Raw genomic sequence first — 57671 nt, forward strand, 5'->3', positions numbered from 1 at the left:
AAAGTAATAGCTGCATCATCTGCTTTACCATCAGCATCTGTATCTGTTCCATCAGTTTGTAATAAAGCATCGTTTGTGTCTTCTACACCAGGAGTTCCGTCATCATCTGTATCATAAATATCAGCAAATCCATCCTTGTCTGCATCAGTTGTAGTATCAACCAATCCATCACCGTTTGTATCTACACCACCAGCTTCTACAAGATCAGGAATCCCATCGTTATCTGCATCTAAATCTAAATGATTTGGCAATCCATCTCCGTCAGTATCTGCATTTACACCTTCACCATTAATGAAAGTAATAGCTGCATCATCTGCTTTACCATCAGCATCTGTATCTGTTCCACCAGTTTGTAATAAAGCATCGTTTGTGTCTTCTACACCAGGAGTTCCGTCATCATCTGTATCATAAATATCAGCAAATCCATCCTTGTCTGCATCAGTTGTAGTATCAACCAATCCATCACCATTTGTGTCAATACCACCAGCTTCTACAAGATCAGGAATCCCATCGTTATCTGCGTCTAAATCTAAATGATTTGGCAATCCATCTCCGTCAGTATCTGCATTTACACCTTCACCATTAATGAAAGTAATCGCTGCATCATCTGCTTTACCATCACCATCTGTATCAGTTCCACCAGTTTGTAATAAAGCATCGTTTGTGTCTTCTACACCAGGAGTTCCGTCATCATCTGTATCATAAATATCTGCTAGACCATCCTTGTCAGCATCAGTTGTAATATCAACCAATCCATCACCATTTGTGTCAATACCACCAGCTTCTACAAGATCAGGAATCCCATCGTTATCGGCATCTAAATCTAAATGATTTGGCAATCCATCTCCATCAGTATCAATAGAGTTTCCTTCACCATCTAACATATTACCAGAGGTATCAGTTTCTACCAGTGCATTACCACTAGTACCATCAGGTCCTGGTCCGTCTGTTGCGTTTTCATCATAAATATCAGCTAAACCATCGTTGTCTGCATCAGTAGTTGTGTCTACACGTCCGTCTCCATCTGTGTCTACACCACCTGCTTCTACAAGGTCTGGAATACCATCATTGTCTGCATCTAAGTCTAAATGATCTAAAATACCATCTCCGTCTGTATCTCCACTCGGGTAGGTATCTGGTTTACCATTGTTATCTGCATCTGAGCCTGTTACTATTAATGCGTTGGCAGTATTTGAACCTGCCGTATCTGTACTTACTGCTAAAGCATTTGTTGGGTCTCCATCTACAAGATCATTAAAACCATCTTTATCTACATCTACAAATCCATCTGCTCTACCATCACCATTGTTGTCAATACCACCTGCTTCTACAACATCTGGAATACCATCGTTGTCTGCATCTAAATCTTTACTATCTATCAGTCCATCTCCGTCTGTATCTCCGTTAACATATGAGTTTGGTTTTCCGTCATTATCTGTATCTGTACCGGTAATGATTAATGCATTTGCAGAGTTATCTGAAGTACCATCATTATTTGTATCTCCATCTACTAGATCGTTAAAACCATCTTTGTCATTGTCATTAAAACCATCTGCTTTACCATCTCCATTTACATCTGTACCGCCAGCTTCTACCACATCTGGAATACCATCATTGTCTGCATCTAAATCTTGTGTGTCTGGAATGCCATCACCATCTGAATCTGGGTTTTCAATAGGTGTACCGTTGGTCCAACCTGTAGTTCCTCCGGCAGTATCAGTATCGTCATAAGTGTCTGCTAAACCGTCACCATCTTTATCGTTTGTTAATGTTCCGTCTGTGTTAATATTATCAACTTTACCGTTACCGTCTGTATCTGTACCACCTGCTTCTACAATATCTGGAATTCCGTCGTTGTCTGAGTCTAAATCAAATTGATTAGGAGTACCATCATTATCTGTGTCACAATTAGACGTTAAAATGCTAAAAGGAATAGCTGTGCTAGTTGGTGAGGATATGCTTGAGTAGTGAACACTTAAAGAGTTCCCTCCTGTGTTTTCAAAGAAGAGTACTTCAATGGCATGTGGGCCTGCACTAAGTGTAATAGGGGTTCCTGCTACAAAACCTCCTGCACCATGTAGGCCATCATAAACTGCTGCTTCATTTCCGTTAATCTTTATTTTAGATCCATCATCTGAGTTTAAATAAAAAGTATAGGTGTCCGTTACAGGTATGTTAATAAAACCAGTATATCTAATGCTGTAGGTATCACCGTCACTCGTAATAATACTTTGTAATGCACTTACATTAAAATCTGAAACAGTACCTACTCCTGCAGCTCCTGTTGTAGGTATGTTGTTTACGCTATCACCAGAAGGTGAAGAGTCATAAAATTCGTAATTTAAACTACCGGTGCAGCCTATATTTTCTTCAGTATCTGGTATACCATCATTATCATCATCTAAGTCTACATCGTCTGGTACACCATCATTATCATTATCATAACAAGCGTTTACACTTGCATCTAAGTAATACGCATTTGGCGTAGTATAAGATGCATCTGTTACTTTACCATCACCATCTACGGTTGGTACTCCTGCACCATAGGTTCCGTTGTTATCTGAGTCTGCATCTGCTACAGTACCAAAATATGCTTCATCAGCATCACTACAACCATCACCATCGCTGTCTGTATCTAAATAGTTAGGGATACCATCACCATCTGTGTCTGCAGCTAGGCAGTATTTTAATTCAAATAACTGCATTGTTACAGTAGAAGCAGTATTAGTTGAATTATTTTTACCAGCAACGAAAACAATTTCTGTTACTGGACCCGTTAGAGAAACAATAACACTGTTGTTTGGTGCATTAGAGCCGCCATTAGTACTAATAACAGATTGACCTATAATTGTATAACTATTATTTGGTAATGTGTTGTTAGTAATTGTTAAAGGCACATTTGTTCCATTTAAATTTGCTGTAAAGTCTACTCTGTCATCATTATCTAATCCTCCCCATTTAAACTCTAAGTTGTGAACAGGTTTTGTAAATGTTAATTTATAAACAGCTACATCTATGTTTGCTGCATCTGCTGGATAGTAAGAACCTAAAGGAAATTTAGTGTTATTTGGCTGTACGTTAATGTAGTTTCCGTCTATACCGCTTGTTGGACCTGCACTAGCAACTCCCTCTACCCAAGTTGCGGAGTTTGTTGTTTCAAAACTAAAGGTAGTTTCTACTCCTTCAAATGTGTAAAGGTTAGATGTAGTACCGGAAGAATTCCCTCCATTTGTACCTGTAGTTGTATTTGTAAATGTTGCGCCTAAATCTATATAATCTGTAGATGGACAGTTAAGATTTATTTCTACAGTATCTAAAATACCATCATTATCATCATCTAAGTCTGCTCCGTCTGGTACACCGTCATTATCATTATCATTACAAGTATTTACACTTGCATCTAAGTAATATGCGTTTGGTGTTGTGTAACCTGCTGCAATTACTCTACCGTTATTACTTACTTCTGTAGGGTTTGTTGGTGTTCCTGTACCGTAATATCCGTTATCATCTGCATCTGCATCTGGATTTGTAAGACCTGTATAATATGCTTCATCAGCATCACTACAACCATCGTTGTCTGAGTCTGAATCTAAATGGTTAGGTATACTGTCTCCATCTGTATCTATATTTTCGTATAATATGATTGCATTATTATTCCAATTATCCGTAATACATGGGGCAAAGCCTATTGAATGGTAAGATAGATTGCTAGAGGAATCTCCAAATCTAAAACTTACAGATGAAATAAGAGAGTATACTGCTGTTACTTGAGCTTCTGTACCAGAAGTGCCAATTCCGTCTATTACACTACCATCACTAATATAACCTTGGCTAAAGCCACCTGCGTTAGCAGGTAGGTTATTATATAGTTCTAATTGGTTTGGGGTATCTACAAATAGGTCTCCAGTTGTGCCATCTATATATGTTACAAACTCATTTACATCATTATCTATCGTGGTTAGAACATAGGAGGCAGGTGGAGCTGTATTGTTACTATCAGCAACAACAAAGTCAATTCTAAATTCTGTAAAACTAGTTGAGTTAGCATGTTGAATACGTGGTTGAAAATTAGTATCTATTCCTAGTGCGTCTACACCAATGCCTGGTACATCTAATACATTAATACTTGTATCTGTAGAAGAAACGATGGTAACAATAGCATCTACACCTGTATAAACATCATTATATATAAATTGGTCTCCAACTCCTGGTATAGCTGTATTTGAACCATTGTAGCTAAAAGGACCATTTGCAGAAGCAAATGAAGGAGTAGGTAGCGTGTTGCAGTTTATTGTGTTGCGTTCATCTATGTCTAAAATTCCATCATTATCATCATCTTCGTCACATTGGTCTGAGATACCATCTCCGTCGGTATCTAAATTACCAGATTCGGCAGCATTACATGGGTCTACAGGTGTTGTTACGTCAAAACTGATAGTCAAACTACTAGTGCCTTTTAAATCATATCTACCAATAAAAAGGCCATCATCATATATTTTAAGGTAAGAAGCTTCAGTTCCTGAATTAGCCCAACCAGTTGGAAGTCTACTTTCTAGGACTATAGTATAAGTGCCATCTGCCAGACCTGTATAATCTACACTTGTTGCATAGCTAGAAGCAGCCGTTGGAGTAGCAGAATAACAATTTGGAGTATCACAAATCAGTTCGACTCCATTTGAATTAGTAATACGATTAGCATCAGAAAAAGCGGGCCAATTTACTTCAAGTGTAACTGTAGATTGCGCAACCATATTCTGAAAACAAAATAGAAACAGTAGTGGTAGTATAAGATACGAAACCTTATTAAAATTTAAAGCAGTTGCTTTTTTTGTAGGGGGAACTAAATTGAAACGAGCTATTTCCCCAAGCAGGCTCGATCTTTTTAGATTTTTAATCATGTTAAGTAGTTTTATAAGTTACAAAAATACAATTTTAATATATATTTAACAATATTTATTAAGTATCTGGTAATCAGTAAAGTCAATTTATTGTATAAGAAGTGTTAAATTTTCTGGAATTAAGTAGTACAAGATTAGGTGCCCCTTTGTCGTTTTTTTTTAACTTCTTTTAATATATAATGATTTCTTAACTTTAGGTGAAATCTTTAAAGTTTTCTTATTTTTTTTCAAAACTGATAAAAATCATCTTTTAAACTTGGTTTTATTCAGAAATTTGTGGGTATAATTAAAAGATTAAATTATGAGAAGAGATGAGCCTATATCTACAATAATGGCAACAAATTTAGTTACCTTATGTGTTACTGATGATTTAGTTACTGCAGAAAAGTTATTTATAGAACACAAAATAAAACATATTCCGGTAGTTCGTGATAAAGAAATTATAGGGATGTTAAGTTATTATGATATTCAAACAGTAAGTTCTGCTGTTTTAAATGAAGACCAAACATCTGTAGATAGTTATATAAATAACAATTTTTCTATAGCACAAGTTATGGACAAAAGTATTACTGCAATTCCGCCATATACATCTATAAAGGATGCAGCAGAATTGTTAACAACAAAAGGATTTCATGCTTTACCAGTAGTTGAAGATTCTGAACTAGTAGGTATTGTAACTACTCGAGATTTAGTAAAATATTTGGTAGCAAAATTATAGTGGTTTTTTATATTGGTTAGTTAGTAAGAAAGAGGCTTTTATAAGGCCTCTTTTTTTGTTATAAAACTAATAAGTGTGTGTTGTTTTTAAGGTTTTTTATAAAAAAAAAAGAGGTAATATTGTTAATTATTCATATTTAATCTAAATAAATTTTGAAGATGTTAGTTTGAGTTTTATATTTGCGTTTTTCTTAAAAAGAACTCATTTTGCTCCATAATTTTTACTGATGAAAAAAACAACTTCTTATTCTTTTAGAAAGCTAATAAACGATATTCATTTATGGTTGGGTTTGGCTAGTGGAATTATTTTATTTTTAGTGTGTTTAAGCGGAACAATTTTAACCTTTGAGCATGAGATAAAAGATTTTTTTGCTGATGATTTTATCGTTGAAAAAACAGAAAATAAAGAATTGGTAAGTACTTTGGTAACAAACTTAAAAGTTGCTGAAATGGGGTTTGTATCAGGAGTAACTATTGCAGCAGATGAAGAAGAACCGTATGTTTTTAACGTAAAAAAAGACTTAAAAGAGCGTCGTGGTTCTAAAGTGTTAGTCAATCCTTTTTCTAGTGAAATAAAAACGGTACAAAAAACAAGTGCAGATGTTTTTTTAATGTCGATGTTTAAATTACACAGATGGTTATTATTAGATATAAAAATAGGAAGGCCAATTGTGGGAATTGCTACTATTATCTTTTTAATAATCTCTATTTCTGGTATTTATTTATGGTTTCCTAAAAAGCTAAAATGGCGAAATATAAAACAAGGTTTTAAGATTAAAACTAAAGCAAATTGGAAACGCATCAATCACGATTTACATAATACATTGGGGTTTTACGCATGTATATTTCTTGTAATTATGGGAATTACAGGTTTGTGTTGGTCTTTTGAAGGTTATAAAGACCGTTTAGGAGATTTAATAGGAGCTAAAATTTTTAACCGTTCTAGCCCAAAATTTGATTTGGAAAAGAACCCCGGAAATAAAGTGATTTCAGTGGATGAAGCAATTTTAATAGCTAATAGAACTCTTGCTTATAAAGGAGAGTTATCTGTAACTTTTCCTAGTAAAAAGAGTAACTACTATAGCTTTAGAAAAACCAATAAAGCTAATTTTTCTCCAGTAATATCAGATAGATTGTATGTTGCGTCTTCAGGAGAAGTTTTAGCGGTAGATTATTTTAAAGACAAACCTTTAAATGTACAATTTGCATCCTTAATAAAACCAATTCATACCGGAGATATTTATGGATTGTTTTCTAAAATAATTTATTTTTTAGTGTGTTTAATTGCTACAAGTTTACCCGTTACGGGAACTATTATTTGGATCAATAAATTAAAGAAAACTAAAAAGGTTAAGTAATAACTTGTCTTTTAAAATTGAAAGGAATACTGTTAATATGAATGGAACCTATAAAGTTGTTTCATTATTATCAGTATTTTGTTTTTTTAAATAAGCAGCAATAATACGCTGAATATCTCTATTATCTTTTTTAGGTTCTACAAAAAACTGGTAGTCTTCTGGGTTTTCTAATTGTTCAGCCTGATGGATATCTACATAACCAAAACCTTTGTAAATTCCGTCTAAAATTAAAGCAAAACCTACTTCGTTTTCCGTTCTACCTGTTTCTTTTATGACTAAGTTTTCTGCGCCAATACCTACCGATTTAATTGCTTCCTTTACACGTTTGTTATAATCTTCTACCGATTCTTTGTCACAGCAAACACCTTTACATTCTTTTAGTTGATAATGAAAACAACTGGCAACATTGGTTTGTAAGTGACAATATTTAGGGCACAATTCAAATTCTTTGCAAAGTGTTTCTAAATGATTTCTACATTCTGCAACAGTATAATATTTCATTATAGGGTTTGGAGCCAATTTTAACCGATTATAGGCTAAATGGATGATTCCTTTTTGGTCTTCATAAGAAAATAAACCAATAGCCTCACCAGCTCTTCTTTGTGCTCTGTTAAATTTTGGGTATCGGTGTTTTATTTCTGCAGATTCATGCAACAGTGCTAGTAATTCACTTCCTGTTTTTGTAAAAGAAATGTCGGCAGTTTCCATACACATGGTTTGCTCTTTTTTCTTTTTATCATAAAAATGACTGATCACACGTTGCTTTATATTATTTGCTTTACCAACATAAATAATTTCTTTCTCTATATTTTTAAAGTAATAAACGCCAAAAGTTTCGGGTAAATTATCGACAACTTTTTTGTCTAAAAGCGGAGGTAAGGTTGCTTGTCTAGATTTTGGATTTAAAAAAGAATTGATAGTAAAATTATCGTCTCTTTCTATCAATCTTCTAAACAATTCGGTAGTAGCTTCCGCATCTCCTTTTGCGCGGTGTCTGCCAATTATAGGAATGTTTTCATGAGTACAAATATTCCCTAAACTGTAAGAACTTAAACCAGGCATTATTTTTCTAGTTAACCGAACGGTACAGAGTTTTTTTCGTTTAAAATCGAAGCCTAAATTTTTAAATTCTTCCTGAATAATATTATAATCGAAGTTGACATTATGAGCCACAAAAATAGTATCTTCTGTAATTTCAGCTACCTTTTTTGCAATTTCGAAAAACTTAGGTGCATTTCTAACCATAGCATTTGTAATACCAGTTAGATTGGTAATAAATGCAGGGATATTTTGCTCTGGGTTTACCAAAGAAGTAAACTCGTCTATGACTTTTTTACCGTCAAAAACAAAAATGGATATTTCGGTTATTTTAGAACCTTTGTATCCATTTCCTGTTGTTTCTATGTCAACGACTGTGTATAACAATTATTCGATTGTCTTTTTTAAGTCGGCAATAGTTTGTGTTGGGTTTTCAGAACCAAAAACAAAACTACCAGCTACTAAAACATTTGCTCCAGCTTCTATTAATGCATTTGCGTTATAAGAAGTAACGCCTCCGTCTATTTCTATTTGACATTCAGATTCTGTAAAATCGATTAAGTGTTTTAATTGACTTACTTTTTTATACGTGTTTTCTATAAATGATTGTCCGCCAAAACCAGGATTTACACTCATTATACAAACTACATCTAAATCTTCTATAATGTCTTCTAAAACGGCAATTGGTGTGTGCGGATTTAAAGCAACTCCGGCTTTCATTCCTGCAGCTTTTATAGCTTGTACTGTTCTGTGTAAATGTGTACAAGCTTCGTAATGTACAGTTAAAATGTCTGCGCCTAAATCTGCAAATGTTTGTATGTACTGATCTGGATTTACAATCATTAAATGTACATCTATTGTTTTGGTAGCGTGTTTTGCAATTGCTTTTAAAACTGGCATTCCAAAAGAAATGTTTGGTACAAAAACTCCGTCCATAATATCAATATGAAACCAATCTGCTTCACTATTGTTTACCATTTCTACGTCTCTTTGTAAGTTAGCAAAATCTGCTGCTAAAATTGAAGGTGCAATTAAATTACTCATTGTTTTGTTGTTGTGTTGTGATTTTATTTTGCAAAGGTACTTAATTGATTAGTTGATGAAAGAATAAGAAAGTAATTTTTTAATAGGTGATTTGTAGGTGTTAATCGGAGTAATAAAATATCCGCTAGCGAGAGCGTCTCGCTCGTGCCAAAACCACCGATCATATTATTTTATCTTTTACAACTAATTTAAACGGTACGAGCGAGACGCTCTCACCTGCATTGCAAATACTATGCTTTCTATGTGTCTATGTGGTTAATTTTTTAAGTTCGGTAGAAGTTCCCGAAAATGTAAAATGTCTAATTAAAGTGTTTATCCGCTAGGGCGAGAGTGCTGCTAGTGCACTGCCGCCAATTGTTACCTTTTATAACTGATTTAAGAGGTACGAGCGAGGCGCTCGCACTAGCATTGGGTAATCTTTGGATGCTTGCCATTTCATGCAATTTGAACTTCTACAAAAAAAAAAAGTAGGTTAGTAGTATGAAGTTAGATGTTTATTTATGATAATAGTTTTAAACAAGTTTAGCCCCGATTGAAGTGGCATCCTTTTTTCTGTCAGTTCGAGTGAATTTTGAAGTATGAAAAATTTGTATGGAGAACAGAAGAAAAAAGATATAACGGAAAGCGGGAAATAGCTTCAAAAAAAATATAGCTTTATGTGATTTCTCCTTCTTCGAAAAGACAAGGTTGTGTCTTGCAGTTAGGTGTGTAAAAAAAACTCTCGAAAATAAATTCGAGAGTTTTTTAAGTTTTATAAAGATTAATGTTTACCCAAGGTAAGTCATTAAAATTTTAGATCTAGAAGTGTGTTTTAATCTTCTAATTGCTTTTTCTTTAATTTGACGAACACGCTCACGAGTTAAATCGAAAGTTTCACCAATTTCTTCTAAAGTCATTGGTTGGTGCTCACCTAAACCGAAGTATAATTTTACAACATCTGCCTCACGTGGAGTTAATGTTTCTAAGGCTCTGTTAATTTCTATTCTTAAAGATTCGTGTAATAAAACTCTATCTGGGTTTGGAGACTCACCAGAGTTTAAAACGTCGTATAAGTTAGAATCTTCACCTTCAATTAATGGTGCATCCATAGATACGTGACGTCCAGAATTTTTCATAGATTCTTTAACGTCATTCACCGTCATGTCTAGTTTCTTAGCAATTTCTTCCGGACTTGGAGGTCTTTCATTTTCTTGCTCTAAGAAAGCATACATTTTGTTAATTTTATTGATAGAACCAATTTTATTTAACGGTAAACGTACAATTCTAGATTGCTCTGCTAATGCTTGTAAGATAGATTGACGAATCCACCAAACGGCATACGATATAAATTTAAAACCACGCGTTTCATCGAAACGTTTAGCAGCTTTAATTAAACCTAAGTTTCCTTCGTTAATTAAATCGGGTAAAGTTAATCCTTGATTTTGATATTGTTTTGCAACAGATACCACAAATCTTAAATTGGCTTTCGTTAATTTCTCTAAAGCTCTTTGGTCTCCTGCCTTAATAAGCTGTGCCAATTCTACTTCTTCATCTGCAGTAATTAAGTCTACTTTTCCTATTTCTTGTAAATATTTATCTAACGATGCGGTTTCTCTATTAGTAACCTGCTTGGTAATTTTAAGTTGTCTCATCTAATTCTCTATGACTTTTTAAAGGATTAATGTATTGCTACAATCTATTATACGTTGGTATTTAAGAAAATGTTACAAAAAGTTTCATTATTTTTTTTAAAGTATGTTTTTTACCATTCAACGACATAAAATTACCTGTCAACTTTTTTTTTTATTTAATAGTGACTTCTTTGATTTCTTTGTGTCAAAATAATAACTGAATTGAAAACAATAGACGTTAAAGCTTTAAGCGACGAGGAACTAATCTTTAAAATAGTAGCAACAAACAACACACAATTGTTTGCTGTTTTGTATGATCGATTTTCTAAAGTTGTTTATAACAAATGTTATGGTTTTTCTAAAAATAAGGAAGAAGCAGAAGATTTAACACATGATGTTTTTATCAGGTTATTTGTAAAATTAAAAACCTTTAAAGGTAACTCTAAGTTTTCTACTTGGTTATATTCTTTTACGTATAATTTCTGTGTAAATTATGTACAAAGGAATGATTTTAAGAAGAAAGAAAAAGTTACGGTTGTTACAGATAATATACAAGACGATGATCTTTCGCAAGAAATTGATGATTTAACTTTATTTGAGTTAAAATCAGAAAAATTAGCAAAAGCATTGTCTTTAATTGATCCAACAGAAAAGATGATTCTTTTAATGAAATATCAAGATGATATGTCAATTAAAGAAATTAAAGATTTTTTAAACATTGGTGAAAGCGCTGTTAAGATGAGAATTAAAAGAGCGAAACAAAAAGTTGTAAGAACGTATGAAGAGTTATAGTTATGAGCAATCCTTTTAAGAAAATTATACACCACCATAGTGTGCCTAAGGTTCTCAAAGAAAAAGTACTAAGCGATATTGGGATGATTAAATTTACTTTAGATATTGCTGATTTATTTTTAGTGAAATATCCAAATACAATTGGCGATTTTTTGAGTAATGATAGTAAGGCTAATCGAAAAAATTGAAAATAATGACCAACAAAATACTAGCAATAAAAGCTAATATAGATTTTAGTTTTCTACAAAAACTTTGGGATAACTTTACGGACTTTTTGCCGCAGTTATTAAAAGGAATTATGTTTTTAATAATTGGATGGCTTTTAATAAAGTTATTGCTTTACATTATAAAAAAAGCATTGGGTTTTACCAAATTAGATAGCTTACCAGAAAAACTTCATGTAGATGAAATTTTTGGAGAATCATCTTTAAAAATTCAACCAACTAAAATAATTATTACAGCTATTAAATGGGTTTTAATTTTAGTTTTTATAATTGTAGGAGCAGAGCTTTTAGGCTTAAGAATGGTTTCTGAACAATTAAGTAATTTAATTGGGTATTTACCGAGGTTAATTAGCGCCTTAGTTATTTTTGCAATAGGTATTTATATTGCAAACATACTAAAGAAAACGTTGTTTGCGATGTTTAAGTCTTTAGAATTAACAGGAGGTAATTTAGTAGGTAATATTGCTTTTTATTTATTAGCAATAATAGTTACTGTTACTGCGTTAAACCAAGCGGGAGTTAATACCGATTTAATAACAAGTAACTTATCTATAATTCTCGGAGCAATTTTAGCTTCCTTTACCATTGCTTTTGGATTAGGTTCTAGAGATGTAATAAAAAGATTGTTATTTGGTTATTATACCAGAAAAAACATACAAGAAGGAGATAAAGTAAGTGTTAATGGCATAGAAGGTGTTGTTGGTATGATAGATAATATTTGTGTGGTGTTAATTACTGAAAAAGGAAAAGTAATTATTCCAATAAAAGAAATAGTAGATAATCAAATAGAAATATTTAATTGATTACTTTTAAATAATTGGTAGGATGTTGGGGGACAAACTACCAAATTTGTGAAATATCACAAAAAGAAAGAGACCGTTTTCACGGTCTCTTTTACTTTTATAAAAATCTCACAAGACTTTGCCTTGTAGGTTCTCGAATTGTAATTTCCGTAAAAAGGAAATCTAATATCTTGTTCTAAAAAAGCCCATTTATTTGAGCGTCTATTCTGTCTATTATATAGCCTAAGTCTTCTTGGTTGTCTACAAAATCTAAGTTATCTACATCAATTATTAGTAGTTTTCCTTTTGTATAGGTAGATATCCAAGCTTCATAACGCTCGTTTAACCTACTTAAATAATCGATACTAATAGTGTTTTCATAATCTCTACCACGTTTATGAATTTGTCCTACTAAAGTAGAAATGTCTGCACGTAAATAAATTAATAAATCTGGAGGTGTAACCAAATTTTCCATCAACTCAAACAAAGAACTATAATTATTATAGTCTCTATTAGTCATTAGACCCATTGCATGTAAATTAGGTGCAAAAATATGTGCGTCTTCATAAATAGTTCTATCCTGAATGATATTTTCACCAGATTCTCTTAATTCTAAAATCTGACGAAAACGACTATTTAAAAAATAAACTTGTAAATTAAAAGACCAACGCTCCATTTCTGTATAAAAATCGTCTAAATACGGATTTTCATCAACAGACTCAAAATGAGGTTTCCATTTGTAATGTTTGGCTAATAATTTGGTTAGCGTGGTTTTACCTGCGCCTATATTTCCTGCAATTGCAACGTGCATAAATTAAATTCTAATAAGATTAAACAGAGTCGCAAAAATAGGTAAAATAATAAACAGAAAAGGCGAACAGGTTAATTTATAACTAAAATTTATAGTGCTTATCATTTAAAAAATCATCAAACTTTAAGAAATAAAGCTATTTTAAATTTTTCAATTAAACTTTCAGGTTTCTTTTGAGTCTTAATAAATGTAATTCTATTTATTTTATAGATCATTAAACTCAAACACATGAAATCATTATTTACATTCATTTTTACACTTGTATCAATTATTACTTTTGGGCAACAAGATTTTCAAGGGAAAGCTACCTATATGTCTAAAACTTCGGTAGACTTAGACAATTTTGCTCGTGGTGGAGAACAGCTTTCTGAAGCAAGAAAAAAACAGATTCAAGAAAGAATGAAGTCTCAATTAGAAAAAACATTTATTTTAAACTTTGATAAAAGTTCATCTCTATATAAAGAAGATGAAAAATTAGCAGCACCAACAACAGGTGGAAGTGGAAGAGGACCAAGGTTTGGAGGTTTTTCTAGCGGAGGAACTAAGTATAAAAACACCAAAGATAAAGTGTCATTAGAAGCTACAGAATTTTTTGGAAAAAAGTTTTTAGTTTCTGATGAAATGGAGCAACCTCAATGGGAATTAGGGGCAGAAACCAAGCAGATTGGTAATTATCTTTGTTATAAAGCAACATTACTTAAAGATGCAAATCCTTTAGATTTTTCTAATTTTAGAAGACCAAGAGGAGGAGAGGAAACAGAAAAAAAAGAAGAAGCAAAAGAAGTAAAACAAGTATTGGTAACTGCATGGTATACGCCACAAGTGCCAGTTAGTAATGGTCCTGGAGAATACTGGGGTTTACCTGGTTTGATCTTAGAAATAAATGAAGGAACAACTACTATTTTATGTACAGAGATTGTCTTGAATCCTTCAGAAAAAGAAGCTATTGAAGCACCATCAAAAGGAAAAAAAATAACTAGAGAAAAATACACAGAAACTGTAACTAAAAAGATGGAAGAATTAAGACAAAACTTTCAAAATAGAGGTAGAGGTGGTAATCGTGGGGGCGGACGTTCTTAAAAAAAAAAACTAAAATAATTAGAACTCAATTTTAAGTAATGAAAAAAATAATATTCTTAGCCATTTTTATGGTTACACTTTTTACAAACGCCCAAGTAAAACTAACAGGTGTTGTTAAAGATAGTATTGGTGAGCCTTTAGAGATGGCAAATGTTTTGGCTATAGATAAGGTAACTAATAAAATAGCATCCTACGGTTTTACAGATGAAAAAGGTTTTTATAAATTAAACGTAGAAAAAAATACCACTGTTTTATTAAAGATAAGTTATGTAGGTATGAAGTCTGCAGACTTTACAATAGAAACAAAGTCCGATGCTATTGTTACCAATGTAATGTTGGCTTTTGACAATGCTTTAGATGGAATAAATATTGTTTCTAAAATGCCTGTTACGGTAAAAGGAGATACGATTGTTTACAATGCAGATTCTTTTCAAAATGGTACCGAAAGAAAACTAGAAGATGTACTGAAAAAATTACCTGGTGTAGAAATTAATGATAATGGAGAAATTGAAGTAGAAGGGAAAACGGTAGAAAAAATAATGATTGATGGTAAGGATTTCTTTGATGGAGATACAAAGCTAGCTACCAAAAATATTCCTTCTAATGCCTTAGATAAAATAGAGGTTTTAAGAAATTACGCAGATGTAAGTCAGCTTAGTGGGGTACAAAATAATGAAGATAGAGTTGCTATAAACATTAAACTTAAAGAAGGAAAAAAGAATTTCTGGTTTGGAGATATAACTGCAGGAGCAGGAAATGCACCAGATGAAACGTTGTATTTATTACAACCAAAATTATTTTATTACTCGCCAAAATATACTATTAACGTTATTGGTGATGTTAATAATATGGGAGAAGTTGTTTTAGATAGAGGAGATATTAGAAGTTTTAGTGGTGGTTTTAGGAGCCAAAGTCCATCTAACGGAACAAATTTAAGTTTAGCAAGTGCTGGTATTGGTTTTCTAACTGCAAATGCTAGAAATGCGAATAGAATTGAAACAAAGTTAACGGCTATGAATTTTAGTTATTCTCCAACTACAAAACTAGATTTAAGCGGATTCTTAATATTTTCTAGTAATAGCAACGGACAACAAAATAATGTAGATACAGATTATATAGATGCTGAGACTCCAGATGAATATACTGAGAGCAGAACAGATCAAACAAGTAATACAGGGTTGATTAAATTGAGCGCTGGGTATAAGCAAAATGCAAGAAAGCAATTTAATTATGATTTAATTGGTCGTTTTACAAACGAATTTAGAAAAGATGATGTTGAGTCTAATGTTTTAGGTGATATTACAGAAGATGAAAAAGCAACACCTTATACAATTAACCAGAACTTTAGTTATTTTTACACAGCAAACGAAAAAAATATCTTTGCATTAGAAGCAAAGCATTTACTACAAGATGAAGATCCTTTTTATGTGGCTTCTTTAGATAAAGATAACTTTGTTGATGAAGCAGATAAGTTAGGTTTAAATGAAGAAACAGGTTCAAGTAATTTATTGTATACTTTAGAACAAGACAGACGTGTAAAATCGAATCAATTAGATGTAAAGTTAGATTACTATAATATTTTAAATGATAAGAGTAATTTAAACTTTGTAGTTGGTACCATACAAAGTAAGCAAAATTTTGATTCTAAGTTTTTTCAAATTTTAGATGATGGAAGCGAGTTTACTCCAACAGGAACTATTCCGGAAGATGATGCTAGATCATTTACAAATGATACAGAATATGGTTTTTCTGATATTTATGCAGGTTTAAGATATCGTTTAAAAGCAGGTATTTTTACCTTTACTCCGGGTTTTACAGTACACGCTTATAATGTTAAAAATACACAATACGAAACAGATATTTTTGAAGATCAATTTCAAAAATTCTTTCCAGAATTGTCAATAATAGCACAGTTTAAACAAAGTGAGTCTTTGCAATTTTCTTATAAACAAGAAGTTAATTTTACAGATGTTAATCAACTTGCAAGAGGTATTGTTGCCAATAGCTATAATTCTTTTTATTATGGTAATCATGAGTTAGATAATGCACATTTACATAATGTGAACTTAAATTATTCTAGCTTTAATTTATTTAATTACACAAACGTATTTGCTAGGCTTAATTATAAGAAAACAATAGATCAAATTAACTCAAATACAATTTTTGAACCAGGTTCTGTTGTTTCTAGGAGTACATCATTAAATTCACCTTTCGATAATGAAAGCTTTACGGGTTCTGCAAGAGTTGGTAAAACTTTTAACAAGATTAAAACATCTTTAGGAGCTAATTATGGTTACAGTAAAACATTTCAGTCTTTAAATGATGAGTTTAACACAAATAAACTGTTTTCTCAAAGTTACTCTGCAAGTGTAAGTACCAACTTTAACAAAGCACCAAATGTATCGTTAGGGTATAGATTAAGTTTGTCTGACCAAGATAACAGTTCTAGAGATGCAATTATAAAAGGAGTTACTAATGCACCTTCTATTAGTTTTGACGCTTATGTTTGGAAATCGTTAACGATTCGTTCAGATTTTTCTTATAATGAAGTAAAACAAGATGGAGTGGTTGCGAATACTTTTCAGAGTTTAGATGCTTCTTTTTCCTACAGAAAAGATAAAGATGCAAAATGGGAGTATGAGTTAGTAGGAAGTAATCTTTTAGCTTCTGGTTCTAGAGCTTCTGTAAATACAAGTAATATTGCTTTTACAATAAATGAAACCTTTGTTTTACCAAGATTTATTAGTCTTAGAGTAAAATATCAATTGTAATTTAAGTAGAATTTTAAATAAAAAAGGCTCAATTTATTGAGTCTTTTTTTATGCTATAAATTTAAAATAAGAAACAATATATTTGTAAAAAATAACATTCTATGATTTTTGACGTAGCTATAATAGGTTCGGGGCCAGCAGGTGCTTCTGCTGCTTTTAAATTAGCAGAAAAAGGAATATCAACTGTTATAATAGAAAAAGAAACTTTACCAAGGTATAAAACTTGTGGAGGTGCTTTTGGTTTGGCCGGAAGAAAAATAATGCCTTTTGATATTACCGAGGTTGTAGAAAAAGAATGTTTTCATATTGATGTTTTTTTTGATAAAATTGATAAAAAATTTACCATTCAAAAAGACGAACCCATTATAACAATGGTGATGCGTGCCGATTTCGATAATTTTATTGTTAAAAAAGCGCAAGAGTTAGGCGTTACCTTGTTAGAAGATCATAAACTTACAGATATTACTTTTAAGGATGATATCATTTTACATACCTCTAAAGGAGAGATAAAAACTAAATTTGTAATTGCTGCGGATGGTGCTTTGGGTAAGACTGCAAAATTTGCAGGATGGGAAGAAACACGTTTATTAATACCTGCATTAGAATATGAGGTTGAGGTAAATGATGAAGATTTTAAAAGATTATCAAAAACCGTTCGTTTAGATTTTGATGCCATTCCTATGGGATATGGTTGGTGTTTTCCAAAGAAAAATCACTTATCTATTGGTGTTGGAGCTTTACGAAAAGTAAAAGTAGATTTTAAACAGTGTTACAGAGATTATTTAGAGAATACATTAAAAGTTACGGAAATCATTAGTGAGGAAATGCATGGTTTTCAAGTACCAGTTTCTTTAAGAAAAGATGGTTTTGTAAGAAAGAATGTTTTTTTGGTAGGTGATGCTGCAGGTTTTGCAGATCCGTTATCTGCAGAAGGAATTACAAATGCTATTCTTTCAGGTAATATGGCTGCAGAATCAATTATTGAAAGTAAATTGAATGGCGAATTAGCAGAAAAATTATACAACGAAAAGTTAGAAGAACACCTTTTACCTGCACTAAGATCTGCTTTTAAATTGTCTAAGTTGTTTTATGAAAACGAAACAATGAGAAATCTTTTGATTAAAAAATATGGAGAAAGAATCTGTGAAAAGATGATTCAGATTATGATGGGAGAAAGTACCTACCCAACAGATATTATGAAAACGATAAAAAGAAAACTCAAAAAAGCTATTTTTTCATAACGGTATGAGCGTATTAACAAGTAAAACCTTTTTTCCTGCCTTTATAAAAACATTAGGCATCCTTTTTTTCTACATACTTATTGGTCTTTTTATAGACAGTGTTTATGTAACCGAAAATTATGGAGAGTCTCAATGGATTGCAAACATAGTTATGGTAATTGTTTTTACGGTAACCTGTTTTAAAGTTTCATCAAGAATTAGAGAGCAGCTGTTTTATGCTGTTTTATTAGGCTTTTTTGGAGAATATTTGTTTTCTGTAGCAATGGGTATGTATACTTATAGATTAGAAAATGTACCTCATTACATCCCTATGGGACATGCCTTAGTATATGCAGGGGTTTTGTTTTTTATGAAAACAGCTTTTACTAAAAATAATCATCAAAAATTAGAGAAAATACTAACAGTCATCATTATACTATATGCTACCTTATTTCTTATTTTTAGGAACGATGTTTTTGGTTTTGTAATGACTGCAGGAACGCTTTTGATTTTGATAAAGAAACCCCGAGAAAGGCTTTTTTATCTGACCATGTATTTAGCCGTTGCTTTTTTAGAAATAGTGGGTACAACATACGAATGTTGGTGGTGGCCAACTACGGCTTGGGGAATCTTTGATTTTTTACCAAGTCATAATCCACCAACAGGAATTAGTTTTTTTTACTTTTTACTAGATTTAGGAACTTTATGGTTTTATAAAAAACGACATAAAGCTGCTTGGTTAAGAATGAAGAATATTAGAAAAATTAGATTAAACCTTTCTAAAGCCACAAACTAAAAGTATTTTTATATCGTTAATTTAAATGATCACTAATTTTCTTACTAAATGTCTATAAAAGTAACATCGGTTTCAAAAGTTTATAAAACTCAAAAAGCATTAAATAATGTTTCTTTTTCTGCGGATAAAGGCCAAATAATTGGCTTTCTAGGGCCAAATGGTGCAGGGAAATCTACAATGATGAAAATCTTAACAGGTTTTATAAAACCGAATGAAGGCGAAGTTTTTGTTGATGAAATTGATGTGTTACAAAATCCATTAGATGCACAAAAATCTATTGGGTATTTGCCAGAGCACAATCCTTTGTATACTGATATGTATGTGCGTGAATACTTACAGTTTCAAGCAACTATTTTTAAGGTTGATAAAAGCCAAATAGAAATTTGCATTGAAAAAGTTGGTTTAACTGCAGAAGCACATAAAAAAATACATCAATTATCTAAAGGATATCAGCAAAGAGTTGGTTTGGCGGCAGCAATTTTACACAACCCAAAAGTCTTAATTTTAGATGAGCCAACAACTGGTTTAGATCCGAATCAACTGGTAGAAATTAGAGCATTGATTAAAGAATTAGGAGAAGATAAAACGGTACTTTTTTCTACCCATATTATGCAAGAAGTAGAAGCGGTTTGCGATCGTGTGATCATCATTAAAAAAGGAGAACTTTTAATTGATAAAAAACTAGCAGAGCTCAAAGAGAATAATCAACAAGTAATAGAAGTTACGTTTGATTATAAGATAGAAGAGCAATTCATAAACAGATTACCAAACGTGGTTTCTTATAAAAATAATTACGACAATACTTGGTTTATCACTTTTGAAAGTGAAGAAGATATGCGACCTGTTATTTTTGATTTTGCACAAGAAAACGGTTTAAAGATTCTTAGCTTAAATACCCAAAATAAGAATTTAGAAACGCTTTTTAGAGAGGTTACCGCTTAAGTTTTTAAGCGATAAATTATAAAGTTTGTCACTTCGAAGTTCTAAGAAGTCGCATAACATTGAGAACACAAAACTTTGTGTTTTATGATATTTATCTCTCTAATCGAAATGACAAACTGAACGTAAAACCTTCAAACTTGTTACTTGTTGTGAAAGTTACTTAATTCGAAATATTATTTAGTCAAATACTCATAAGCTTCCAATAAAGTTGGAAAAACTAAAATACTTCCAGCTTCTTTTAACTCTTCTTCAGAATATTGCGTTGTAATTCCAATAGCAACCATTCCTGCTGCTTTAGCCGCTTTTGTTCCTGTTAAACTATCTTCAAAAACCCAAATATCTTTAAAATCAATATCTTTAAAACCTAGCGTTTCTGCCAATAAAATATAGGCTTCTGGTGCAGGTTTGGGTTTTACATAATCTTGTACCCCAAAAACGGTAGTAAAGTTTAGGTTTAAATGATGGATGCTGTTTTTTAAAAACAGTTTTGTGGCGTTACTTGCAATTCCGTAAGGTATTTTTTCTTCGGACAAAAGGCTTGTAAACTCTCTAACTCCAGGTAATAACTTAGGTACTTTAAAGTGTATTTTTATATGTTCGTCCTTTAAAAGGAATAATTCTTTGGTACGTTTTTCCTCACCAATAACAGAGCAGAAATATTCAGCAATAATCATTGGCGATTTCCCTGCGTGCATTTTAGGAAACGGAGTAATATCTTTATCAAATAACTCTTTAAAAGCGGAAGTCCAGGCAGAATAATGGCTTTCAAAACTATCTACAATTACGCCATCAAAATCAAATAAAAATCCTTTAGGTAATATCATTAGTTACTTGTTTTTTCGTTGAATATTTCCGTTAAATACGGATTTAAAAATTTGTTAGTTGGATCTAATTCTCTTCTTAAAAGTTTAAAATCTTCCCATTTTGTATACACTTTAGAAAGTTCTGCATCTTTAGCGGAAAAACGTTTTGCCCAATGTGGTTTTCCTCCGTGTTTTAAAAATATTTTTTCAATACTTTTAAAAGCTTCATAGGTATCTGCAGTTGCTGCATTTCTAGAAACACACCCCATAGTAACAGTGTCTTTTTCGTAAGCATAGCTTAACCAAGATTTGTCTTTGTACACAAAACGAACATCCATAGGAATATGAATAAACGATTTGTTGCTCCATTTATTTATTTCTGTTTTTAATTCTTCAAAAACTGTAGGAAAAACATCTAAACCAATGGTCCATTCTGCTAATTCTAAAGTAGATCCTCTAGATTTTGTAACGGTAGCTTGGTATAGCGAGCCTTTGTGTTCTTTTGTAGAGCTAAAAAAACCTCTATATAAAAGTTTGTTTGCAACGGCTGTAATCCAAGGAAAAACGTGTGAATATTTATACAATATTTTAGATGCTGTTCTTCTATGTTTTAAATATTTAGGACCTAAATCTTCGGTTACTTCTGTATTTGGGTCTATTTTATCACCTGTAATAACATATCCTTTATCAGTATGGGGAAGCCATAAGATTCTTAGAAAATCATGTTTTTTTAAACGTTCATTAATTTTAGGCAACCAAACACTATCATCTTCCGGACCTTCTTTTACGTGTAAAGTGTAAATAGGTTCGCACTTAAAAGTAATTTCAGAAAACACACCAAAAACACCCAAAGAAACTCTTATAACATCAATTAAATCTTCTTTGTCTGTAATAATTTTAATAGAACCATCTGCAAGAACAATACTACATTTGGTCATGTACTCAGAAAGAAGTTTACCACTTGTACCATGAGTTCCTGTTGCTAAAGCGCCACCAATTGTAATGGTATTAATATCTGGCAAGCAAGGAATACACCAACCTTTTGCTTCTACAGCTTCTAGTAAATCTCCTAAAATTACACCAGATTGCACTGTAATTGTAAGTTCAGCATCATTAGAAGAAATAATTTTGTTATAAGTTCTAATATCAATTAAGGTTGCGGCTCCAGAAGCAATATCAGCAGAAGATTGTTTATTACCAAAAACACGAATTTTTTCTGATTTTTTGATAACTTCTTGCAACTCTTCTTCTGAAGTAATTTTATAAAGAGATTCGTAATTGTAGGTTAGATTCTCGTTCCAACTTGTCCAAACTCCGTTTTTGTTTTGTTTCATCTATTTTGTAAAATATTAAACAAAAGTAAGCATTAATATGTTTTTTTCATGCTTATTTTTGTTTTATTCAATCATTAAGAATGAATTAAAAGTTTATGTAATGAAAAACAATCCATGACTTCCTGCAACTGCTCCTAGAATTGTAATTAAACTAATAATTAATAATATCCAATGTGCTTTGTGAAGTATGTTAAAGGTTTTTTCAGGGTTTTCATTTGCATATTTTTTGAAAAGTTTGTGTAAAACAAAAGGTTCTAAAATATATAAAACTAATGTAAAAATGATCCAAACAATTGTCATTGCATGAATCCACCAAAAACGATAATCTAAATAACGTTCCCAGGCATTTAATTCATACATCATATAAAAACCAGAAATTGCAGTAATTAAAGTTGTAATTTTTGCTTGTATTGCAAATCTACCTTCAATATTTTCAAAAGTAGTTAGTTTGTCTTTTTTAGACTTCATTTTTTTTACAGCAGGAATTATTACAGTTGTAACCATTGCTACTCCTCCAATCCATAAAACAACCGCCAGTACATGAATAACTCTTGCAAGGGTTATAGAATTCATTTTAGTTTAATTTATAGGTAATTTGTTGTTGGTCTAAATTGGCTAACAACTCATTGGTTATGTGAACCTTCGTATTTCTACTAGGTAAACTAATTTCTAATTTTTCTTTCTCATCCCAAATAGTGAAATTTAAATTTTGTTTACCCGGTGTCTTTTTTAAGATGGATTCTAAATTTAAAATAGAATCTTCTTTAATTTCACTTAAAGGAAGTTGAATGGTTACTTTTTTACAGAGTTCATCCATAATATCATGTAACAATTTCATTTCTAAAAACTTTAATCTAGGTTCACCAACAACTCCTGTTTCTTTATTGGTCCATCCAGGTTGCACGGTAGTGCGTATAAATAAGAACTGATTAGGCACTAAAAAGTGTTGCATCCTTAGGTAATCTTCTCCAAAAATTCTAAACTCATTACTATCACCATAATCTTCTACGGTAAACATTGCCCAACCTTTACCTGCTTTAGAAACTCGGTGTTGTACATCGGTAACAATACCAGCAAAAGCCAAATTCATATTTACAAACTTTGCAAGATCTGCTTTAAAGTATTTCAAAGAAGCGTTGCAGAATTTTATTTCGTTTTTAAAATCATCTAAAGGATGCGCAGAAATATATATACCAATAACTTCCTTTTCCTGTTGCAATAATTCCATGGTTCCCCAAGTTTCACATTCTGGAATATCTGGTTCTGGAAACTGAACTGTAGAAGCTTCTCCAAACATAGAAACCTGAGCTGAGTTTTCGTTTTCTTGATATTTATGTCCAAATTTCATGGCGCGTTCTAAAAAGGTCATTCCTTTTTCGTCAGTAGCAAAATATTGTGCTCTGTGAGTATCTGTAAAAGAATCGAAAGCACCAGCTTTTATCAAACTATCAAAAGATTTTTTATTGGCAGCTCTTAAATCTACTCGTTTAGATAAATCAAAAATTGAATTGTAGTTTCCGTTTTCTTCTCTTTCTTTAATGATGGCTCTAACTGCTCCGGCTCCAACACCTTTTACGGCTGCCATTCCAAAACGGACAGCACCTTCATTATTTACAGAGAATTTTAAAAATGATTCATTTAAATCTGGACCAAAAACTTGCAATTCCATTCGTTTACATTCTTCCATAAAGAAAGAAACAGCTTTAATATCTTTCATATTATTAGAAAGTACAGAAGCCATATATTCTGCAGGATAATGTGCTTTTAAATACGCAGTTTGATAGGCGATCCACGCATAACAAGTAGAGTGAGATTTGTTAAAGGCATAACTTGCAAAGGCTTCCCAATCTTTCCATATTTTCTCTAATTTTACAGGATCATGCCCTTTTGCAGCAGCTTGTTCTACAAACTTTGGTTTCATTTTGTCTAGTACCGCAATTTGTTTTTTACCCATTGCCTTACGCAAAACATCGGCTTCACCTTTGGTAAAGTCTGCCAGTTTTTGTGATAAAAGCATTACTTGCTCTTGGTAAACTGTAATTCCGTATGTTTCTGCCAAATACTCTTCCATGGCAGGTAAATCGTATTCTATATCTTCAGTACCATGTTTTCTATTAATAAAAGACGGAATATATTCCATTGGACCTGGTCTGTACAAGGCATTCATGGCAATTAAATCGGCAAAAACAGTTGGTTTTAAAGAACGCATGTGTTTCTGCATTCCTGGAGATTCATATTGAAAAATACCTACGGTTTCTCCTCTTTGGAACAATTCGTATGTTTTTACATCATCTAAAGGAAACGTTTCTGGGTCTAATAGAATATTATGTCTTGCTTTTACAATTTTAACGGTGTCTTTAATTAAAGTCAGCGTTTTTAATCCCAAGAAATCCATTTTTAACAAACCTGCGTCTTCCACTACAGAGTTGTCAAATTGTGTAACATACATATCGGAATCCTTTGCCAAAGCAACCGGAACATAATTGGTAATATCCCCAGGCGTAATAATTACACCACAGGCATGAATACCTGTATTTCTAACAGAGCCTTCTAAAATAGTGGCTTTGTTTATTGTTTCGGAAACTAAGTCGTTTCCGTAAGACATTTGTTTTAATTCTTCTATTAGAACTTTTTCTTCGGCACGTAAACCATCAACTTTACCTTTACTTTTAGCATCATCACCAAAAATATTTTTAAGTTTAATACCCGGAATTAATTTTGCAATTCTATCGGCTTCAAAAAGCGGTAAATCTAAAACTCTGGCAGTATCTCTAATAGAAGATTTTGCAGCCATGGTTCCGTAGGTAATAATCTGAGCAACTTGGTTTGCACCATATTTATCAATTACATAATCCATTACACGTCCACGACCTTCGTCATCAAAATCAATATCAATATCGGGCATCGATACACGTTCTGGATTTAAGAAACGCTCAAAAAGTAAATCGTATTTAATAGGATCTATATTTGTAATCCAAAGGCAATAAGCAACTACAGAACCGGCAGCAGAACCCCTACCAGGACCTACGGCAACATCCATTCTTCTTGCTGCTCTAATAAAATCTTCTACAATTAAGAAATAACCAGGATATCCTGTTTTTTCAATAACCTCTAATTCGAAATCTAACCGTTCTTTAATAAGTTCTGTAATTTCTCCATAACGTTTTTTTGCACCTTCAAAAGTTAAATGTTTTAAGAAGTTATTTTCTCCACGTTTTCCTCCATCTACTTCATCTGCCGGATCTTTAAATTCATCACCAATATTAAAGGCTGGTAATAAAACATCTCTTGCAAGTGTAAATATTTCAATTTTATCTACAATTTCTTGTATGTTACTAATTGCTTCAGGAATATCTGCAAACAACGTTTTCATTTCGTTCGTAGACTTAAAATAATACTGGTCATTAGGCAATCCGTATCTATAACCACGCCCTTTACCAATAGGTGTAGATTGTTTTTCGCCATCTTTTACACATAATAAAATATCATGTGCATTGGCATCTTTTTGTTCTAAGTAAAACGTATTGTTGGTGGCAATAATTTTAACGTCGTGCTTTTTAGAAAACTTTAATAAAGTTTCATTTACAATCTTTTCATCTTGTTGGTCATGACGCATCAACTCAATATACAAGTCGTCGTTAAATTGTTCTTTCCACCAGATTAACGCTTCTTCCGCTTGTTTTTCTCCTAAATTTAAAATTTTACTAGGAACCTCTCCATATAAGTTTCCTGTTAAAACAATAATGTCTTCTTTGTATTGTTCTACAAGTGCTTTATCAATTCTAGGAACATAGTAAAATCCATCTACAAAGGCTGCAGAAGATAATTTTGCTAAATTGTGATACCCTTTTTTATTTTTAGCAAGCAAAACAACCTGATAACCGTTGTCTTTTTGCGATTTGTTTTTATGATCTTCACAGATGTTAAACTCACAACCAATAATTGGTTTCATTGGAGTATCTGCAGATTTATTATGGTTTAAAACAGCATTTACAAAATGGAAAGCACCCATCATGTTTGCCGTATCCGTCATGGCAACTGCAGGCATATTGTCTTTTGCTGCAGCTTTTACAATATTACCCAATTGCATGGTAGATTGTAAAACAGAGTATTGTGTATGGTTGTGTAAATGAGAAAATTGTACGTTTTCTAACTCAGCTAAACCATCTGATGTAGATTTAGTTGTTGCAGTACCTTTTAATTTCTCTAAACGTTGGCGAATTATATCGCTTTCCTTTTTTAGGTTGATGTGTTTTAAACCAATTACTTGAATCGGTTTTGGGTTCGCTTCCGAGAAATTTTTAAAATAATCATCATCTACATCTAACTGCTCTTTGGTATATTCTCTTAAACGAATTAACTCTAAAAAACAACGAGTTGTAGCCTCAACATCGGCAGTTGCGTTGTGCGCCTCACCAAAACCAACACCAAATAAATGGTTGTGTAATTCTGTTAAAGTTGGTAGTTTAAATTTACCACCACGCCCCCCAGGAATCTGACACATTGTTGCCGTTTTCTCTGTACATGTATCGAGAATCGGTAATGAGTTTAAATTATTTTCTACACCCAATCTATGGAATTCACATCCCATAATATTAAGGTCGAACTGTAAATTCTGACCAACAATAAACTTCGTTTTAGCTAACGCTTCATTAAATAAAACCAAACCTTCACTTAAAGGAATACCTTGTTCTGCCGCCAATTCAGTCGAAATTCCATGAATTCTTTCAGCATCGTACGGAATATTAAAGTTTTCTGGTTGTATTAGAAAATCGTTGTGTTCTAACACATTTCCCATCTCATCATGGAGCTGCCATGCAATTTGAATACACCTAGGCCAGTTGTCCGTATCTGTAATAGGAGCATTCCAACTTTTAGGTAAACCGGTAGTTTCTGTATCAAAAATTAAGTACATAAATCTGTGTAAATGTTGAAGCGTTTAACTGTTTAAAAGAACATGTAAAAATAGAAATTTGTTCTTACAAATGACGGATGAGTTGATTTTGTTTATCAACAAATTTTTTTCAAGCTAGTGCTCGTTTGTAAAGAGTATCGTACCGGAAATTAGAACTTGATTACACCAATTATAAATGAACGTTAGTATGTGTCTGTTTTCTGGGCGTGCCCATTTTTTAATACACCAAGTTAGTAGCATATACTTTTTGTCTTAAAAATGGTCAGGCTATCCGCTGCAAGTCCTCGTTCGTGCCTCACTGTGGGCTTTTCGCTGCTATCCTTCACGCGGAATTAGTTTGCTTGTAACCAATATTGTTAGAGAAATAGGTTTTTGGTTTCACTCGTTACAAATGTTAGCGTGTGTTTTATTTTTACAACTATTTTTTTTAAGATTAAGTTTGTCAGATTAATTTTCTATTGTAAAAAAAAGTAAGAAGGCAGATGAAATTATTTACTAATGCTTGCAAGTAACAAGTCTAAGCACAAAAAAGCCAATCCATTTAAGGATTGGCTTTTTAAACTGTTTCATAAAAATATGAATAATAGATTTATAACCTATTTATATTTTTTGATTAGGCTAACTCTTCTTTCACCATTAGTAAATTAATAGCAGCTTGAATTTTTTGTTGCTGTTCTTCTAGCATTTTTTTTGTGGAAGGAGCAAAAACATCATCTAGTAATATTTCTTTATACTCTTCTAAATTTGCTTTTTCACCTCTAATAGCTTCTTCTAAAATAGCCTCTTCATCATTTGAGCTAAATAGCGATTTTAGAGTCATCCAATTTCTATGCATTGTCCCTTTAAAAGAACCATCATCTTCTGGTATTTGTCCGTGTACAAGAATCTCTGTTCTAAGTTCTTTTGCAAACTGACTTCTTTCTGAGGCTCTATTTTTAAAGAAAATCTTTAGTTTAGGACTTTCTACATTTTCTGCAGCGTTTAGATATCCTTTTTCGGCATCATAATTTTTCTCTAATAACTCGTTTAATTTGTTCGAAATTTTTTCTGTGTACTTCATGTTGTCATTTTCATTTTAAAATTCCAATAGCTTGTTTTAAGATGTGTATTGTTTAGCATCTGATACAAAACTATAAAATATTAGAGAGGGCTATGAGTTCATAAGATTTTGATTTTAACTCATATACTATTTATATAAGTAGTAAAAAATATTTTCATTTCTAATATTTAATAAAGACTTGTTGTTTTATGTAGGTTTGATAGGTGTCTTAGGTTAAAATCGGACGACGATAATCACTTTTTTCAATATTAAGAAACGTTTAAATTAATATTAAATCTAAATCAATGTTAATACTTAACATTAATGATTGTCTTGCCAAGTATAGTTTTGATGCTTATTAAAACTAATTTAACTTATGAAATTATCAGTAGTAAAAAATCGTTTAACCATTAGTATGATGATTACTTTTGGGGTATTGTTTTTTAACATTCATCATTCTTTTGGGCAAGCAACAAATGCTTCCGTAAAAGGAGTTATTACAGACAAAAGTGGAGAGCCTTTAATGGGAGCTACCGTAATTGTTAAAAATACTTCTACAGGATTTAGTTCTGGTGCTACAACAAGTGAAACTGGAAGTTACAAAATTCAGCAATTACCTTTAGGAGGTCCTTATTCTGTAACTGCAAAATATTTAGGTTTTACAGATGTAGTTCATAAAGGTTTTTTATTAAACTTAAATGATGCCTTAACGGTTGATTTTGTTTTACAAGAATCTGCTACCTCTTTAGATGAAATTGTTATTTCTTCTAATGGTTTGGCAAAACGTATTCAGCAAATGGGAGCTTCAACAAAAATTGGAGAAGTTCAAATTAAAAACTTACCATCCGAAGGAAGAAATTTTACAAGACTAACTAGTTTGTCTCCTTTGCAAGGAGCTGGAAGTCTAAATTTAGGAGGTCAAAGAAGAACGTCTACAAATGTAACTATTGATGGTGTTAATTTTAGAAATACACTTACAGCAGGTGAGGTTGGTAAAGGTCCTTATACGATTTCTCAAGAAGCTATTAGAGAATTTGAGGTTTCTACAAATGATTATGATGTAAGTCAAGGTCGCCAAGGTGGTGGTTCTATTACTTCTGTAACAAAATCTGGTACGAATGAGTTTGAGGGGAGTGCTTTCTTTTATCACAGAGCAGACAATCTTCAAAGTCAATATACAATACAAGGACAAGATAGAGAAGCAGATTTTTATAACTCTCAATCTGGTTTTAGTTTAGGGGGTCCAATAATTAAAGATAAGTTGCATTTTTTCTTAGTTTATGAAAGACAAGATGCAGGAGATCCTCAATTTATTGCAAACATACAAAGTGATAACGATGCAAATAATTTAAGAATTTCAGAAGAAAGTTTAAATCGTTTTTTACAAATAGGTAGAGATAAATATGGTTTAAGTGATTCTCAGCAAGTTGGGCAATTTGATAGAGTAACAGAAGCTAATAATTTATTTTTTAGATTAGATTGGCAAATTAACGATAAGCATAGATTAACTTTTAGAAACTTATATAATAAGTGGGACAATCCTTTAAGTGTAAGTGATAATTCTAATATAGAAGTTGCAGAGTCTTATTCTGATTTTGAATCAAAAGAAAATAGCATGTTTCTGTCATTGCGTTCTGCTTTTTCATCGAGTGTAACGAATGAGTTTAAAGTTCAATACCAACATGCAGAACGTATTTTTGCACCTAATTCAGAATTGCCGTCACAAAATATACCAAGAGCAATTGTGCAAGTAGAATCTGTTTTACCAAATGGCAATAGCAGTAATAGAACTGTACAATTAGGAGGACAACGTTATTCACCAGAAACTAATTTAGAAAATCAGCTTCAAATTTCAAACACAACATATCTTAGTGCAGGTAAATTTAACTTTACGTTTGGTACAGATAACTTAATTACCTACTTAGAAACGCAATTATCTAATGAGCAAAATGGTCGTTTTTTCTTTGATTCTTTAGATGATTTCGAAAACTTAAACGCTTCTAGATATGCAAGAGAAGTGCCTTTACAAGGCTCTTCTTTAGTGAAACAAACTGTTTTAGATTTATCACTTTTTGCTCAGGTAGAATTTGATGTAAATCCTAATTTAAATCTTGCGGCAGGTATCCGTTATGATGCAACAGCATTTTTAGATGATGCAGAATATAATCCTTTAGTGGATCAAGAATTAGGAATTCGTACCGATGTAAAACCAGAGGATTTTGATAATATTCAACCAAGAGTTCAATTAACTTGGAATATTGAAGGAAATGATACTGATATTTTAAAAATTGGTGGAGGTGTCTTTACTTCTCAACCACATTATTATGCACAAGTTAATAATATTCAGAATAGTGGAACTTTATTAGGAGCTATTGATGTTACAGGTGCAAATGTACCAACACCAGATTTTGAAGGGTATAGAAATGACCCAAGTACTGTGCCTGGTGTTCCGGCAGGAGTAACTCCATTTTCTACCATAAATGCGGTAAGTCCAGATTTTGAAGTACCAACCATTTATAAGGCAAACGTAAATTATACGCACTTTTTTGGAGATAGATATAGTTTAGGAGTAAACGCTGTTTTTAGTCATACTAAAAATAACTATGTATACCAAGAAGCAAATTTAGTAGCAGAACCTTATTTTGTAACGCCACAAGGTAGAGAGGTTTTTGTGCCTGCAAATACAATTTCTGCAAACGGAAGTACAGATTGGACGGAGTCTAGAGAATCGGAGTTAGTAGGTAGAACTTTAGTATTAACATCTGATGGTATCTTAGATAATCTTGCTTTAGTAGTCGATGGTTCTGCAAGAATAGGAAAAGATGGTTATGTAAATGCAAGTTTTACTGTAAATCGTTCTAAAGACAATTCTTCTTACAACTGTTGTGTTGCTAATACGTCTACTTTTCTTCCTGTTAAAGGAGATCCTAGAGATTTAAACTATGGTTATTCTGATAATCATTTTGACACTAAAATTGTCGTAAACGGAGCAACACCAACTTGGAAAGGATTTACTTTAGGAGCAACAATTGTGGGTACAGGAGGTACAAGATATTCTTTAGAGGCAGGTGGAAATAGAAGTGCAAATGGAGACTTTAATTTAAGTAATGAAATTGCATATATTTTTAATCCAGATGATGCAAGTACGCCTCAATATATTAAAGATAGTTATAATGAAGTATTAAACGATCCAGAAACTTCTCAAGGATTTAAAGATTATTTAAAAGAAAGTTATGGAAGTTTTGCAGAAAGAAACGGCGGAAAAAATCCTTTTAGTGCAACAGTAGATCTTCGTCTTGTAAAAAAGTTTAGTTTTTTAAACCCAAAGCATGCTTTAGAAATATCTGCAGACGTTTTTAACTTTATGAACTTATTAAATAAAGAGTGGGGACGCAGCCATAATTTTGGAAACAGAAGTTTTATGAATATTAATGGATTTGATCAATCAACAAATAGCTACGAATACAATATACAAACAGGTGCTGGTACAGAACCAATAAACGGAACTCCTTGGAGATTGCAGTTTGGTGTAAGATATTCGTTTAATTAAAAAATAGTTTGTTTAGTTTTTATTTTAGGGTTTGATATTTCTCTGTCAAACCCTTTTTTTTAATAGTATAATTTATGAAAAATAGTATATATATTTTAGTCTTCTTAATTTTAATAAGTTGTGGAGGTTCTAAGAATTTAATAGAAAAGGATGCTTCTTTTTCTGAGAAAAGTTATGTAGCAAAAGAAAGCGGAGAAGTAATTCCTTCTGATTACATTTTCCCTAAAAAAGAAAGTTTTAAAGTCCTTTCTTGGAACGTAGAGCATTTTGTAGACTCTTTTGATGATCCTTATATCGATTCTAAAAGAGAAAATAGCCCCGATTCTTTAATGAATAATAAAGTAGCCAATTTAGTAACTGCTTTAAAAAAAATAGATGCAGATGTAGTTGTATTACAAGAATTTGAAAGTGCAAAATTTTTAAGAAGCATTGCTGATGAAAATTTGCAAAATATGGGGTATGTATATTTTGCAGACGTACCTAGCCATGGTTGGTATATGAATGTAGTTGTTATGAGTAAATTTCCGTTAGGTATTATTTATGGTTATGGAAATGTAACAACACCTCTTTTAGAGTATAAAAATGAAGAAGGACAATTAGAAACACAAAACACTTTAAATACTAGAATGTGGTCTATAGAAGTATATCCTAGTTCAGATTATAATTTTTTACTTACCGGGGTTCATTTAAAAGCAGGTAGAGGAGAACGAAATATAACCATGAGAAAAGGTCAGATTAATTTTCTGAAACAGCAGTATAAGCGATTCTTAAAAGAAGACAAAAACAAAAATATTTTAGTAGTAGGAGATTTTAATAGTGTACAAGGTAGTGAAGAAATTAATCTTTTTTTAAATGAAAAAGTAAAGAGAGAGAAGTTTATAGACCCATTACCCGAAACAGTAATGACACATACTTCTGATGATCCTAAACGAAGATTAGACTATATATTGATGAATACCAATATGTATAAAGAATATAAAGAAAATTCAGCGGAAGTCCCCCAACTTTTTGTACCTAAAAAAATGAGAGAAATTAGTGATCATTTACCAGTAACCACAACATTTATAATTAAATAAAAAAGTTTAAAAAATGAAAAAAATTATTATAGTACTTGCTTTTTTTACAGTTTTATCATGTAAAACAACTTCTAAATCAAGTGAAGATAAAACTTATTTTAAGCAGTCAACAAAAGAAAAAGCAGCAGATTTTGTACTTACTTTTGGCTCTTGTAATAAACCAGATCAAACGAATCTGTTGTGGGATGATATTGCGGAATTAAATCCAGATGTATGGTTGTGGGGAGGAGATATTATTTATGCAGACACAGAGAATATGGATAAAATGGAAGCAGATTATAATCTTCAAAAAAAGCAAAAAGGATATGTAAACCTTTTAAAAGAAACTAAGGTTTTGGGAACTTGGGATGATCATGATTTTGGAGCTAATGATGCAGGTTTAGAATATCCTAAAAAAGAAAAAAGTCAGGAACTATTATTGGATTTTTTAGAAGTTGATAAAAATTCTCCTAGAAGAAAAAGAGAAGGAGTGTATCATTCTGAAGTTATAGAAACAGCTAAAGGATCTGTAAAAGTTATTTTATTAGATACTCGTTATTTTAGAACAAGTATTAGCAAAAAAAGTGTAAACGGTGATCAAGAGAGTCGTACTATTTTAGGTGAGCAGCAATGGGCTTGGTTAGAAAGTGAGTTGATTAATTCATCTGCAGAATTTAATATTATTTTAAGTAGTGTACAAGTAATTGCAGAAAAACATCCCTATGAAAAGTGGGCAAACTTTCCGTTAGAACGTAAAAAACTACTGGATGTAATCGTATCTTCAAAAGCTAATAACGTTATTCTATTGTCTGGAGATCGTCATATATCTGAGTTTTCTAAAGAAGAAGTTAGCGGATTAACTTACCCTTTAATTGATTTTACATCTAGTGGAATGACACATGCAAGTGAGAATTTTACAAAAGAATACAATCCGGCAAGAGTAGGTAAAGTTATTTCTACAAAAAGTTTTGGGGTGTTAAAAATTAATTTTGATGAAAAAAAGGTTCAGATGGAAATGCGTGGAGATGCCACTTTACAACAAAAAATAGAACAAATTTACCCTCTGTAATAATTTATAAAGGTCTTATAAGTAATATGCTATTTGCATATAATCCTTATAACTAGCCTTTTTTTGTAGAACACGAAATCTATGATGTTACTTTGTTTCTAGGAATTTTAAAAAATTAATTGCTTTTCTTTCTGTATAATAGAAGCAACAGTTTGACGGGTGACCCCGATTAGGTCACCCATATCCTGTTTTGTTAATAGATTAAATAAAATATAAGATTTACCATTTGCATCCTCTATAGTAACATTATAATGATTTTGAAGAGAAGCTATTTTTTCTTTAACATGTTTTTCTTTAATGTTTTTTAATTTTACTTCTGCAGAACACCATCGTTTTACTAGGTAAGAAATAAACCAGTTAGAAAGAAAAGGGTTTGTTAATACAGTTGCTTTAAAAAAATCTAAATTGTATACTCTAATTTTACAATCTACGATTGCTTTAGCATATTCTTGAAACTGACCATTAAGGTATTTAAAGTTGCCAAAAAACTCTGTGTGAGGTAAAACTTCATAAACAAAACTTTCTCCATTGTCTGAGTATCCACCAAGTTTTACCGCACCTTGGATAACTTCGTATATGTAATTTTCTTTATTTGGTGGCAAATATATATATCCATTTTTTTTTACGTTTATTTCAAGTATATGTTCTTTATGGAATTGAATGTTTGAATTATTTATTTCAGAAAATAGGTCGAAATTTTCATAACCGTTATTATTTGGTCTATTAATGGTAAGCATATAAAAGGGTTTAATAAATAAAAATACATGTTTAATTAAATAGGAATGTTAAGCAATCATTATTTAACATGTTAAGTTTTTTCTGGAAATATAAATTTTAATAAATGATATAGAGTACTGCTTTAAGGATAGAGCCTTTCGACTACGCTCAAGACAGGCTCTATGTTTGAGCTCTCTCACATTTTTTTATGGGAAGCGAGTAGTGAAAGCCCATCCCTTGTAGTAACGGCCTAAAAAATATTGATATTTAGCGTTTTAGTTTAAAAAAGGTTTTGTACTTTTGCGCCCACTTACTACGAGATAGTGAGATTTTTAATAATAAAGGTCGAGAACCTTAACAAATTAACAAATTATGTCTGTAAAGATTAGATTACAAAGACACGGTAAAAAAGGGAAACCATTCTATTGGATCGTTGCCGCTGATGCTCGTGCAAAAAGAGATGGTAAATACTTAGAAAAAATAGGTACTTACAATCCTAACGCTAACCCTGCAATTATTGATTTAGATGTAGATTTAGCTGTAACTTGGTTACAAAATGGTGCACAACCAACTGATACTGCAAAAAACATTTTATCTTACAAAGGTGCTATGTTAAAGAATCATTTAGCTGGTGGTGTAAGAAAAGGTGCTTTAACTCAAGAGCAAGCAGATGCAAAATTTGCAGCGTGGGTAGAAGCAAAAGCTACTAAGATTTCTGATAAAGAAGCTGGTTTATCTAAAGCACAATCTGAGGCGAAAGCAGCAGCATTGGCAGCAGAAAAAGCAGTAAATGAAGCAAGAATTGAAGCAGCTAAACCAGTTGTTGAAGAAGTAGCAGAAGAGGTTGTTGCTGAGGCTGAAGAGGCTCCAGAAACTATTGATGATGCAGCAGCAAAAGCAGCAGAATAAATTATAAATTATTACGAAGATGCGTAAAGAAGATTGTTTTTATTTAGGCAAAATCGTTACAAAATATAGTTTTAAAGGTGAAGTTGTTATCAAATTAGATACCGACGAGCCTGAGTTGTATACAGAAATGGAATCAGTTTATGTCGAATTCGGCACAAACTTGGTTCCATTTTTTATTGATAAAAGTTCATTACACAAAGGAAATCAGTTACGTGTTCAGTTTGAAGATGTTTATTCTGATGAAGAAGCAGATTCTATCTTAAAATGTGGTGTTTATTTACCAAATACAATGTTGCCAGAATTAACGGGTGACAAATTTTACTATCATGAAGTAATTGGTTTTACAGTTGTTGATGCTAATTTTGGAGAAGTTGGGCAAATTGTTCATATAAACGACAAAGCAGCGCAACCGCTTTTTGAAATTGACAGGAATGGAACAGAGATTTTTATTCCGATGGTAGATGATTTTATCAAAAAAGTAGATAGAGAGAACAAAACAATTCAAGTAGATACTCCAGAGGGGTTGATTGATTTGTATTTGTCTTAAAATAAAGAGAGGTGTCTGAGTGGTCGAAAGAGCTACCTTGGAAAGGTAGTGTACTGGTAACGGTACCGAGGGTTCGAATCCCTTCCTCTCTACTGAAAAGTATTTATAGCTTACGTTTTAAAGGTTCTATGTTTAAGTACATGGAACTTTTTTTTGTTTTTATAAAGAGATAATATACCTACTTATAATTTAGGCGGAATAAAAAAATGAGTTTCAATTTGATAATTTATATATGTATTTTTTAATGAAATGGTATTTTTGTTTAATTATTTTCTTTATATCATCTTTTTTGATATTTATATGATAATTTGGTCTATGAAAGATAAATAGTTTGCTTAATATATTGTGTTGTTGTTACAATAACTTTAATAAAGTAAAAAAATAAAGTAAAATTTATGCAAGAATATGGAGAATTAGCATTGGCTTTGGTAGCAAAAAACAATCTTAATACATCTGCGATAAATCAAGTAATAGAAACAAGTGAAAGTAATATTTTTCCTGTAGAAAAAACGGATGCATTAATTTGGAAGGAATTAAAGAGTGGTAAAAAAACAGCTTTAGAAGAGCTTTATAATAGATACGTAAATATATTATTTTCTTATGGTATGTATCATTCAAAAGATAGAGGTTATGTTATGGACTGTATCCACGATTTATTTGTAGACTTATATAAATACAAAAACAAGCTTTCTAAAACAGATAATGTTAAGTATTATCTTTTTAAATCTTTAAAAAGGAAAATTAATAAAAAGTATCATAAAAAAAACACTTCTGTTTCTTTAGATGATTTTGATTATGAAATTGATGCTATGAATAAAAAGCATTCAGATTCTTGTGAGAAACTCATTATAACCGAAGAAGGTATTTCCGAAAGAAACTCAAGGTTAAGAAGTGCAATGAAAACTTTAAGTGATAGTCAAAGAAAAGTTTTGAGTTTAAAATTTGAGCAAGAAAAATCTTACGAAGAAATTTCTATAATTATGGAGGTTTCTATTGAATCTGCCAGAACGTCTGTTTATAGAGCAATTAAAGTATTAAGAAAATTAAATTTCAGTGTTTTATTACTACAGTTATCTTTTTATTTTTTATAAAAAACACATTTTAACGTCTATAAAAAACTGAAAATATGCTATTAATAATATAGCAGTCAAATAAAGTTTTTAAACTAATAATAAAGAATATAAAAAGATCATGAAAGTTAATGAATCTAATAAAGTTAAGATTTTACCAATTACAGAATTGGAAAAAACGGCTTTAAAGAATAAAATTTTTAATTCTGTTGATAATCTTAGCTATGGAAAAAGAAATAGAAGAAATAAAGGTTTAGTAATGAGTCTTGCTTTTTCTTTAGTTTTTTTGATAGGTATTGTTTTGTGTTATCAAAATGAACCTAATAGCTCAATTACAGATTTTGTAAATACATCAAAATTGGTAGATTTTAATAAAACGGATGAAGTTGTATTGGTTTTAGGAAATGGAGAAAATTTAAAAATAGAAAAAAAGGATAGTAATATAAATTATTCTAAATCAGGAAAAAAATTAACAATAGGAGAAGATACCGAAATAGAACAAGAAACCTCTAAAAATAGTAAAGTAGCATACAATACACTTATTATACCTTATGGTAAACGATCTAAAATAAATCTTTCAGACGGAACGATTGTTTGGTTAAATTCTGGTTCTAAATTAATATATCCGGTAGTTTTTAATGGAGATAGAAGAGAGTTGTATTTAGAAGGAGAGGCTATTTTTGATGTTGCTCATGATAAAAAACATCCTTTTATTGTAATGTCTAAAGAGCAGGAGGTTAAAGTTTTAGGAACTGTTTTTGGAGTAACAAGTTATCCGGAAGAAGGAGAAATTAATACGGTTTTAAAAAGCGGAAGTGTGCAAATTAGTTATCATAATGATCCAAAATTAAATCATTATTCAGATAAAATTAAAATTACACCTGGTACAAAAGCAACGTATAATAAAGAAACTAAGGGTATTGTATCAGAAAAAGTAAACGTAAATAATTATTTCTCATGGAGAGATGGCGTTTTAATCTTTAAAAACAATGATTTGAGTTATGTTATGAATAGAATTTCTAGATACTATAATTTAAAAGTAGATATTAAAAATAAAAATTTAGCTAAAGAAAAGTTTTCTGGATATTTAGATTTAAACGAAAGCATAGATAAAGTGGTTAAAAATATTAGTGCAAGTACAAATATGAAATATACCTTAGAAGAAGGTAAAATAATAATTAATTAAACAAAAAAAATTATGAAGTAAACTACTATTATTTGAATTAGTAAAAGGCCAGAAGATGCGCCAACATCTTCTGGCTTATTTTAATCACATTGCTGTAGAGAACAGCAAAATTTAATAATCAAAACAAAAATATGAAAAAAAACTCACGCAAAGGAATTTTAATACTTATGAGAATATTTCTATTATTAATTAGTTTGGGAATCACAGCAGGTAATATGAATCCGCTGATGGGACAAACGAAAATAAATATTGATGTAAAAGGAATATCAATAGAAGAATTTTTTGAAGAAATTCAAGGGTCAAGTGATTACATGTTCTTTTATAAGGATGATGTTTTAAACACAAATAAAAAAGTATCAATAAAACTTAATGAAGCGAATATTATTAAGATTTTAGATAAAGCTTTTTCAAAAACCAATTTAAGTTATAGGGTTGATGGAAAGCAAGTTATTGTCAAAAAAACAAAACAAAAACCAACTATTTCTTTAGCTAATAATCAAGTAAAACAAGAAAGGGTGGTTAATGGTTTAGTTGTAGAATCTGAAGGTTTTGCTTTGCCTGGTGTAAGTGTTCATGTAAAAGGAACCTCTACAGGAACTGAAACAGATTTTGATGGTAAATATTCTATTAAAGTACCAGCTGGTGCTGTTTTAGAGTTTTCTTATATAGGTATGATAAAACAAACTGTAACAGTTGGAGATAAAACGGTTATAGATGTTCAAATGGAAGAAAGTACTGCTTCTTTAGAAGAAGTGGTTATTGTTGGTTATGGTTCTTTAAAAAAAGAAGAATTAACGGGTTCTGTTGCAGTAATGAAAGGAACAGAATTAGAACAGGCGCCAACATCTTCTTTTGAGCAATCTCTAAGAGGTGGAGTAGCAGGTATACAAGCAAGTGCTCTTGATGGAGCACCAGGATCAAATACAGAAATTAGAATTAGAGGTATTGGATCTATTAATGCATCTAGTGAGCCTTTATATGTTATAGATGGTATTCCTATTCAAGCAGGTAGCCAGTCTACAAATGATAATGATGGAGCCAGTTCTAATGTAATGGCGTCTATCAATCCAAACGATATTGAGAGTATTAGTATCTTAAAAGATGCTGCTTCTACAGCAATTTATGGATCTAGAGGTGCAAATGGTGTTATTTTAATTACTACAAAACAAGGAAAAACAGGTAAAGCAACTATAGAATTAAAAACATTAACAGGGTTTAATTCTCAAGCATCAAAAAATATTTTAAAACCTTTAAATGCAGCTCAGTATAAAGAATTATATATTGAAGGTTATGTAAATTTAGGACTTACAGAGGCAGAAGCTCAAACACAATTAGATAATTATTATACACAACAAATCGATCCTTCAACAGGTGAAGCTACAGATACAAACTGGTTAGACGCTATAACAAGAACTGGAGTTACACAAAGTTATGATTTAAGTATAAGAGGAGCTACCGATAAAGTTAAATACTTTATGTCTGGTGGTTTTATGGAGCAAGGAAGTTATATTATAGGATATGATTTTTCTAGATTTAGTGGTAGAACTAATTTAGAATATAAAGCAAGTAAATATTTAACAATATCGAATAACATATCAATTGCAAATATTACATCTACAACTGCACCAGATGCAGGTTCTTGGAACAACCCCTTTAAGAGTACTTTAGAGCTATCTCCGTTAATTCCTATTTATGACGAGGAAGGTTTATACAATGCAGATCATTTAGCATATTTTCCAATAGGAAGTAATCCTGTAGGAAGTTTGAGTGGAGACGATTTATGGGAAACAAAAACAAGTAGAATTATTGATAATTTAGCATTTACAGTCACTCCTATAAAGAATTTAATATTTAGATCTCAATGGAATTTTGATATTTTAAGCGTTAACGAATCTACTTATTATAACAGACGTTATGGAACCGGATATGATACAAATGGTTATGCTTATGAAGCAAATACTACCAACAAAACATGGGTAGGTACACAAACGTTAGATTATAGTTTAACATTAAATGATAGTCATAATTTTAACTTTTTAGCAGGTTATGAAGCGCAACAAACCATACGTGAATCATTTTCTGCTTCAGGTTCAGATTTCCCTAACGATGTAGTTAAAACACTAAGTACTGCAGCAGCAGAATATGCGGTTTCTGGTACAAAAACAGAGTATACTTTTAACTCTATGTTTTTAAGAGGTAACTATAATTTTGATCATAAATTTTATCTTTCAGGTAGTGTAAGGCGTGATGGATCTTCAAGATTTGGTGCAGATAATAGATACGGAACATTTTATTCTGTAGGTGCAAGTTGGAATATGTTTAAAGAAAAATTTATTAATAATATTTCTTTTATCGATGTTCTTAAATTAAGAACATCTTATGGTTTAACAGGTAATGCAGCTATTGGTAATTTTGCTTCCTTAGGATTATATGGTTATGGTGATGATTATGACGGCTCTCCCGGAGGTACTCCTCAACAACTTGCAAATCCAGAACTTACATGGGAAACTCAAGAGAATTTTAATATTGGGTTAGATTTTGGTCTTTTTGGTAAAATTAGTGGTACTGTAGAGTATTTTGATAGACAATCTTCAGATCTTATTTTAGATGTTCCTATTTCTCCAACAACAGGGTTTACAGAATTAACACAAAACTTTGGATCTATGTCTAATAAAGGTTTAGAAATTACTTTAAATGCAGACATTATTAGTAATAAAGATTTTAGATGGAGTGTTGGTTTTAATACAACTTTTATTAAAAATGAAATTACAGATTTAGATGAAGATTATACAAGCGGAGCTTTTAGAAGACAAGTAGGACAAGACTTTCAGTCTTTTTATATGTATGGTTGGGCAGGTGTAGATCAAACAAACGGAGATGTACAATATTTTACAGATGCTAGTGAAACTACCATAACAAATGATATTGGAGATGCAGAGCGTTATTTATCAGGTAAGTCTGCAACACCAGATTTTTACGGTGGTTTTAATACTTCTTTTTCTTACAAAGGCTTTAGCTTAAATGCTGGTTTTATGTATTCTTCTGGTAATTATTTGTTTGATAGTAGAGCAAAAGGATCTTTAGGAGATGGTAGATTAACACCAAGAAGTACTGCTACATATGTTTACGAAAATAGGTGGGTAGAAGGTAAAACAGATGCTTTATTCCCTAAGTTTCAATGGGGAGGACAATCTGGTAGTAATCAAGGTAATGTTACAAGATGGTTGTACGATGGTAGTTTTATCCGTTTAAAAGATTTAACACTAGCATATGATGTTCCTGAAAAAGTAGCTTCATTATTACACCTTAGTTCTGCAAGAATATACGCAAGAGGTACAAACTTATTAACGTTTACTAAAGATAAAGATTTATACATAGATCCAGAACAATCTATAAGCGGGAGCTATAATGGATTAACGCCAGCGATGAAAACTATTTCTGTAGGACTAGATATTAAACTGTAATTTAAAAAGAAACTCATGAAAAAATATAATAAAATATTACTATTGATTATGGTAGGGTTCTTCTTATCATGTTCAGAATCATTTTTAGAACTTACACCTCAATCTTCAGTTGCAAACGAAGATGCTATTACAAATTTAGAGGATTTAGAAACTTCTATTACAGGTGTGTATGACGAAATTCAAGGAGCATATTATTACGGTAGATACATGTTTATGGTTCCAGATGTTTTGTCTGACGATGTAAAGCAAAATTTATCAGCAAATAGAATTGTAGACTATGCAGAACACGTTCAAAACGTATCTGATGGTCAGGCAAATGCCTTATGGACTGGAATGTATTTTGCAAATAATGCCTTAAATAATATTATTAATTCTGATGTAGAAGTTACAGCATCATCTCAAGCTAGTAAAGAACATATTTTAGGAGAAGCACACGCTTTAAGAGGTTTAATCTATTTTGATTTGGTAAAGTTGTTTGCGCAACACTATACATTTACATCAGATGCAAGTCATGCGGGAGTACCTTTAATACTAGAGTTTGACCCAACATTAGAACCATCAAGAAATACTGTAGAAGAGGTTTATAATCAGGTGATTTTAGATATGACAACGGCTTTATCTTTAATGAGTGATACTTCTAGAAGCTCAAATTCTAGTACATTATCAGCGATATCAGTCAAAGCTTTATTGTCTAGAGTTTATTTGTATAAAGAAGATTGGGCAAATGCAGAAGCAATGGCTACCGATGTAATTAATGCAGGTTATAGTTTGGTTGATAATGACAATTACGCAACATTATGGGATAACGATAATACTTCTGAATCGATTTTTGAAATTTCTATGACAGAATCAGACAACGTAGGAGGTAACGGTATTGCTGGTTTATACATTTCTGCAGCAGCAGGTGGTTACGGAGATTATTTACCATCTAACGACGTTGTTTCTTTATATGACGCAGACGATGTAAGAATGGAGAATTTTGTAATAGATGAAAATTTAGTAGGAGATTATGCGCCTTATAGAGTAGACAAATACTCACATGTTTTGGGGTATGATAATGTAAAAGTTGTACGTCTTGCAGAAATTTATTTAATAAGAGCAGAAGCAAGAGCACAAATAGGTACAGATATTACTGGAGCTCAAGAAGATTTAGATGTAATTCGTAAGAGAGCGCTACCTACAGCAATAAGTACAACGAGTACAGGAGATGATTTAATAGACGCTATTTTTCTAGAAAGAAGATTAGAACTTTGTTTTGAAGGACAAAGATTATGGGATTTAATGCGAAGAAAAAAAGATATTGTAAGAACAAATTGTACATCTAGTGCTTGTTTTATTTCTTATGCAGATGATACCAATATATTGCCAATACCACAGGATGAAACAGATGTAAATCCTAATATAGAGCAAAACCCAGGATACTAATTATATGATTATCCCCCAAAATATTAAAGACACATATTGGTAAAAGTAAAAGTTGTTTTCAATGTGTGTCTTTAACTTATGACAGTCAAGAATTCTATATACTTAGCGTTTTGGGGTGTCTTTCTGTTCATGTAAATTCAATTATAAAAAATAAAATATTTTGGAAAAAAATCGTAGAAATTTAATAAAACTATTATCAATTGGTACAATTTTTCCTACTCAGATAGCAAGTACTTTTGCATCAATATTAGAATCTGTTGATATTAATCCGAATCAAAAAATATCTAATAATTTGATAAAAAACCTTCAAGACACTAAAATTGAAGAGTTGTATAAAAAAGCAATGGTTATTGATGGACTTATTATTCCGAAAGGTTGGAATAAAGATTCTTTTGATGCTTTAGCAAAAACGGGATACTCTGGTTTTGGTACCTCTTTACTTTCTGGAAATTTAAAATCAGCTTTAAAAAATATAACAGAATGGGATAATCGTATTAAAAATAATTCGGATGTATTAATAAAAGCAACAAGTGCAGCAGATTTTATCAGAGCTAAAAAAGAAAATAAAACAGCTGTTTTATACGGATTTCAAAATGCCACAATGATGGAGAAATCTATAAAAAACCTCGATACTTTATATGATGCTGGTACACGCTGGATTCAATTAACCTATAATCAAAGAAATTTGTTAGGTGATGGAAGTACAGAGCGTACAGATTGTGGTTTATCAGATTTTGGAATTGAAGCCATAGAACGTATGAACGAACTTGGTATTATGATTGATTTATCGCATTGCGGAAAAGAGACAACCAACGACGGAATTAAGTTTAGTAAAACCGGAGCATGTTTTAATCACACGATGTGTGAGTCTTTGTATAAAAATCATCCAAGATCTAAAACCGATGCGCAAATAAAAGCCATGGCAGATAAAGGTGGTATTATGGGAGTAATTTGTTTGGGGTATATGATTGGACCAGAATTAGGTACAAAAACAACCTTAGAAACTTATGTAGATCATATAGATCATGTTGTTAAAATTGCAGGAATAGATCATGTTGGTGTTGCTGCAGATTTTGCAATACAAGGTTTACAAGCAACAGGAGCAACAAAAGAAAACTGGTATGTACCTAGGTTAACAAAATTTAAACCTTCGTATAAAGTACAATGGCCACCTTGGATCCCGGAATTAGATAAGCCAGATCGTTATTTACAAGTAGCTAAAATTTTAGATAAAAGAGGTTACAGTACAGGAGATATCGAAAAAATATTAGGACTTAATTGGTTAAGGTACTTTAAAGACACTTTAAAATCGTAATTAACAAATATTGTGTCTATATAAATAGAGATAGTTGCTTATTTATAGTAATAGATTCTAATTAATTATAACTAAAATTATGAAATATATTTTATTTGCAGCGTTTTATAGTTGCGTACTTTCTATCCATGCTCAGAAATCAAATTTCTTTAATAATAGTAGAACCATTTTAGGAATTGATAAAGAACGAACAGCTTCTATGGGAATTGGTGATATTGATAGTGATGGCGATTTAGATGTTGTTATTGCTAATGGTAGGCATTGGCCAGGACAGAATAAAATCTTTATAAATAATGGTCGCGGAATTTTTACAGTTTCTAAAAACTTAGGTACAGAACAAGAAACGAGTTATTCTACAGAGCTTGCAGATTTTGATGGAGATGGAGATTTAGATATTGCTGTTGGTAACGATATGGCTCCTAATTTTATTTTTATAAATGATGGAAAGGGAAATTTTATCAAAGGAGCATCTTTTGGAGGTAAATACAGACCTACTAGAAATATTGTTGTTGCAGATTTAGATAACGATGGCGATAAAGATATATTGATTACTAATAGAGGTAGAGAAAACGAAATTTGTTTAAATAACGGAAAAGGTGTTTTTACAGAAGTTATTGGTTTCGGAAACAAAAAAGATTCTACCATAGATGTTGAGGTTGCTGATATGAATGGTGATGGATATTTAGATTTGATTTTAGCAAATAGAGATGATCAACCAAATTACGTCTACCTAAACGATGGTAATTTAAAGTTTAGTAAAAAAATAGCTTACGGTACAGGTAATGATGTTACAAGATCTGTAGCTGTTTTAGATATTGATAAAGATGGTTACAAAGATATTATTACTGTAAATATTGGTGAGCCTAACGTTATTTATTTTGGAAGTAAAGCAGGGATTTATAATCGTAAAATTGTTTTTGACGCAAGTTCAGATAAATCATATTCTTTATCTATTGGCGATTTAAATGGTGATGGAGAAACAGATATTATTATAGGAAATACAGGGTCACCAAATAATGTTTTTATCAATTCTAATAACGGCACAAGTTGGACTAAAATTCAGTTAAATGACGAGAAATTTAGTACATATGATATTCTAACGTTTGATTTAAATGGTGATAAAAAACTAGATATTATAGAAAGTAATTCAGGCGAATTAAATCAATTTTACTTTAATAAATTCACTCCAAAATTTCCTTGATTTTAATCAAGATTGATATTTATAACTCTTAAAAAATATAAAATGATATATAAAAATAAATCAAAGCATAAAATGAAACAGGCAGGTTACTTATTAAAATTAGGTGTGCTGCTTTTAGTTACAGGATGTTCTACAAGTACTCCATCAAAATGGGAAAACATAAACGAAAAAGGCGCTTTCTTGGTATATAGAAGACAATCTTTAATTGGTAAAGAAACCTATTCTATTACATCAACGAAAGATTCAATTATTGTAAAATCACTTCAAGGAGAAAACGAAAGAGGTAGAATTACAGGAGTAGAAGCAGAGTTACATTTAGATATAAATTTAAATCCTTCTTCTTACAGAAATAGACGTATTACAAAAAATGATACAATTGTTAATTTAGAAGTTAAAAAAACTGCTGATGGAATTTCTGTTTGGGAAAAAAATAGAGATTTTGTAAAAAAGGAAAATAGAGATTTTTTTCCAGTTCATAGTAATATTCCTGCAGGTGTAGAAATGATGTTATATCAATATTATTTTAAACAAGGCGGTACAGGAAGTATTCCTACTTTACCAAGAGGAGGAATTACTATGAATTTTATTCAAAAAGATACCGTACAAATTAAAGGTGAAAAAGTACCTTTAAAAAGATATGTTGTAGAAGGTATTAATTGGGGAGGAAGAACTATTTGGGTAGATGAAGTAAATAATTTAGTGGCACTTGTTAAGGCAAATACACAAATTAGAGAATATATTAAAGAAGGTTACGAAGAAGCAAAACCATTTTTTGTACAAGGAAATGTAGAAGAAGAAATGGCTGCATTATCAAAATTCACTAAAGATTTAAAAGGTACTCAAGCAAAAGTAAAAGCATTTGTTGGTGGAAATATTGTAGATGGACTTAGCAACACTGCTAAAGAGGATATGACTTTAATTATTACAGACGGAACGATTTCTAAAATAGGAAAACGTTCTGAAGTGGAAATTCCTGAAGGAGCAGAAGTTATTGATGTAAAAGGAAAAATATTAATTCCTGGTTTGTGGGATATGCATGCGCATTCTAATCAAGTAGATTGGGCACCAGCATATTTAGCAGGTGGTGTTACGACAATTCGTGATAACGGAAATGAGCTAGAATTTGCAACATCATTTAGAGATGCCATTGCAAAAGAAGGCGCAATTGGACCAGATATTTTATTAGCAGGTATGACAGATGGAGCCGGAATACAAGGTAACGGAGTTATAAGAGCAAGAACTGTTGAAGAAGCAAAAAAAGTAGCAGATTTATATTTTTCTAACGGATACAAACAAATAAAAATTTACTCTTCAGTAAGTTCAGAATTAACAAAAGTATTGGCAGAAGAAGGACATAAAAGAGGTATGTCTATTACAGGTCATGTGCCAAAAGAAATTGGTAACGCACGTGGTGCTATTGATGCAGGAATGGATATGTTAAGTCATAGGTCTAGAATTTTAACGGTATTATTTCCTGGTAAAACAGTTAAGGAATTAGGTAGTTATTATATTAATGAAAATGATATTTCGCAGAAACAAATAGACGAAGCTATTGCTTATCTATTAAAGCATAAAACAGTTTTAGATCCAACAATTGCTCTAGATGTAGCAAGAGCAATGACTAAAGGATCTGTTTTAGAAGCCATAGAACCATTTTCTGATAGGATAGCGTATGAATTATTTGAAGGGAAAAGATTTAGAACAGGTTTATCTGCAAAAAGAGCAGAAACTGCAAAAGCAGATTATATAAAAGCAATGGGAATTCTTGGTCAATTTTATAAGGCAGGAGTGCCAATTGTTGCAGGGACAGATAATATTGTACCCGTTTTTGGTTTGTATTTAGAGTTAGAAACATATCAGAAATACGGAGGAATGACACCGTTAGAAGCTATAAAAACAGCTACAATTGTACCGGCAACAGCAATGGGGTTAGGGGATAAAACAGGAACTTTAGAAATAGGAAAAGAAGGTGATATTGCTATTTTAGACAAAAACCCTTTGTTAGATATTTCTAACATAAGAACTGTTTCTGCAGTAGTTACTAATGGGAATTATTATAAAAGTAATCCGTTATGGAAAGCAGCCGATTTTAAACCGGCAGAATAATTTTAGGATTTAAAATTTTATAAAATAAAAAAGAAATTAAATATTAAAATTATGAGTAAAATTATAAAGTTACTTTTTGTTACTCTTTTAATGATTGGTTGTGCTAAGCAAGAGCTAAAAGAAATGCCAGATAAAGATTACAATCCAGAGGCAAAATTAAAAGAATTGAATATTGTGTTGCCAAGTCCGCCACAACCTGTTGCAAATTATGTAAACGGAGTTAGAACTGGGAATCTTATTTTCTTGGCAGGAAAAGGTCCAAAACATGTAGACGGAACAGAAGTTACAGGGAAATTAGGACAAGATATTACAATTGACCAAGGTTATGCTGCAGCAAGATTAACAGCAATAAATCAACTAGCAGTTTTAAAACATATGTTGGGTGATTTAAATAAGGTAAAACGAATTGTAAAGGTTTTAGGTTTGGTAAATTCAGATCCTAATTTTGTAGAACAACCAAAAGTAATTAATGGTTTTTCTGATTTAATGGTAGATGTTTTTGGAGAAAAAGGAAAACATGCAAGAGCTGCCGTTGGTATGGCATCATTACCACGTGCACAAGCGGTAGAAATTGAGTTGATTGTAGAAGTTTATGATTAATTATAAAAAACAACATATGAAAATAAGTTACAGAAAATTAAAACAAAAATCAATAGTAAAGTTACTTTTCTTATTGATATTTATCTTAAGTTTTACTCAAAATAGTAAAGCCCAAGAATTAAAATTAAAATATTTTGGAGGAGCAGGTTGGGAAATGATAGAGGGCAATTTAAATATTTTAGTCGATCCATATATTTCTAGATTAAAGTTAGGTGATAGCCCATCGAATAGTAAAGATGATACTCGTAAAAATTATTATCCAACAGATATTTATGTATCAGATACGGCAACTATCAACAAAGTACTTACAAATAAAGTAGATTATATTTTAGTACATCATTCACATTTAGATCATTTGGCAGACGTTCCTTACATCGCAAAAAAAACAGGAGCAACAGTAATTGCAACAGAAACAAGTTGTATGATTTTAAAAGCAGCTGGTGTTCCAGAAAAACAATTACTTAGAGTAAAAGGAGGAGAAGACTATCAGTTTGATGAGTTTTCTGTAAGGGTAATTCCGTCTATTCATTCGGCTTTAGGTGATAAGCATTATTACGATTCTAGAATACATAAAGAGGAATTAGCCTTGCCGTTAAAATTAGAAGATTTTATAGAAGGAAAATCGTTAATGTTTTTAATTCGTTTTAAAAATCATAAAGTATTAACAGCGGGTTCTATGAACTTTTTAGAAAGAGAAGTGGCAGGTTTAAAACCAGATATTATTTTACCAGGAGTTAATTTTTCTAGGTTAGAAATTTATAAATATACAGAGCGTTTAATGCAGTTAACAAACTTTCCTAAAATAGTAATTCCAACACATTGGGATAATTTTAGAGTGCCTTATGGATTTTCTCAAGAAGATGCTATAGAAAAAAAAATCAATCCATTTTTAGAAGAAGTAAAATTCGCATCACCAAAATCTAAAGTGATTGTTCCTGTACATTTAGAAACAATAATTATAAAATAAAGAGAATATTAAAGATAGCTTTTCCATCATTCGTTTTTTAATATTAAGTGATAGAAAAGTTATTTATTCTAAACATTAAATTGAAATAGCTCTTTTCCTTCTGATAAAAAAAGTACTTTTACCGCCATTTTAATTTCACTCATGAAACCATTCAAATTTAAAGAATTTACCATTCAGCAAGATAAAACGGCTATGAAAGTTGGTACAGATGGTGTTTTATTAGGTGCATGGTGTTCTGTAGCTGATTATCCGGATACTATTTTAGATATTGGGGCAGGAACAGGCGTAATAGCGTTGATGATTGCACAACGTTCAGACGCTATGACCATTGACGCGGTTGAGGTAGATGAAAATGCCTACGAGCAAACCGTATTTAATTTTGAAGAATCCGATTGGGGAGATCGTTTGTATTGTTACAACGCTACTTTTGCGGAATTTGCAGATGAAATTGCAGAAGAGGAGGAAACCTATGATTTAATTGTTTCTAATCCGCCCTTTTATACGGATGATTTTGAAACTGAAGATGCTGCTAGAAATAAAGCGCGTTTTACGTCTTCTCTTTCTTTTGAAGAATTGATTATTGGAGTGGCTAAAATATTATCTGAAAATGGGAAATTTTGTGTGGTGATTCCTTTTAAGGAGGAAGAAAATTTTATCAATCTTGCAAGGGGAAATCAATTGTTTTTGAATAGAATTTGTAGGGTTAAAGGAAATGAAACTTCTGAAGTTAAAAGGTGTTTATTAGAGTTTTCTTTTAATGAGTCTGAGTTACAAGAAGAAAACTTGGTTATAGAAATTGCACGTCATCAATATACCGAAGATTATATTAATTTAACGAAGGACTTTTATTTGAAGATGTAGTGTTTTAACCGCTGCTAAGGTCGCAAAAGTTGGGCGTTTTTACTCTGTGAACCTCTGTGCAACTCCGTGTAACAATCCTATCCAACCACATAATTAGGATTATACCCTAAATAAGAAACTTCTTTTTCTATAAACTTTATTCCGTAATTTTCTAATTCTTTTAAAATTGGTTCATAGACTTCTTTTGTAATTGGTAGTTGCACTCCGGGTGTTTTAATTTCTCCTTTTAGAATTTTTAAAGCAGCAATTGCAACTGGTAAACCTACCGTTTTTGACATGGCTGTATAGGTTTGGTTTTCTCCAATTACGGTTAAACTACTTTCTATTTGATGTTTTTCTCCATTCAATTCATAACCGAAAAGATGTTGCATTACAATCATGTCTTTATCGGCTTCTTGCAAAGTCCAAGAGTCTTCTAGTATTGTTTGAAGCATTTGAGCCGGAGTCGCATTTTTAAGTCCAATTTTTTTATTCGGATTAAAAATATCAAGTTCAATTAGCTTTTCCCACATAACATCATCTTGATCTATTTTTAAGTAAGAACGCAACTTTAACTCTACAGAATCAGAAGGTGAATAGGCTAAAAATAAGTTGACAAAATCTCGGTAACTCATGTTTTCAGAATCTTCTATGGTGTAAGAATCGTCTGTCATACCTAACTGTACAAATATATTCCAAGCTCTAGAAAAACCTACTCTTCTAATAGTTCCTCGGTACATGGTTGGTATATCATCTAAGCCATAAACACTTCTGTATTTTAGTGAATCTCTATTGGCGTATGCCTCAAAATTACTGTCATTGATTTTTAAAAATTCGGTTCTTCTAAATAATTTGTGATACGGAATGTATTTATAAGTACTTTCTTGAATAAACATTGCAGCACCTCCTTGTCCTGCTAATACCACATTTCTTGGGTTCCATGTAAATTTGTAGTTCCATAAGTTATTGTCGCTTTCTGGTGCTACTAATCCTCCGCAAAAAGATTCGAATAACAACATCTTAGCACCTCTATTTCTAATTTTATCAAGTATTTGCATGGCACTCATGTGATCGATTCCTGGGTCTAACCCAATTTCATTCATGAGGATTAAACCTTTTTCTTTAGCTTGTTTATCTAATGCTTTCATTTCATCAGAAACATAAGAAGCTGTTACCATGTGTTTGTTAAAAAGAATGCAATCTTTAGCTACTTCAATATGAAATCTTGCGGGTAACATGGAGATTACAATGTCTATTTTTTTAATGATTCTTTGACGCTGCTCGGTATTGAAAACATCTAGAATGACGCTTTTTGCGTTTTTATGATTGTTGGTAAGCTTGTCTGCGTTTATAGTAGAAATATCACCAATTGTTATTTTTAAGTTTTCTTCATCAGATTTTTCTAACAAATACTTTATTAGAAAAGAACTTGATTTTCCTGCACCAATAATTAGAATATTTTTCATCAATATATCTTATTTTTGTAGTCTTACGAAGATAGTAATTTTGTTTAAAATTTAACAAAAACCATTAAAAATGTTTAAAAATTTAATTATTACGTGTGTTTTAGGGATGTTAGGCGTTGTTCTAGGTGCTTTTGGAGCACATGCTTTAAAAGAAGTTTTAACTGCTACAGAGTTGTTGAGTTTTGAAACTGCGGTCCGTTATCAAATGTATCACGTAATTGTATTGTTATTTATCAATATTTATGACGGATTTACTACTTTACAAAAAAACAGGGTTAGCTATCTTTTTTTCTTAGGGATTTTACTTTTTTCTGGTTCTATTTATGCGATTCATCTAACTCCAATTACAGCAAAATCTATTTGGTTTGTTACGCCTTTAGGAGGATTAACATTGATAATTGGTTGGTTTTTAATGATTATGATATTCTTAAAGAAATACCGTAATAGTAAATAAATTGATAATTTTAATGTAAGATATGTTACTGTTTGGAATTAAAGTGTAATTTTGTCAGTAATTAATCTATAAATAATTAAATATATTGATATGGTAGATACAAGTACGAAATCGATTTCGTTAAATAGTCTAGGAATCAAAAATGCAACAGTTCGTTATCAGTTAACTTCAGACGAGCTACATAGTGAAACTTTAAAAAAAGGACAAGGAAAAGTGTCTTCTTTAGGTGCTATTTCGGTTAATACAGGAGAATTTACAGGTCGTTCACCAAAAGATCGCTTTATTGTAAAAGATGAAGTAACTAAAGATGAGGTTTGGTGGAGTGATGTGAATATTCCTTTTGAGTCGGGTAAATTTGATGCACTATATACTAAAGTTGTTGATTATTTATCAGGTAAGGAAATTTTTGTAAGAGATAGTTATGCTTGTGCCGATGAAAAATATAAATTAAATATTAGAGTCGTAAACGAACAACCTTGGAGCAATATGTTTGCTTACAATATGTTCTTACGTCCAACAGAAAAGGAACTAGAAACTTTTTCTCCAGAATGGACTATTATAAATGCGCCTGGTTTTATGGCAGACGCAGATGTAGATGGAACGAGACAACACAATTTTGCTATATTAAACTTCAGTAAAAAAATAGCTTTAATAGGAGGAACCGGTTATACAGGTGAAATTAAAAAAGGAATCTTTTCTGCTTTAAACTTTATTCTGCCAGTTTTTAAAAATACGTTACCAATGCATTGTTCTGCAAATGTTGGTAAAGATGGTGATACTGCTATTTTCTTCGGATTATCAGGAACCGGGAAAACAACCTTATCTACAGATCCAGATAGAAGTCTAATTGGTGATGATGAACATGGTTGGACGGCAGAAAATACGGTGTTTAATTTTGAAGGTGGTTGTTACGCAAAAGTGATTAATTTATCAGCAGAACAAGAACCAGAAATTTTTTCAGCTATTAAAAAAGGTGCAATTTTAGAAAACGTAGTTATGGATGATAAAGGAGTTGTCGATTTTGGAGATACTTCTATTACCCAAAATACAAGAGTTAGTTATCCAATTCACCACATAGAGAATATACAAGTGCCATCCATAGGAAAAAATCCGAAGAACATTTTCTTTTTAACTGCGGATGCATTTGGTGTTTTACCTCCAGTTTCTAAATTAACACCTAATCAGGCTGCGTATCATTTTATTTCTGGTTATACCGCAAAAGTAGCGGGAACAGAAGCAGGAGTTACGGAACCAACACCAAGTTTTTCTGCTTGTTTTGGAGCACCTTTTATGCCATTACATCCAACTAGATATGCAGAAATGCTAAGTAAGAAAATGAAAGACGCTGGCGTAAATGTTTGGTTGATTAATACAGGTTGGTCTGGTGGACAATATGGAGTAGGTAGAAGAATGCCCTTAAAATATACAAGAGCAATGATTACGGCTGTTTTAAATGGCGATTTAGGGAGTTATAAATATGAAGATTATCATATACATTCTGTTTTTGGTGTTGCACAACCAAGATCATGTCCTGGGGTGCCTACAGAATTATTAAGTCCGAGGTCTACTTGGAATAATGATGAAGCTTATTATAAGACGGCATTTAAACTATCTAATGCTTTCAGAAATAACTTTACGCAGTTTGAAGAGGTTGCAAGTGAAGATATACGTAGAGGTGGACCTCAGCGATATGCTTTTTAGTAGTTTTGTTTTTTTTAGTAAAGCACCTCAATTTGAGGTGCTTTTTTGTTTGAGCTAAGATTTAAATTTATAGAGTTAATAACGAGGTTGTTAATACTGTATCTTTGTGTAAGTGAAACACACTAAATTATATATTAATCAAAAAAAATAAAATTATGAGCAATAGTAGCAATACAGTAGTAGGATTATTAGCAGGAACAGTAATAGGAGCAACCTTAGGTATTTTATTTGCACCAGATAAAGGAGCAAAAACTAGACAAAGAATTTCTGATGAAGCGTTAGCAGCAAAAGATAAGATAGTAGATACGGCAAGTGATTTAACGGAAAAAGTATCGTCTTCAGTAGCAGGTCAAAAAGAAAGTTTAGACACGCAATTAGAAAATGTAGTATCTAACGTTAGTCATAAAGCAGAAGATGTAATTTCAACTTTAGAGAAAAAATTGAAAGAGTTGAAAGAACAAAATAAAAAATTACAAAAATCTGCCTAATCGATGAGTATATTCGACAATATAAAAAATTCCGCAGATAAAGGAACTGAAGCAAGTAAAGAATATGTCTCCAAAACTATAGAGTATTCAAAGTTAAAGGCATTTCAAGTAACAGCTTTAACCCTAAGTATGATTGTTAAACTTTTTGTAATAGGAAGTTTATCTGTCTTAGGGTTTATATTTTTGGCAATCTCTAGTGCCATTGCTTTGGGAGAACTTCTCGAAAACGCGGCTTTAGGATATTTATTTGTGGGATTATTTTTCTTTGTTATTTCTATAATTATTTATCTTTCGAGAAAATCTTTTGAGAAAAAAGTAATATCTAAAGTATCTAGAATATTTTATGACTAATCATTAATGCCTAAAAAAACGAAAATGAAAATATATCAAAGTTTCGAAGAAATAAATACTGATTTAAGGCAGTTATCATTAGAAAAACAAATTGCTTTAGAAGAACTTAAATTGGTGAAAAGTGATTTTGAAGAAAGTATAAAACCTATGACCCTAATAAGTAACGTTGTTACTGCATTGGGTAAGTTTGGGACCTTAATGTTTATAAAGAAAATATTTAAATAGTAGTTGGTTTATAAAGGAGTTACACAACGGATAATAATTTTTTCTTAAATCCGTTTGGAGTAATTCCATACTTTTCTCTAAAAATTTTAGAAAAGTAACTTCTACTACTAAATCCAATACTATAAACAATTTGAGATATATTTAAATCTGTATTCTTTAAAAGGTCTCTTGAAGATTCTAGGCGAATATGTCTTATATATTCTGTAACAGTTCTGTTGTATAAAAACTTAAAACCATCTTGAAGTTTTGCTTGTGTTAAACCAGAAGTTAAAGAAAGATCTTCCAATGTATAGTTTTTAGCAGGATTTTTTACAATTGTTTTACCTAGTTTACGAACAATTTTTAACTCATCCTTGGCAATGGACTTAGGTAAAGGGACACCTTCTAGAAGTCTATTGTGTTGTTGTATATGTAAAGATAATATTTCATAAACTCTGGCTTCAATTTTAAGAATACGCAACATTCCTTTCCCTTTTACATTTTTTATTTGGGCAATTATATCGGCCATTTTTAAATTAAGCGTACCGTAATTTATAAATCTATGATCATGATCTGTGTCTACGAAAACTTCATATAATTTTTCATTTAATGTAGAAACGTTTGTAGTTCTTTTTTTTAAAAATTTCTTTCTGACAATTTCTATAAGATTAATTTCTACTTTTTCATTCTTAGGTAAATGGATATAATTATAACCATCTGTTTTATTTGTAAAAATTAAGGATTGAAATTGTTCTATTTTGCTTTCTTTATTATCAATACCAAATCGATGTTTAAAAGAACCAAATGAAGGGTACATAAATCGAAGAGGATTAAATTCAGGAACTGCTTGAATTTTAAAAATAAACTCTTTGTGCAGTTTTATATCAAAATCTAACAAGTTTACACCCCAATCAAAAGGTATAAATTTAATTGTTCCAATAGCGTTCTCATTATTAATTGTGAGTATATTTTCGCTCCAGTTACTTGTAACAGAACCTCCTATTTTTATGGCAATTTGCTCTAGTAAATCTTTGTCACTATCAGCAATTATTTCAATCTCAATCATTGTAGCAAAGTATTTTAAAGGAACAATTATTTAATGTTCAGTACAAAAAATAAAAATAGTTTAAATTTTAATAACAAAGTTGACTTTTTTATCAATATTTCAAGTTTTTTTATTCTCGTTAAATTTTCAATGGTAATTTTTAGTAAAGAAGAAAAAATTAAATGAGTTAAGATTTAGAGTATATGCAATCACAATCAAAGTTTAATTGGAATATATTTGTATAACAGTTAGTTAGTTAGTTAGTTAGTTAGTTAGTTGGAAAAAATTAGATAGATGTACATCGTTTGGCATCATTAAAGTAAACAAACGTTCATTTAAAATATTAAAATTATGTTACGTTGGACAATCACTTTTATAATAATCGCATTAATAGCAGGAGTTTTAGGATTTGGAGGAATTGCTGGAACTGCAGCAGGAATCGCTAAAATTATTTTTGTAATCTTCATTATTCTTTTCTTAATATCTTTAATTACAGGAAGAAAAAAAGTATAATTATTATTTTTAATCCCAATTAAATATGGGCATATAATACTTGTTAAAAGTAAAAAGCATCCATTTTCGAAAATTTCGAATGGATGCTTTTTTTTTGATTTGATGTGTAAATTCTCAATTATTATTGAATCGTAACCTCTTTTTCGTTTTTTACAATATTTACAGATGCTACTTTTCCTGCCTCTTTTGCTTTCTTTCCAATTTTAGTTTCTTCTTTTATAATTTCTTGAGTATTCGTTTCATCAATAGTTATAGAAGTTATTGTGCTAGATAAATCTGTAGAAGTTTGAGTAGTTTCTATTTTTACTTCTTTTATACTCTTATTATAATCAGAAAGATCTGCACTATTTAAAGCAATACTAGGAGCAATAACTAAAGCTACAACAGACATTAGTTTTAATAGTATGTTTAAAGAAGGTCCAGAAGTATCTTTAAAAGGATCTCCAACAGTATCTCCTACAACCGCTGCTTTGTGAGCATCTGTTCCTTTTTTACCTTGTTCTTCAATTGTTTTTTTAGCGTTATCCCAAGCACCACCAGCATTAGATTGAAAGATTGCCATTAAAACACCACAAGTTGTAACGCCTGCTAATAAACCACCTAGCATTTCTGCACCACCAATAAAACCAACAGCTACAGGAACAACTATTGCTAATAAGCCCGGTAATACCATTTCTCTAATGGATGCTTTTGTAGATATATCAATACATTTTCCATAATCTGCTACACCGTCTGCAGCATCAAAAATAGCTCTATCTTCTTTAGATGCTTTTGTCATATCAGAATCGTATTTACGCATCACTTCTAAAGCTGCTTTTAATTTTGGAATATCTCTAAACTGACGACGAACCTCTTCAATCATAGCCATTGCTGCTCTACCCACTGCATTCATAGATAAAGCTGAAAATACAAAAGGTAACATTCCTCCAACAAGTAAACCTGCCATAATTTGAGGCTGAGAAACATCAATAGCAATAACATTAGCTGTTTTCATAAAGGCAGCAAATAAAGCCAAAGCAGTTAAGGCTGCAGAAGCAATTGCAAATCCTTTACCAACCGCAGCAGTTGTATTACCAACCGCATCTAATTTATCTGTGCGCTCTCTTACTTCATGTGGTAATTCTGCCATTTCAGCAATACCACCTGCATTATCACAAATTGGTCCGTATGCATCTACAGCTAATTGAATTCCTGTATTGGCTAACATACCTACTGCTGCAATGGCAATACCGTATAAACCTGCATAATAGTGAG

At 31.5% G+C, this 57671-nt stretch carries 44 protein-coding genes and 1 tRNA gene (2 of these 45 cut by a window edge); 31 read left to right on the top strand and 14 right to left on the bottom strand.

Annotated features, from left to right (window positions below):
* Positions 1-4898, bottom strand: partial view of a PA14 domain-containing protein gene (locus tag H0I28_RS16750; RefSeq protein WP_218759848.1) — the 5' portion only. The gene continues 7591 nt to the left of window position 1, outside the view; only the first 4898 of its 12489 coding nucleotides appear in the window; its start codon is at positions 4896-4898; the stop codon falls past the left edge of the window.
* Positions 4899-5199: 301 nt separating this feature from the next.
* On the opposite strand from H0I28_RS16750, the gene H0I28_RS16755 reads away from it, so the two are divergent.
* Both H0I28_RS16755 and H0I28_RS16760 read left to right on the top strand, forming a co-directional pair.
* Positions 5200-5616 (top strand): CBS domain-containing protein, encoded by a 417-nt coding sequence (locus H0I28_RS16755; RefSeq protein WP_025562381.1) that lies wholly within the window; start codon positions 5200-5202, stop codon positions 5614-5616.
* 226 nt (positions 5617-5842) lie between these two features.
* Positions 5843-6973 (top strand): PepSY domain-containing protein, encoded by a 1131-nt coding sequence (locus tag H0I28_RS16760; protein WP_218759849.1) that lies wholly within the window; start codon positions 5843-5845, stop codon positions 6971-6973.
* Between the two features lie 48 nt (positions 6974-7021).
* Here H0I28_RS16760 and H0I28_RS16765 read toward each other — a convergent pair whose 3' ends face one another.
* The 3 genes from H0I28_RS16765 to H0I28_RS16775 form a co-directional block, all read right to left on the bottom strand.
* Entirely contained in the window at positions 7022-8398 is a 1377-nt protein-coding gene (locus H0I28_RS16765) for an exonuclease domain-containing protein (RefSeq protein ID WP_218759850.1), read from the bottom strand.
* Positions 8399-9055 carry a ribulose-phosphate 3-epimerase gene (gene rpe, locus H0I28_RS16770; protein ID WP_218732543.1) on the bottom strand — a complete coding sequence of 219 codons (657 nt, stop codon included), beginning with the start codon at positions 9053-9055 and terminating at the stop codon, positions 8399-8401.
* 767 nt (positions 9056-9822) lie between these two features.
* Positions 9823-10686, bottom strand: coding sequence for an RNA polymerase sigma factor RpoD/SigA (locus H0I28_RS16775; RefSeq protein ID WP_015482077.1), 864 nt, complete (start codon positions 10684-10686; stop codon positions 9823-9825).
* Between the two features lie 201 nt (positions 10687-10887).
* Here H0I28_RS16775 and H0I28_RS16780 point away from each other — a divergent pair, with 201 nt between their 5' ends.
* Together H0I28_RS16780 and H0I28_RS16785 are read left to right on the top strand one after the other, a co-directional pair.
* Positions 10888-11457: an RNA polymerase sigma factor gene (locus tag H0I28_RS16780; RefSeq protein ID WP_165732051.1), complete on the top strand. Its 570-nt coding sequence runs from the start codon at positions 10888-10890 to the stop codon at positions 11455-11457.
* Positions 11458-11650: 193 nt separating this feature from the next.
* Entirely contained in the window at positions 11651-12484 is an 834-nt protein-coding gene (locus tag H0I28_RS16785) for a small-conductance mechanosensitive channel (RefSeq protein ID WP_218759851.1), read from the top strand.
* 175 nt (positions 12485-12659) lie between these two features.
* Here H0I28_RS16785 and H0I28_RS16790 read toward each other — a convergent pair whose 3' ends face one another.
* Entirely contained in the window at positions 12660-13274 is a 615-nt protein-coding gene (locus tag H0I28_RS16790; RefSeq protein WP_165732055.1) for a deoxynucleoside kinase, read from the bottom strand.
* A gap of 228 nt (positions 13275-13502) precedes the next feature.
* Between H0I28_RS16790 and H0I28_RS16795 the strand changes: the two genes are divergently transcribed.
* From H0I28_RS16795 to gldA, 5 genes are all read left to right on the top strand, one after another.
* Positions 13503-14354 (top strand): GLPGLI family protein, encoded by an 852-nt coding sequence (locus H0I28_RS16795; RefSeq protein ID WP_218732545.1) that lies wholly within the window; start codon positions 13503-13505, stop codon positions 14352-14354.
* Between the two features lie 38 nt (positions 14355-14392).
* Positions 14393-17125 carry a carboxypeptidase-like regulatory domain-containing protein gene (locus tag H0I28_RS16800; RefSeq protein WP_218759852.1) on the top strand — a complete coding sequence of 911 codons (2733 nt, stop codon included), beginning with the start codon at positions 14393-14395 and terminating at the stop codon, positions 17123-17125.
* Positions 17126-17226: 101 nt separating this feature from the next.
* Entirely contained in the window at positions 17227-18366 is a 1140-nt protein-coding gene (locus H0I28_RS16805; protein ID WP_218759853.1) for a geranylgeranyl reductase family protein, read from the top strand.
* Between the two features lie 4 nt (positions 18367-18370).
* Positions 18371-19141: a hypothetical protein gene (locus H0I28_RS16810; RefSeq protein WP_218759855.1), complete on the top strand. Its 771-nt coding sequence runs from the start codon at positions 18371-18373 to the stop codon at positions 19139-19141.
* Positions 19142-19189: 48 nt separating this feature from the next.
* A complete protein-coding gene (gldA, locus tag H0I28_RS16815) occupies positions 19190-20083 on the top strand; it encodes a gliding motility-associated ABC transporter ATP-binding subunit GldA (protein WP_218752105.1) in 894 nt (297 codons plus the stop codon).
* A gap of 173 nt (positions 20084-20256) precedes the next feature.
* On the opposite strand, the gene H0I28_RS16820 is transcribed toward gldA, so the two are convergent.
* The 5 genes from H0I28_RS16820 to H0I28_RS16840 all read right to left on the bottom strand — a co-directional run bounded on the left by H0I28_RS16820 (position 20257) and on the right by H0I28_RS16840 (position 28195).
* The gene (locus H0I28_RS16820) at positions 20257-20907 is read right to left on the bottom strand and encodes an HAD family phosphatase (RefSeq protein WP_254712806.1); all 651 of its coding nucleotides are present in this window, start codon (positions 20905-20907) and stop codon (positions 20257-20259) included.
* Complete coding sequence (locus H0I28_RS16825) at positions 20907-22220, bottom strand: D-arabinono-1,4-lactone oxidase (protein WP_218759857.1); 1314 nt, start codon at positions 22218-22220, stop codon at positions 20907-20909. The genes H0I28_RS16820 and H0I28_RS16825 overlap by 1 nt, the downstream gene beginning before the upstream one ends.
* 93 nt (positions 22221-22313) lie before the next feature.
* Entirely contained in the window at positions 22314-22793 is a 480-nt protein-coding gene (locus tag H0I28_RS16830) for a hypothetical protein (RefSeq protein WP_218759859.1), read from the bottom strand.
* Position 22794: 1 nt separating this feature from the next.
* Positions 22795-27135 carry a DNA polymerase III subunit alpha gene (gene dnaE / locus H0I28_RS16835; RefSeq protein WP_218759860.1) on the bottom strand — a complete coding sequence of 1447 codons (4341 nt, stop codon included), beginning with the start codon at positions 27133-27135 and terminating at the stop codon, positions 22795-22797.
* 613 nt (positions 27136-27748) lie between these two features.
* The gene (locus tag H0I28_RS16840) at positions 27749-28195 is read right to left on the bottom strand and encodes a PA2169 family four-helix-bundle protein (RefSeq protein WP_218752108.1); all 447 of its coding nucleotides are present in this window, start codon (positions 28193-28195) and stop codon (positions 27749-27751) included.
* 355 nt (positions 28196-28550) lie between these two features.
* Here H0I28_RS16840 and H0I28_RS16845 point away from each other — a divergent pair, with 355 nt between their 5' ends.
* The 3 genes from H0I28_RS16845 to H0I28_RS16855 all read left to right on the top strand — a co-directional run bounded on the left by H0I28_RS16845 (position 28551) and on the right by H0I28_RS16855 (position 33848).
* Positions 28551-31724 (top strand): carboxypeptidase regulatory-like domain-containing protein, encoded by a 3174-nt coding sequence (locus tag H0I28_RS16845; protein ID WP_218759862.1) that lies wholly within the window; start codon positions 28551-28553, stop codon positions 31722-31724.
* 74 nt (positions 31725-31798) lie between these two features.
* On the top strand, positions 31799-32800 hold the full coding sequence (locus H0I28_RS16850) for an endonuclease/exonuclease/phosphatase family protein (protein WP_254712807.1): 1002 nt from the start codon (positions 31799-31801) through the stop codon (positions 32798-32800).
* Positions 32801-32813: 13 nt separating this feature from the next.
* Positions 32814-33848, top strand: coding sequence for an alkaline phosphatase D family protein (locus tag H0I28_RS16855; RefSeq protein ID WP_218759864.1), 1035 nt, complete (start codon positions 32814-32816; stop codon positions 33846-33848).
* A gap of 107 nt (positions 33849-33955) precedes the next feature.
* Here H0I28_RS16855 and H0I28_RS16860 read toward each other — a convergent pair whose 3' ends face one another.
* Positions 33956-34585, bottom strand: a complete 630-nt coding sequence (locus H0I28_RS16860) for a Crp/Fnr family transcriptional regulator (protein WP_218752111.1) — start codon at positions 34583-34585, stop codon at positions 33956-33958.
* Positions 34586-34937: 352 nt separating this feature from the next.
* Between H0I28_RS16860 and H0I28_RS16865 the strand changes: the two genes are divergently transcribed.
* From H0I28_RS16865 to H0I28_RS16925, 13 genes are all read left to right on the top strand, one after another.
* Complete coding sequence (locus H0I28_RS16865) at positions 34938-35474, top strand: 30S ribosomal protein S16 (RefSeq protein ID WP_218732557.1); 537 nt, start codon at positions 34938-34940, stop codon at positions 35472-35474.
* Between the two features lie 19 nt (positions 35475-35493).
* Complete coding sequence (gene rimM, locus H0I28_RS16870; protein WP_218732558.1) at positions 35494-36021, top strand: ribosome maturation factor RimM; 528 nt, start codon at positions 35494-35496, stop codon at positions 36019-36021.
* 5 nt (positions 36022-36026) lie between these two features.
* A tRNA-Ser gene (locus tag H0I28_RS16875) sits at positions 36027-36113 on the top strand.
* Positions 36114-36416: 303 nt separating this feature from the next.
* A complete protein-coding gene (locus tag H0I28_RS16880; RefSeq protein ID WP_218759866.1) occupies positions 36417-37112 on the top strand; it encodes an RNA polymerase sigma factor in 696 nt (231 codons plus the stop codon).
* A gap of 100 nt (positions 37113-37212) precedes the next feature.
* Positions 37213-38277 carry a FecR family protein gene (locus H0I28_RS16885; protein WP_218759868.1) on the top strand — a complete coding sequence of 355 codons (1065 nt, stop codon included), beginning with the start codon at positions 37213-37215 and terminating at the stop codon, positions 38275-38277.
* Positions 38278-38408: 131 nt separating this feature from the next.
* Complete coding sequence (locus H0I28_RS16890; RefSeq protein WP_218759870.1) at positions 38409-41741, top strand: TonB-dependent receptor; 3333 nt, start codon at positions 38409-38411, stop codon at positions 41739-41741.
* Positions 41742-41756: 15 nt separating this feature from the next.
* Entirely contained in the window at positions 41757-43166 is a 1410-nt protein-coding gene (locus tag H0I28_RS16895) for a RagB/SusD family nutrient uptake outer membrane protein (RefSeq protein WP_218759872.1), read from the top strand.
* Positions 43167-43326: 160 nt separating this feature from the next.
* Entirely contained in the window at positions 43327-44481 is a 1155-nt protein-coding gene (locus H0I28_RS16900) for a dipeptidase (protein ID WP_218732563.1), read from the top strand.
* A 79-nt stretch (positions 44482-44560) separates the two neighbouring features.
* Positions 44561-45682: a VCBS repeat-containing protein gene (locus H0I28_RS16905; protein WP_218759873.1), complete on the top strand. Its 1122-nt coding sequence runs from the start codon at positions 44561-44563 to the stop codon at positions 45680-45682.
* 42 nt (positions 45683-45724) lie between these two features.
* Positions 45725-47788: an amidohydrolase family protein gene (locus H0I28_RS16910; protein WP_218759874.1), complete on the top strand. Its 2064-nt coding sequence runs from the start codon at positions 45725-45727 to the stop codon at positions 47786-47788.
* A gap of 51 nt (positions 47789-47839) precedes the next feature.
* Complete coding sequence (locus H0I28_RS16915) at positions 47840-48388, top strand: RidA family protein (RefSeq protein WP_218732566.1); 549 nt, start codon at positions 47840-47842, stop codon at positions 48386-48388.
* A gap of 16 nt (positions 48389-48404) precedes the next feature.
* Positions 48405-49355, top strand: a complete 951-nt coding sequence (locus H0I28_RS16920) for an MBL fold metallo-hydrolase (RefSeq protein WP_218752116.1) — start codon at positions 48405-48407, stop codon at positions 49353-49355.
* Positions 49356-49496: 141 nt separating this feature from the next.
* On the top strand, positions 49497-50216 hold the full coding sequence (locus H0I28_RS16925; protein ID WP_218759875.1) for a tRNA1(Val) (adenine(37)-N6)-methyltransferase: 720 nt from the start codon (positions 49497-49499) through the stop codon (positions 50214-50216).
* Between the two features lie 77 nt (positions 50217-50293).
* Here H0I28_RS16925 and H0I28_RS16930 read toward each other — a convergent pair whose 3' ends face one another.
* Positions 50294-51661 (bottom strand): saccharopine dehydrogenase family protein, encoded by a 1368-nt coding sequence (locus tag H0I28_RS16930; protein ID WP_218759876.1) that lies wholly within the window; start codon positions 51659-51661, stop codon positions 50294-50296.
* Between the two features lie 70 nt (positions 51662-51731).
* Here H0I28_RS16930 and H0I28_RS16935 point away from each other — a divergent pair, with 70 nt between their 5' ends.
* The 5 genes from H0I28_RS16935 (at position 51732) to H0I28_RS16955 (ending at position 54880) form a co-directional block, all read left to right on the top strand.
* A complete protein-coding gene (locus tag H0I28_RS16935; protein WP_218759877.1) occupies positions 51732-52115 on the top strand; it encodes a DUF423 domain-containing protein in 384 nt (127 codons plus the stop codon).
* A gap of 90 nt (positions 52116-52205) precedes the next feature.
* Positions 52206-53816: a phosphoenolpyruvate carboxykinase (ATP) gene (pckA, locus tag H0I28_RS16940; protein WP_218759878.1), complete on the top strand. Its 1611-nt coding sequence runs from the start codon at positions 52206-52208 to the stop codon at positions 53814-53816.
* A gap of 155 nt (positions 53817-53971) precedes the next feature.
* Entirely contained in the window at positions 53972-54304 is a 333-nt protein-coding gene (locus H0I28_RS16945; protein ID WP_218732572.1) for a YtxH domain-containing protein, read from the top strand.
* Positions 54305-54307: 3 nt separating this feature from the next.
* Positions 54308-54655, top strand: a complete 348-nt coding sequence (locus H0I28_RS16950; RefSeq protein WP_218732573.1) for a hypothetical protein — start codon at positions 54308-54310, stop codon at positions 54653-54655.
* A gap of 24 nt (positions 54656-54679) precedes the next feature.
* Positions 54680-54880 carry a DUF6327 family protein gene (locus tag H0I28_RS16955; RefSeq protein WP_218732574.1) on the top strand — a complete coding sequence of 67 codons (201 nt, stop codon included), beginning with the start codon at positions 54680-54682 and terminating at the stop codon, positions 54878-54880.
* A 19-nt stretch (positions 54881-54899) separates the two neighbouring features.
* Here the strand turns inward: H0I28_RS16955 and H0I28_RS16960 are convergent, their stop codons facing one another.
* Positions 54900-55925: an AraC family transcriptional regulator gene (locus H0I28_RS16960; RefSeq protein ID WP_218752121.1), complete on the bottom strand. Its 1026-nt coding sequence runs from the start codon at positions 55923-55925 to the stop codon at positions 54900-54902.
* Between the two features lie 330 nt (positions 55926-56255).
* Here H0I28_RS16960 and H0I28_RS16965 point away from each other — a divergent pair, with 330 nt between their 5' ends.
* Positions 56256-56417, top strand: a complete 162-nt coding sequence (locus tag H0I28_RS16965; RefSeq protein ID WP_165732137.1) for a DUF1328 domain-containing protein — start codon at positions 56256-56258, stop codon at positions 56415-56417.
* 121 nt (positions 56418-56538) lie between these two features.
* Here H0I28_RS16965 and H0I28_RS16970 read toward each other — a convergent pair whose 3' ends face one another.
* A protein-coding gene (locus H0I28_RS16970; protein WP_218759879.1) for a sodium-translocating pyrophosphatase crosses the window boundary here: on the bottom strand, positions 56539-57671 show its 3' end. The gene runs 1216 nt beyond the window's last position; only the last 1133 of its 2349 coding nucleotides appear in the window; its start codon lies beyond the right edge, outside the window; it ends in the stop codon at positions 56539-56541.

This window comes from Polaribacter sp. AHE13PA, assembly GCF_019278505.1.
GTDB lineage: Bacteria > Bacteroidota > Bacteroidia > Flavobacteriales > Flavobacteriaceae > Polaribacter.

Coding starts and splice junctions, on each gene's coding strand:
- H0I28_RS16755 (WP_025562381.1), top strand. CDS start 5,200: ATGAGAAGAGATGAGCCTATATCTACAATAATGGCAACAAATTTAGTT.
- H0I28_RS16760 (WP_218759849.1), top strand. CDS start 5,843: ATGAAAAAAACAACTTCTTATTCTTTTAGAAAGCTAATAAACGATATT.
- rpe (WP_218732543.1), bottom strand. CDS start 9,055: ATGAGTAATTTAATTGCACCTTCAATTTTAGCAGCAGATTTTGCTAAC.
- H0I28_RS16775 (WP_015482077.1), bottom strand. CDS start 10,686: ATGAGACAACTTAAAATTACCAAGCAGGTTACTAATAGAGAAACCGCA.
- H0I28_RS16785 (WP_218759851.1), top strand. CDS start 11,651: ATGACCAACAAAATACTAGCAATAAAAGCTAATATAGATTTTAGTTTT.
- H0I28_RS16790 (WP_165732055.1), bottom strand. CDS start 13,274: ATGCACGTTGCAATTGCAGGAAATATAGGCGCAGGTAAAACCACGCTA.
- H0I28_RS16795 (WP_218732545.1), top strand. CDS start 13,503: ATGAAATCATTATTTACATTCATTTTTACACTTGTATCAATTATTACT.
- H0I28_RS16800 (WP_218759852.1), top strand. CDS start 14,393: ATGAAAAAAATAATATTCTTAGCCATTTTTATGGTTACACTTTTTACA.
- H0I28_RS16805 (WP_218759853.1), top strand. CDS start 17,227: ATGATTTTTGACGTAGCTATAATAGGTTCGGGGCCAGCAGGTGCTTCT.
- H0I28_RS16810 (WP_218759855.1), top strand. CDS start 18,371: ATGAGCGTATTAACAAGTAAAACCTTTTTTCCTGCCTTTATAAAAACA.
- gldA (WP_218752105.1), top strand. CDS start 19,190: ATGTCTATAAAAGTAACATCGGTTTCAAAAGTTTATAAAACTCAAAAA.
- H0I28_RS16820 (WP_254712806.1), bottom strand. CDS start 20,907: ATGATATTACCTAAAGGATTTTTATTTGATTTTGATGGCGTAATTGTA.
- H0I28_RS16825 (WP_218759857.1), bottom strand. CDS start 22,220: ATGAAACAAAACAAAAACGGAGTTTGGACAAGTTGGAACGAGAATCTA.
- H0I28_RS16830 (WP_218759859.1), bottom strand. CDS start 22,793: ATGAATTCTATAACCCTTGCAAGAGTTATTCATGTACTGGCGGTTGTT.
- dnaE (WP_218759860.1), bottom strand. CDS start 27,135: ATGTACTTAATTTTTGATACAGAAACTACCGGTTTACCTAAAAGTTGG.
- H0I28_RS16840 (WP_218752108.1), bottom strand. CDS start 28,195: ATGAAGTACACAGAAAAAATTTCGAACAAATTAAACGAGTTATTAGAG.
- H0I28_RS16845 (WP_218759862.1), top strand. CDS start 28,551: ATGAAATTATCAGTAGTAAAAAATCGTTTAACCATTAGTATGATGATT.
- H0I28_RS16850 (WP_254712807.1), top strand. CDS start 31,799: ATGAAAAATAGTATATATATTTTAGTCTTCTTAATTTTAATAAGTTGT.
- H0I28_RS16855 (WP_218759864.1), top strand. CDS start 32,814: ATGAAAAAAATTATTATAGTACTTGCTTTTTTTACAGTTTTATCATGT.
- H0I28_RS16860 (WP_218752111.1), bottom strand. CDS start 34,585: ATGCTTACCATTAATAGACCAAATAATAACGGTTATGAAAATTTCGAC.
- H0I28_RS16865 (WP_218732557.1), top strand. CDS start 34,938: ATGTCTGTAAAGATTAGATTACAAAGACACGGTAAAAAAGGGAAACCA.
- rimM (WP_218732558.1), top strand. CDS start 35,494: ATGCGTAAAGAAGATTGTTTTTATTTAGGCAAAATCGTTACAAAATAT.
- H0I28_RS16880 (WP_218759866.1), top strand. CDS start 36,417: ATGCAAGAATATGGAGAATTAGCATTGGCTTTGGTAGCAAAAAACAAT.
- H0I28_RS16885 (WP_218759868.1), top strand. CDS start 37,213: ATGAAAGTTAATGAATCTAATAAAGTTAAGATTTTACCAATTACAGAA.
- H0I28_RS16890 (WP_218759870.1), top strand. CDS start 38,409: ATGAAAAAAAACTCACGCAAAGGAATTTTAATACTTATGAGAATATTT.
- H0I28_RS16895 (WP_218759872.1), top strand. CDS start 41,757: ATGAAAAAATATAATAAAATATTACTATTGATTATGGTAGGGTTCTTC.
- H0I28_RS16905 (WP_218759873.1), top strand. CDS start 44,561: ATGAAATATATTTTATTTGCAGCGTTTTATAGTTGCGTACTTTCTATC.
- H0I28_RS16910 (WP_218759874.1), top strand. CDS start 45,725: ATGATATATAAAAATAAATCAAAGCATAAAATGAAACAGGCAGGTTAC.
- H0I28_RS16915 (WP_218732566.1), top strand. CDS start 47,840: ATGAGTAAAATTATAAAGTTACTTTTTGTTACTCTTTTAATGATTGGT.
- H0I28_RS16920 (WP_218752116.1), top strand. CDS start 48,405: ATGAAAATAAGTTACAGAAAATTAAAACAAAAATCAATAGTAAAGTTA.
- H0I28_RS16925 (WP_218759875.1), top strand. CDS start 49,497: ATGAAACCATTCAAATTTAAAGAATTTACCATTCAGCAAGATAAAACG.
- H0I28_RS16930 (WP_218759876.1), bottom strand. CDS start 51,661: ATGAAAAATATTCTAATTATTGGTGCAGGAAAATCAAGTTCTTTTCTA.
- H0I28_RS16935 (WP_218759877.1), top strand. CDS start 51,732: ATGTTTAAAAATTTAATTATTACGTGTGTTTTAGGGATGTTAGGCGTT.
- pckA (WP_218759878.1), top strand. CDS start 52,206: ATGGTAGATACAAGTACGAAATCGATTTCGTTAAATAGTCTAGGAATC.
- H0I28_RS16945 (WP_218732572.1), top strand. CDS start 53,972: ATGAGCAATAGTAGCAATACAGTAGTAGGATTATTAGCAGGAACAGTA.
- H0I28_RS16950 (WP_218732573.1), top strand. CDS start 54,308: ATGAGTATATTCGACAATATAAAAAATTCCGCAGATAAAGGAACTGAA.
- H0I28_RS16955 (WP_218732574.1), top strand. CDS start 54,680: ATGAAAATATATCAAAGTTTCGAAGAAATAAATACTGATTTAAGGCAG.
- H0I28_RS16960 (WP_218752121.1), bottom strand. CDS start 55,925: ATGATTGAGATTGAAATAATTGCTGATAGTGACAAAGATTTACTAGAG.
- H0I28_RS16965 (WP_165732137.1), top strand. CDS start 56,256: ATGTTACGTTGGACAATCACTTTTATAATAATCGCATTAATAGCAGGA.